The sequence below is a fragment of the Gracilibacillus sp. D59 genome (genome assembly GCF_052246695.1).
Classification (GTDB): domain Bacteria; phylum Bacillota; class Bacilli; order Bacillales; family Amphibacillaceae; genus Gracilibacillus.
The window spans coordinates 57,672-115,342 of record NZ_JBQQCK010000003.1; the positions used below are offsets into that span (position 1 = coordinate 57,672).

The window sequence follows — 57,671 nt, forward strand, 5'->3', positions numbered from 1 at the left end:
TTGATAGTGATAACATCCTGATAAGTTGTGCTGTACAAATCGGGAGTCTAAACTTTAACTGATTGAAGTCTCCCTTTATGGTAAAATAGGAGAAAATACGTATTCAATGAGCAACTAAATGGTTGCATAACGTCAATAACTTAGCTAATGGTCTCAGTGAATTCAGCGCGAAATTGACCTGCAAGACTCAATTTTTATATTTAGCCATAACCCTTGTTAGATAAGAGTTGTGGCTGTTTTTTAATTTGCGGAAATTCTATGGAAAGCTAAAGACTGCCATCTTTAATAAAATCAAATTTTAACTCATTCATTATTAGAAGTTTACAAATTTGTTATGGTGAAGGTTTTTATATTCAATCAAACTAAGAATATCTCATCTGACATGACTTTTGCTCATAGTATAAAATATTGGATATTATTTTATCGATGGACATCCGTCTGAGGAGGTATTGCGTGCGATCGATGCTTTTCTACTTACAGCGAAACAGTATGATATCGAGGTTACCTTTAACTTCTTTGCCTTTACGCCCATTGCATATGAGGGAGAAAACCCTTATCTGGATCCCTGCAGTGTAAACGCACAGAAGCGATTCATTCGTGCTTTGGTAGCCAGACACGCCAAAACGACTAATGTGCAATGGGATTTAATTAATGAACCGTCGATGTTTGATCCGATGCGCTATTTCCAGGGACCGTGATCTGGACAGGATCACTTTGAAAAATCAAATGGTTGAAAAAGCGACATAAGTCAATTACAGTATTGCAGGAGCGCTGGGATATGACTAACGAAGAATTACCTGATTTTAAATCTGTGTTATTACCAGAACAAGAAGAGATTAATTTTGACATATAGGACATGAAGCAGCCGAAAAAAAGGCTTGCGTTGGCTCGACTATACATTATTTACAATGGACGTGCATAACCATTGGGCCAAACAATTACGTGATACGATTAAGCAACTTAACTCTGATCAGCTTGTCACAGAGCTTGAACCAGTTATTTGATAGAGTAACGTAAGAGTTGCAACTTGAGAAAATCTATTTCCTATTCTACTTGTAGTGCCAGTCCAAACAATTTTTGATAACTTTTCTCTTGCTTCCACGCTTTCCAGTTATTCATATACCTCACTTCGGTTTCCTTGTTTCTTCTGAAAAGTCTTGTGTACAAAGCTTTAATCTAGTATAGAAAAAGGACAAGGGGAACCTGCCTTGTCATTTCTTACATTGGTGAGGATAAATGCATGATGAGAATATAGTTTAATCAAGTTTTACAATTCCACTCTCCAGTTGCCCATCATTTTGGCGACTTCCGGATCGCGGTACGATAGGAAAAGGCTTTCTCCTGTATCGAGAGTGGAAATTTGCTCTATATCGCCTTCGCTCAACTCAAAATCAAAAATGTTGAAGTTTTCAACGATCCGCTCTTTGCGAACCGATTTTGGAATAACTACGACTCCGCGTTGAACAAGCCAGCGAAGCACGACCTGGGCTACGGACTTGTTATGCTTTTCGGCTATTGATACCAGCGCATCGTTGCCAAACATGTTGTTAAGTCCTTCAGCAAACGGGGCCCACGACTGGTGCTGTATTCCTTGCTCTTTCATAAAAGCAGCGCTGTCGATTTGGTGGTAGAAAGGGTGCGTTTCGACTTGGTTGACCGCAGGCAAGATTTCGTTATGCACGATGAGGTCCATCAGTCGGTCGGGCAAGAAGTTGCTTACACCGATTGCCTTGACCTTGCCTTCACGATACATGTCTTCCATTGCACGCCAAGCGCCATAGTAATTGCCGAAAGGCTGATGAATAAGGTATAGATCGAGATAGTCGAGCTGTAGCTTATTCAAGGATTTGGAAAATGCCAGCTTTGCACTCTCAAAATCGGCATCCTGAACCCAAAGCTTGGTCGTGATGAATAGCTCCTTACGCGGTACGCCGCTGCGCTTGATCGCGCGTCCTACCGCTTCCTCATTCAGATAACCGGCGGCGGTGTCGATCAGGCGGTAACCGGTCATCAGCGCTTCATATACTGCGTTTTCGCATTCTTCAGCATTCGGAATTTGGTAGACACCAAAGCCGATAATTGGCATTTTTATACCATTGTTTAATGTTACGGTTTGCATTGTAATTCCTCCTAATGGTCAAATATATAATGCAAATGGTGCGTAGCCCCTGAATGGTTACTGCAGAGGGGGGTTCCACTTGCAGCTCACTTGCATTACAATAAATTTACAGCCTTCGTGTTACACAAAGTCAAGCAATAAAAAATTAATTTTCCAAGGAGGATTCCCATGCATACGGTCAAAGAAGCCGCCCAAATTACGGGTTTAACTGAGCACGCTGTACGCTTTTACACGGATAAAGGTCTGGTGCCAAGTATACAGCGCAATCAAAATAATATTCGGATGTTCGACGAAGAATCGATTAACTGGCTACATGGCATCAAATGCCTCAAGCAATCCGGTATGCCGATTAAAGTCATAAAAAAGTACGTCGATCTCTGTCTCGAAGGAGATTCGACCATTCTGCAACGTTCCTTACTCATGATGGATCATAAAGAAGCGGCACTAGCTAAGCTCGAAGAAGCCAAACAGCATGTTGCCCATTTGGAAGAAAAAATTGCCCTGTATCAAGCCATTCTGGAGCACCGCTCTCCAGACATAACCAATCCTGGCAATTGGGAAAGGATTCAGCATATGCATAGTGATGTATTTTACTCTCCTCCTGTTCGGAATGTGTGAAAGATAGACGTAATACCCAACTGTTCTGCAGAGCCCTAAAGTTTTTATGCAAATACTCCATATGACCGTATGTGTTCAAAGGAATAATAAATTACCACTTTATGAACTAATACAAAAAAATTGTCTGATATCGAACATAACGAGCTTAGATTTAGTCGGCATCGGAAAGTAATTAAATCACTGACTAACTAGACCGTGTTTCTTAATCAGCCTGTGGTAAGTTCCATTCAAAGTAGTAAGCTTTTGGTAGTATCGTGACACCGACGCCTTTGCTTACCATTTGGATGATAGATTCCATCGTGGTCATTTCAAGTACTGGTTTGGGTGTAAAATTTATTAAACGACACTGTTCATTAATAACTTGTCGTAAGAAATAGGTTTCAGGTAATAAAATAGATGGTGTATCGTTTAAAATTTGAAGTGTTACAAATTCTTTTTGAGCCAGAGGATAATCTATAGGTACTTCAAGAGCAAAGTTTTCTTCGTAAATTGGAATGGAAATCAAATCTTCATGTTCAATGGGTAAAAAAGTGATACCCAGATCAAGTTCATTTTGTAGTAGTCCCTTGTGAATATCTCCAGTTCGTAACCCTTGTACAGAAAGTTCCACATTGGGGTAAGCATTGTGAAACCCAACAACTGTTGGAGGAAGTAAGTAATTAACAACTGTGATTAGAGAGCCTAATTTGAGCGTGCCCCTTTCTAATCCCTGAAGCTAGCTAATTGCTGCACGTGCCTGAGAAATCTCATGAAAAAATTGTAGCTGTGATCTAGCAAGGTTTTCCCTGCATCAGTAAGTATGTTTTTTTTTGCCAATGCGATCAAACAAAGGCATTCCTACTTCATGCTCTAACAAACCAATTTGTTGACTAAGAGAAGGTTGGGCAATGCCTAGTTTCTCAGCCGCACGTGTAAAATGCAGCTCTTGACATAACACGATAAAATACTCCAATTGTTTTAGTTCCATCGAATTCCTTCCCCAGTATTTATTTTATAAACAAAGGTTTTAACTATCATTATATACTAATTATTTTATGAAAAGATGAAATAATTAGAGGAAAAGGGTTTAAATATTCGAGTTTTTACAGTTACGAGAAGCTGAAATATGAATCAAAACGAATTTTTAAAAAGGAGTTTGATATCGGTGAGTCAACCTGTGATAGATAAAATAATGGTAGGAAAGCCAAAAACATTCGGAAATAAAGATGCAAAACATCCAATGGAACGTGAGTGGACAACTGGAATTGTGAAGTATTCTGTTAAAGGAGATATTTGGGTCGGAAAAACAAATCTTGGAGGGGATGGACAAGCAGATCTTAAGCGACATGGCGGACCGGAAAAAGCGATTTTTGTAGAAGAAGGACTTTCCTATCCAATATTTGGTGCCAGTCTTTTTGTATTAGTTAGTTTTACTACTGACTTGGGATAGTATATAATGAGGAACCAAAAGAAAAATAGATAGGAAGTGCCTATGAATAAAAGCAAAAAGAATGGATATAAACCGGGAAAAACACGCAATCAGTCGAAAAAAACAAATGGGAAAAAGCGCTCCGCACTGACTAATCAAAAGGGCGACAAATTCCAAGGTAAGCCCTCGACAACAAATAAGCGTCGAGGTAATAAGAAATCTGTAACCGCAGAAGTGACCTGCACAGGCCTGACCAATGAGGGGAAAGGCATCGTTCAGTGGAAAGGAAAGCAGCTAGAGGTAGACCATCTATTGCCAGGTGAAACGGCTGAGATTACTTTGTCCACTAGTGGGCGATATGTTAATACGGAATTAAAACGGGTAATCACCTCGTCAAAAGACCGAATCGAGCCAATGTGCTCCTATTTTTATGAGTGTGGCGGATGTCAGCTTCAGCATATGAACGAACAGGCTCAGGAAGGTTTCAAGCAGCAAACTATAGATGATTTGATGAAACCCTTCGGCAAACCAGAACCGATTTTAACCATGGACCATCCGTATGATTACCGGAACAAGAGCCATACAACATTTGGTCTGAATACGGAACGGCAGATTATTGGTGGGTTATACGCTCAGAATAGTCATCAGCTTATCTCGATGGATCGGTGTCTCATTCACGATCCGAAAGCGGATGAAATCTGGCAAACGATTAAGGACATGATGAAGTCATTTAAAATGCAGCCATATAATGAAGACACTGGACGAGGTTTCCTGCGTCATGTACTGGTGAAGGTCGGCAAGGTCAGTGGTGAGATCATGGTGGTGCTGGTTGTAGCTTCACCTATTTTTAAAGGTAGTAATAATTTTGTAAAAGCTCTCAGGAAGGCTCACCCAGAGATTACCACCATCCTCATGAACGTGAATAACCGGGATACGAGCATGGTTCTAGGTGGTCAGGAGAAAGTGTTGTTTGGCAAAGGGACTATAACAGACACCCTTTGTGGAATGAAGTTTGATATTTCCGCGAAATCCTTCTATCAGATTAATCCGCTCCAGACGGAAAAGTTATATGCAAAAGCCATTGAAATGGCCCAGTTGTCTGGAAGTGAAACCGTAATTGATGCGTACTGTGGGATCGGTACAATCGGTCTGATTGCTAGTCAAAAGGCTGGCAAAGTCATTGGAGTAGAGTTGAATAAGGATGCTGTTCGAGACGCAATCCGCAATTCAAAGCGCAACGGCGTGAAAAATGCCCGTTTCTATCAAGGCGATTCCGGGGAATTCATGATGGAGATGGCAGCACGTGGTGAGAAAGCGGATGTAGTCTTTATGGATCCACCACGAAGCGGAAGTGATGAAGCGTTCTTGTCTAGTCTAGTGAAGCTTAAACCAGAACGTATAGTTTATGTGTCCTGCAATCCTGTGACGCAGGTGCGGGATATGAGATATTTAGTACAGAACGGATATAAGGTAAAAGGGATTCAGCCAGTGGATATGTTTCCACAGACTGTGCATGTAGAAAACGTAGCCGAGATAGTGTTGAAATAGCTTGATATCATAAGTTTAGTGGTCTTAATTATAGATAGAAGTGTGTGTTTTATGTTCCCTCGGACTATTAGTTCGGGGGATTTTTTGACCCCTAGCGTCTTACTTTTACACAAAAAAGTAAATGCTAGAGGTCTTTCTTATGAAATATGAATTATATTATAACTTTCTAAAATTAACATAAAGACCATGATTTCTTTCATATTGGTCCTTTCCATTTCACCTATCCAAAAATTTAGTTTGTAAAATTTGGATTGCCTCTTCCATTTCTTTTAGTTCGGGCTCTGTCAAATTGTTAATTCGCTCTTGAAATTTTAATTCAAGCTGTCGAAACACTTTATTCATTAGCGTCGTTCCATTCTCTGTAAGACGAATGTCAAATTTGCGACGATCATTCGAATCAATAATTTTTTCACATAGTTGGTTTTCAATTAGTTTCTTTAACTCACGGCTAGAATTAGGTAAAGATAAATGTAAACATTCACTTATTTCACTAAGAGTTACCGGTTGGCTAACTGTAATGAATTCTAATATTTTGTATTGAACGGTAGTTATGTTTTCAATTTTGATTTCTTTTGTCATATCGTTTGTCACTTGATGTACAGATGTAGTAAATCGAACAAACTGATGGAAAAGCTTACCCTTGTCCATATAAATCACCTCATTTACAAAGTATCAAATATATTATCAAAAAACAATTATCAATTGACAACTAATTTGGATGAGTGTTAGTATTTAGTTATCAAATGATAACAAACGAGGTGTTTAATAGTGAACGTTTTAATTGTTTTTACCCATCCAAATCATCAAAGCTTGAGCTATGCATTTTTACAGGGGGTACTTCGAGGGTGTGAGGAAAACCATGTTATACAAAATGTTCAAGTTTTAGATTTATATGGAGAAAAATTTAATCCGGTCCTTGAATTTGGGGAGAAAAAGAAGAGAAGAGATATGTATAAAGATCCAGAATTAGAAAAATATCGGGATCAACTATCGTGGGCTGAAAAGATTATCTTTATTTATCCTATCTGGTGGGGGAGGCCTCCTGCTATGTTAATGGGTTATATTGATAAAATGTTTGCATCAGGATTTGCCTACAAAGATAACGGTAAGTTGTTACCAGACGGTTTGTTGAAGGGTAAATCAGTCGTATGTATTTCTGTAATGAAAGGTCCAACCTTCTATCCAATGTTTTGGCTAAATAATGCTCATAAAGTTTTAATGCGTAAAGCATTATTTCAATACGTAGGCATTAAAAAGGTAAAGTTTTTTGAGTTTGGAAATATGGAAAATTCAAAAGGGAAACATCAGAAAAAAATAAACAAAGTATATAGGTATATTCAAAAATTGAATATCCATAGCTTAACATCATAATAATCAACTGCTAGTTGTCTAGAGGAAAAAAAGGAAATATTAGTGATTGTAGAGACCGCACGCAAAAATAATATTTATGGATAACAGTATCATCTTACTACCAAGCCACATGTAGAAAACGTAGCGGAGAAAGTGTTGAAGTGAGAAGCAGGAACTTGAAAGATTCCTGCTTTTTTAAGTATAAGCAAAATGTTGATCGAAATTCTCTAATTCGGTTAAATATTTGACGTCGATCCCCGATCAACTATATATCGATGCAGATCATAAGCAGCTGAAATATTGGTCCAAACAACATTTATACGATCTCCACCTTTTAGATGTAAGATATATTTTTCTTTTGCTTTTGAAGATTTGAACGGATTTTCATTCTCTATTTACTACCTTTTGTTCAAGTTTGTATTTGGAGTTAATAAAAGTTGAATAATGAATATTCGGTAAACCATATCTTAACTGGTAGGATATTGTCATTCACTACACCTTAATTCCCTCAAAAAGATAGTATAATAGAATCATCTTATAAATTAGCAAATAGTCGGTAAATGATGAAGTAATAAATTACAAGAGAAATCTTATATTGCATAGTAGACGAAGCAAACGTATACTGCGCAGCAACGATTATCATTATTGTGTAAAATAAGAACAACTACTTGTTAATTTTTGGTATAATTTTAGTGTGAAGATTGATTATGTTGTGAATTTATTCACTAAAACTAACGGTCAGAAGAGTTGAAGAAAACTAAAATTTAGGAGCCTATTTAAGGTAATTGTAAATGAGAGTTGTTAGGAGAGTGGGATTATGATTAAATATTTATCAATGCTATGTGCAGTGTTAGGTATTTTCCTATTAACGATAGTTGATACAGCTTTGGCATTACCGGTTTTGTTATTAGGGGTTATTCTTAGCGTGATAACTATAAAACAGTGGTCAAGAACCATCGGAATAATATCATTGATTATAAATGGAGTTCCTTAGTATTTAATGTGTTTGTTATTATTTTAATATTAGTAACGCGATTATTTTTGGATAAATATTATTAAATTAACGGGTAGCTTTTGTTGAACCAATTGGAGATGAATAACATGGATAACCTTAAACTAATAATTTTCTTAGTCAGTATAAGTTCAATTGTATTAGGAGGAACCTTGTCTGTTTATTGGTTTCAATTTACAGATGAAGGAAAGAAATTTTGGAGAACCAAAATAAAGAGATTAAATATGGAGGAACTGCAAGAAGAAGAAAAGGAAGTAACGTATTCTAATCTACGTGGTTTAATAAGGATTATAATAAACGGCTCAATATTATTAAAGTTATGGCTGTTTTTTTATGCAATGTTCTTCTTATCAGTAGTGGCTATGGTTTTATTCGCTGTTCTTACTAAATAGTTGAGTATCATGTTCAACAAACGGGTAGCTTATATAAAAGTGGTAGGTGAGAGATAAGAAATGAGGACGTTATTAGAACAATTACGCATAATAATTATTTTTGTATTACTTGGTGGTTTAGGTTGGGCAATTATAGAAAACATTTATACAATCAATGAAGCAACTGAAGGTTATTCATGGCTCAGTGCATTAGCAATATTAGTTTTACTCTTTGTATTATATAGAAACAAATTACAGTTTTCTGGTTGGTATCAGGGAGATGGTCGAAAGAAATTGCCGAGAAATGTGTCCATTACATTAATCTTCACTTCAATAATGCTGATTATTGCACCATTTATTTTAGGTTCACTATTAAGCTAATGGGTAGCTTTAGTTGAAGAAGATTTTAATACGAAATAGAACTTCCAATTATTTGGGGGTTCATTTTTTATTGAATATCAACCATGTTGTGTAATCTATGTGGCTATATCTGTAAAGTGTTCCTCTTATATTGAAATACGAAAATCCGATGGTTATACTACTTTTGAATCATGGATATGGATCACGATGAACGAAAGGAGGTTACAATTTGAAAATCAAACTTGACATTAGTAATGAGCGTTATGATGAAATCAAATCCGCACTCGAAGAACGAGGAATTGAAATAGATGATACGGCCGACTTGGTATTAAGTCAAACCAACAGCTTCATTGATAATCTGATTGTGAGAGAAAAAGGAACAAATGCGCGGATCATTTTATCGGTAGAGGATATTGTTTGTATCGAATCGTTCGGTCATGTAGTAGAGGTACAAACGCAAGAAGCAATATATCAAGCTACCGACCGATTATACCGAATTGTCAGTTTGCTTGACCCAACAAAATTTTTGCGTATAAGTAATTCTGTTGTAATTGCAAGAAATAAGGTTAAACGAATTACACCTACTCTTTCGACGAAGTTCATCCTTACCATGACTAATGGTAAAAGTGTTGATGTAACAAGAAGCTATTACTACATTTTTAAAGAATATTTCGGAATATAGAGGAGGCAATTACATGGGTTTTCCTATTTATTTTCTCGCACTGTTTGCAATTCTAATTATATTAGTCGCTACCGTTACTGTCTATTTTCAAGTCTATAAACGGCATATCAATAAGGCTTTAGGAGCAACCGAGGGCAAGCGTACTTCAATGGTCCCTCCATATAGAGTGGCTATTGTTATGACTATAATAGTTTTACTCATTGGCATATTGATTAGCTATTTTGCGGGATATGTTAATGCCTATAAAGATTACGAAGAAGATGCGTGGGTGATGTCCCATTCTGATATTCAGACATTCTATGCAGAAGTAAAAGAAGTTGGCGAGAAAACTTTATTGGTTGATGGTATATCCCTCAATGATGAGAAATACCGAGGTGAGTTTCAATATGATATATGGGAAGAAGTGAGTATATATCGGCAGGATGCTGTTATCCCGCTTTCTGATTTGTCAGAAGGTGATTTGATTTCAATCACACTATTGACCGACCGCGCAGACATTACAAATATCTTCAAAATTCAGCTATTAACTGATAAGAAGTAACCTAGTATTCCGATCAATACTATTGTGTTATGGAAAAGAAAAGATGGTTGTTATGCCTTGCTTGTGGCAACAATATGGTGAATGATCATTTAATCATTTCTCTTTTATTTACTTTCATTGGAATGATTATTGGATTTTTACATTTTTCTATATCTGAAGTTTTCGAAATAAACTAAAATAGTCTTATTTAATTAAATTGGTGCTAATGTTAAAGAAGAAAGACAAAAACAACAGATCTATTTGCTGCACAGTAAAACCATACTGTTAACTAAATACAATTGATTAAAGACGATCACTTTTTGGGGTGATCGTTTTGTCGTATTTGACGCTTACTACGCAAAAAATAATTTCGTTTATAAAAGAATGTACTTTATTAAAGAGGTTTTATTTATCGGAGGTAGTTATTCCGCAAACGAGCCATACTGTTGAATAGAGAAATCTAATTATTTAGTTAAGAAGATTTGAATTTAAACTTATCTTATTTTATGATTAGTAAAACGAACGGTCAGATTATAAAACGTTATTAATAAACAAAGGAGGGAAATTTATGGCTCGACCAAGAGGTCAAGGTGAAAAAACTAAGGAACTTATTGCTGAAAAGGCAAAAATTATATTTGAACAAAAAGGTTATGCTGGAACTTCAATGGAAGATATTCGTGAGTATAGTGGGATAAGCAAAGGTAGCATCTATTATCACTTTAAAAGCAAAGAAGAGTTGTTCCTATATACAGTAGAAAAAACTTCAGAGGTATGGAGAACAAAATGGGAAAATCATGCGAGTAAGGTGGGAAAGTCAACAGAAAAACTTTACCTTCTTGCAAAATACTATGCTTCAGATATGCAAAATCCTTTATCACATACAGTTCCAGAATATATGGCCACTGAGAATATAGACAAAATGATGAAAAATAAGATATTTGATTTGATAAAACCGGAATATGAAGTTTTCTATCAAATTATTGACGAGGGAATGTGTCGTAAGGAATTTAAAAGTAATCAATCACCTGACGATTTAGCTTATATTTTATACAGTACACTCACAGGTTTAAGCATTACACAATTCGTTGGTTATAGTGATAAACAATTTCTCATGCTTTACCAGAGTGCAATAGATATCTTTCTAAAAGGAATATCAAAAGATAATATCCCTTAAAATTGAAGGGGTTTTAAAAGAAATATTAATAAACCGTACGGTCAGTTAAATATCAAGGAGGAAATTAAATGAAAAGCTATGAAATTAGAGTAAGACCAACGAGAGGGTTTAAAAGAGATGTATCTCGTGAGGTGGCAGCTGTTTTTGTTGATGGATACGAGAAAGACTTAGCGTTTCTCTCAACCAATCGAGAAAAGTTAGTTGAAGCGTTTCAGAAAATGATTTGTCCAGATGTTTTTTACTTTGCTACTTTAGAAGGTGAAATTGTTGGAATTCTTGCTTGTTCCAATAATCAGAATCGAGCATTGACAATTGATAAAACAATTTTGAGAAACTCATTTGGCTATGTGAAAGGGAGTATGGCTTATTATTTTATGAAAGATGAGTTTAATAAAAAATTGTCTTACCTAGATGATACAGGTTATATTGAATGTGTTGCCACCGCAGTTAAAGCTAGAGGTAAAGGTATATCAACTGCTCTGATGAGTTACGTATTAGAGAATGAGGATTATCATCGTTATATTCTAGAAGTTGTGGATACAAATAAGGTTGCTTATCGATTATATAAAAAGTTGGGTTTTACAGAGTTCAAGCGAAAAAAGGAAACTTTTTCAAAGATGAAAGGCTTTAAGCATAGAATTTATATGGAATTGTGTGTCTCTTAAGTAAACAGGAAATAATTAAATTATGGCTTCCAACAAAAAGTCGATTCCCTTTACGTTGGGAAATCGGCTTTTTTAGATCGAATTTTTGCCTAATTATAAAAAGTTTACTTTAAGTTCCTTCGATGAATTTTAACAATGCTGTTGACTATTCAGTTGAACTGTATTATATTTACTATAAAGTTGAAATGTATAGTTTAACTGAATAGAGGGTGAGAGAATGAAACACAAATTATTGCCGTTGTCTGAAACCATGCATTATATTTTATTAGCTCTACGTGAGCCACTCCACGGATATGCAGTAATGCAAAAGATAGAAGAAATTAGCAATGGTTCCGTAATTTTAGCGGCTGGTACATTATACGGTGCTATTGAAAACTTGAATAAACATGGTTGGATTGAACCTGTTGGAAATTCAGGTCGGAGAAAAATTTATATGATAACGACAGAAGGAAGCGCCATTTTGAAGATGGAACAAGAAAGACTATTGCACATTTTATCCTTGTATGAAGGTAGTGAATCAAATGAAGAGGTTTAAAGTATTTTTTAATATTGAAAAAGAAGAGCAATGGCTGAACGAGCAATTACAAAAAGGCTATCGCTGTACAAATATTAGTAGATTAGGAATATACACTTTCGAAAAAACTGACAAGAGATATGTTATGAGACTTGATTATCAAGATTATTTACCTAAGAAAAAGATCGTTGAATACAAAGGGATATATGAGGATTTCGGTTGGAACTATATAAAGGGGACCTGGCTTGGAATAAGGTATTGGCAAAAAGAAGATGATAATCAAAATGAAATCTTCTCGGATCGCCAATCAAAGGGTAATTATTATAAAAGATTAATGGGTTATTCATTTTGGTTGGTTACGCTGTGTTTGGCATATTGTTTTATGCTGTATAGTGATTCTGAATTATACCATGAAGGTCTTTGGAGTATGGAAGGTGTATTATTTTGGAAGGCATTATTATTTGAAACTCCATTTGTCCTTTTGAAGTTACTTCCCGTACTTATGGTAGTTCTATTTGGTAGAAGTTATTATAAAGCTTATAGCAAGTATTCAATGTTAAAAGAAGAATAATGCAAGGAGGTTATGTTTAAGGGGGCAGGCGCCGTAAAAAGACATTTGTCCATATACGGTGCCCTGATACCTTATCCCATTTGTTACTGGTGCAAGCTATATTGTAATAACAATGATATTTCTAGTGCTTGTAGCTGTCGTAATTGCTTTCCACGTTGTGTATCTTCTTCGCCTTTGGACGTTACTTCTTCTACCTCATCGATAAAAAGGGAAGGATCCCATTGTTTCCATTCCTTTATTTTTGGGTAGATTTTTTTACCTTGTTCATACAACTCTTCAAAAATTGGGGAATCGCCAACCTTACTAAACCAATACTTTGAGTTGCCAAAGTCACCTTCTCGTCGGTGCATAATCCCGTGCCAATAGCTACCGATTGGTTCTGAAATATTTTGTGAAATCGCATGTGAAGCGTAAAGGTCGTCGTTCCAGAGCAATAAGCCAGAACGAGTTGCAAGGGTAGTAAGGCTTGAAGGAGCAGCTTTTCCCGTGATTTCTTCCTCGGATAGATCATTAATCTCCTTTGATAATTCAGGCTTCCACGTTTCCTCTGGACAAAGAGGTGGAAGCGGATTCCTGTCTTCTAATGTTTGAACAATTGACGCAATTGTAGTCATAACAACCCCACCTATTTATAGATTTGTATGAATTATATCAATACTATTTCAATTTTCCAACTAACTATATTGCTAGCAATGGTTTCGTGCATTACAAATAGCCAAATTCATCCTAAGGCTTTTAATAAAGCTTTATTTACTGATAACTCTCTTGCTTCACGGGATACCTAATCTGCTTGGCGGGAAAAAATGACTTATCCCGTCGAGCGAGCAATATATCCTGTCAAGGAAGGAGTTTCAACATTTAAGAGGTATCATAGATATGTTTTAGAAAAATAACAAGAGTTTCACATTATTTTGAATCAACTAATTTTCCTTTGAATAGGATTTTCTTTGAAACAGTTAAATTTAATTGGCGACTAAACTTCTGCAGTTGTCGCTCCTCACTCTCCGTGACAATGGCTACAACGGTTCCTGAGTCAGACCCTAACCGCCCAGTTCTTCCGGAGCGATGAACAAATTGTGTCGTATCTTTAGGCAAGTCCATATGAATAACATGGGTTAAATCAGGAATATCTAATCCTCTTGCAGCAACATCTGAAGCTAGTAGTAGTTCAGATTTTCCTTCGCGAAATTCTTTAATTGCTTTAGCGCGTTCTTGCTTTTTGGAGTCACTATGTAAAACTCCTGCATTGATTCCCATATAATCTAGTTTTTCTGCCAGTACCGAAAGAGTTGTAATGTCTTTGACGAAAACAAGTGCTTTCATTTCATGATTTCGTACGAGCTTTCGTAGCGGTTCAATCTTATCTCTCGCTTCACAAACAAGATACATGTACTCTACATTTGGTCGATCATCATCTTCTTTACCTACTCGAATTACTTCAGGATTGTTCATTAGTTCTTCTGCCTTTGATTGTACTGTCTCAGGTAGAGTTGCCGAAAAGACGAGCACTTGCCGGTCACTCAAGGTACTTTTCACAATTTTTTCGATAGTAGATATATGTTCGGGTACTAACAGTTGATCTGCTTCATCCAACACAATCGTTTTTACTTGATGCATCTTTAATTTTTTCTGGTTAATTAGTTCGTTCAATCTTCCTGGTGTTCCAATTACGATTTGCGGTTTCTTTTTCAACTTTTCAATTTGTCGTTTTACGTTTGCTCCACCAATCAGTGTAGCACTTCCAATTCCACTATCCCTTGACCACTCCTGAACTTCTTGATTTATTTGCATCACTAGTTCATGGGATGATGCTAAGATAACAACTTGGGTATTTTTTTGAGTTGGGTCGATTTGTTGCAAAAGCGGTAAAAGGTAAGCTAGCGTTTTACCGCTGCCTGTTGGTGACTCAGCAATGATATCTTTTCCGTCGATTATAAAACGGGCCGTATTTAGTTGAATGGCTGTTAGCTTTTCAAATCCGGATTTATCCCATGTGGTTTGAAGAAACGGTTTCAGGTCAGGTAATATTTCATTTAATGATTGAGTTTTATTCATTTTTAATGCTCCTTTTAATGCTTCAATTCGTACATCTTTATTTCAGAGTAATGCGGATTACTATATACGTCAACCTGCACCATTATTTTGCGATAAATCAAATCGATTATGTGCTCTCCATAAGCTGCGGAGAGATTACACATAAAAATTCCCCTTCGTTGTAAACTAAATGTATGTTCGGGAGGTGTAGAATATGGACAATCAAGAATTCGAGAAAATATTTCAAGATTATAAACAGCAGGGGGAGGAACAAGTTCAGCAGGAAGTGCCAGCATCAGGAGAGCTTGGAAAAGAACAAATTGTTGCTGTTCGAAAAAATGATGAGGGCGATATTATTGCATTTAAAACGAATAGCGGCAGAGAGTTAGACTACGTAACCGCAATTGATGAAGCAAAAGCAGGAAAACTGGAGCATGTCGATGTATTTCATAAGTATGGTCGAGACATTATCCGTAGTGAACCTGACGGTATTAAAGAAAATAATCTAGATCAATTAGATACTTTTTAATAGGATTGATAAAGAAACATACTTCTCTAGGTTTAAGAAGTTCACATTAAGGATGAAACATTAAACTAACTTATGGAAAAGTAGATCAAATCGCATAGTGTGATTGGCATGCCTTTTTCTGAGGGGTATCATGGGATTTACTACATATCCCGTCATTTAGTTTCCAAGTAGATATACAGAAAATCTCCACCTTTTACAGGTGGGGATCTTTTTCGTTATGCATGAGAGATGAGCTCTACCATCTAATTACTACAATATATCGAAAAGATTGCGGCAATAAAATAAACGATTCAATTAGGCGATTCCGATTCCTATCAGGTCGTCTTTTGACCATAATGAGTTTAAAGGAATTAATATTTATCCTATTTACCTTCATTATAATATATAACTTATATAGTCTATTTTTCAAAAAAATTACAATTATATATTGACTTTCCATTTAACATAGTATATGATCTTATACTAAGTTAGTCTAATCGATAAACAATGAATAATTAGTTCTTCACTTCTAAGTCGGTACCTTACTTCTATGTAAAAAGGTGCTTATTTTTTCGTTAAATGACAGCGTTTTCAAATCATCTAATATCTAAATGAAGGGAGGTACCAATGGTATGTGTAGGATGAATTAATAGCATGAATACAGTAATTAATACTTTTTTGGAATTTTAAAATATTGGATAGGTGGTGTAAGCGAAATGAATATGAAACCTATTGTATTAAAAATGATAATGTATTGTTTTCTTGCTTCTATTCTTTTTGGTTGTTCTTCATCATCTTCATCTCAGCAAAAAAAGGAATTGACGATTTGGACATTTACAGAAGAAGCCAGATATGCAGTAGAAAAATTTGAAGAACGTTATCCAGATATCGATGTGAATTTATTATTTATTAACAACGATAACTATTTGCAAAAGCTCATTTCTGTTTTACAAGTTGAAAAAAATGTTCCAGATGTTTTCTTTGTGGAACGAACTTATTGGCCACAGATCAGAGACATTCCAAGACTGGAAAATCTGTCTCAGAAGCCCTACAATGCAGAAGAAATTTTGGAGCAACAATTTGAATATATTCAAGCTGAAGAAAAGGACGAAGATGGAATTGTAAGAGGTTTAGGCTATCAAGGAACGCCAGGTGGGTTTTATTATCGTCGAGATTTAACCAAGGAATATTTAGGTACTGATGATCCAGAAGAAGTAAGTGAATTGATATCTAGCTGGGATAAAATTATGGATATTGGTGAGAGAGTGGCAGAAGAAAGTAATGGAGAGATACATGCCTTGTCTAGTTGGAGCGCGATTAATAATGTAGAAAGTTCTAATATTGAGGAACCTTGGATTGTGGATGAAAAGTTAACCATTGATGAAGGCAGAATTAATACTTTAGATCTAGCTAAGGAAGCTAGAGAACGTCAGGTAGAAGCTAAATTTGAATCTTGGGGTCCTGCTTGGACAGCTTCCATGCAACAAGGAAACGTCATGTTTTATCCAGAACCTACATGGGGACTTCCACATATATTCAAAAATAATGCTCCTGAAACATCTGGAAAGTGGGGATTAGCTCATGGACCGAAACCCTTTAGCGGTGGAGGGACTTTTCTTGCTATGTATAAAGAAAGTCAAAAAAAAGATCTTGCATGGAAGTTTATGAAATTCTATACAACGGATAAAGAGTTTTTAAAAGAATTGGCAGAAAGTCAGCAATATTTTTTGAGTAATAAGAATATTAACCAAGAATTAGCTCCCACATTAACTTCAGAGTTTTTAGGTAATCAAAAATATTTTGCTTTTTTTGTAGAAGCTGGAGAACAGGTCCCCTCTGCACCACAAACAAAGTATGATAATGATATCAATAGTATTTGGGAAGAAAAAGTAAACGATTTTCTTAATGGTAGGTTGGAGTCTAAAGAAGCAATGATTGAATCATTTAAAACAGAAGTTGGCAACCATTTCCCAGAGATTCAAGTGGATTAATAGTTTGACATAATCCCTAAAAAGGAGGCAATTTAATGTTTTCAAAGTCTATACGAAAAGATAATTATGGATATTTGTTTATTGCTCCATTTTTTCTTATATTTTTTATATTTGGGCTATATCCCATTGTGTATTCTCTGTATTTAAGCTTTACAGATTGGGATGGATTTGGCCAGCCAGTTCTAGTAGGATTTCAAAATTATCAAAGAATTATTGGAGATTTTTTCTTTTACAAATCTTTATTTAATACTTTATTAATATGGGGCGCATCCGTTATCCCTCAGTTAACAGTTAGTTTAATATTAGCAGTTATATTACATGAGAAATTTGTTAAAGGGAAAAGTTTTTTTAGAGCGGTATTTTTCTTCCCGAACATTGTTACAGCAGCATCCTTAGGACTACTGGTAGGGTTAATCTTCAGCTGGCAAACCGGTAGTTTTAATCAATTCCTTATGAGTATAGGTATCATCAGTGATCCAATAAATTGGGCTGATAAACCAAACTTTATGAGAGGATTGGTTTCTTCCATCCTTTTTTGGCAGTACTTCGGTTATTCTATGATTATTTATATAGCAGGGCTCCAAGGTATTTCTAAGGATATTTTAGAAGCAGCTGAAATCGACGGAGCTTCTAAAGTGAAAGTGTTTTTTACTATTACCTTGCCTCTACTACGTCCGATTATCCTATTTCAAGTTGTTACCTCTATTATAGGAGGAATGCAGATTTTTGATCAACCCTACACGCTGACAGATGGATCAGGTAACCCTGACAATGCTACATTAACAAGTGTTATGTATTTATATGACACCGCTTTCACTCGTTATCAGTATGGTTATGGTTCTGCGATTGCGTTTGGTTTATTTATTATAATTGTTATATTTTCTATCATTTCCTTTACGACTATGAATCTTAAAACGAAACAAGGAAAGGCTTAAAGGGGGTATTTCTTATGTTACAAACAAGTGTTGATAATGTACGTGAAAAAGCAGTAAAAGCAAAGAATATGAAACTAAGCCATATATTTGTTCATCTGTTTCTTATTCTTTTAGCTATCATTTGTATTGTGCCTTTCTACATTATGATCATTTATGGAACACACACGAATGCAGATATTGCATCTAAATTTATTTTTCTCCCGGGACAGGCGCTTATAGAAAATTATCAATCTATGACGGAAAACATGAATATCTGGAGAGGTTTCTTAAATAGTCTTATTATTGCAGGTTGTTCGACGGCTCTCACCCTTTATTTTGGGGCATTAAATGCTTATGGTTTCGCCAAATACAAATTTAAAGGCAATAAGTTATTGTTCTGGTTTGTATTGGCAACCATGATGGTTCCACAGCAATTAGGTTTGGTAGGTACTTTTCGTATTATGTATATTCTAAACCTTCTTGACACATATGCAGCCTTGATATTACCAGCTGCCGCCAACGCTTTTGCTGTCTTTTTTGTGAAACAGTTTATAGATGGTACGATCCCAGATGAAATTATAGAGTCAGCTAGAGTAGATGGAGCTAGTGAATTCAAAACGTTTAACAAAATTATTCTTCCGATGTTAGCGCCTGCTTTGGCTGCACTAGGAATATTTGCATTTATCGGGTCATGGAATAATTTTATCGGACCTTTAGTTTTGTTATTTACCAATGATAAATATCCCTTACCACTTCTTGTTCAGTTACTTCAGGGTTACTACGGAACAAATTATGGTGTTCAGTATCTAGGAGTTGCATTATCGGTTCTGCCAATCATAATAGTCTTTGCAATATTCTCGAAACGCATCATAGGAAGTGTGGCAATTGGAGCAGTGAAAGGTTAAGGTTATGAAAAAATCTAATTCAAGAAGGGTGATTACGGTATGCAATTAAATGGATTGACAGGATTCATCTACAAGACTGGAGAATGGGCAATCAGACTTTTCTATACAAATCTATTATGGATCTTTTTCACCCTTCTAGGTTTAGGTGTTTTTGGGCTTATGCCAGCTACGGTGAGCCTTTTTGCCGTATTGCGTCAGTGGATTATAAAAAAGGAAGATTTTCCGATATTTAGAAGCTTTTTGTACTACTATCGCAAAGAATTTATCAAGTCGAACTTGTTTGGCCTATTGTTTTTAGTTGTTGGATCTATTATCAGGGTAGACATTATATTCTTAAAAGAATCGTCAACTCTTTTTCTTCAGATACTTTCAGGGGTAATGTTGTGTATAGGATTACTGTATTTCATCATACTTCTTTATTTCTTTCCGGTTTATGTACATTTTGATATTTCTTTTACCCAACACTTAAAATATGCTTTAATCATAGGCGTTTCACAGGTTTCATCAACTATAATGATGGTACTAGGTCTTGCATTAGTTTTTTGTTTATATTGGTATATTTCTGGGCTTATTCCGTTATTTTTTATGAGTCTATTTAGTTTAAACCTGATGTGGTTTGGATATAGGTCATTTGTGAAAATTGAGTATGAGCTACAACAAGTTTGATTTATTTCTGTTCTTATCATTTTAACTTGTCACTAAAAATTATTCTTAGTAGAGTCCTATGTATTTAATTTTACTCAGTTTACCAGGAGTTGTAGGTCTTTTCTCATTGAAGAAGCCCCCTACAGGAAGGGGCAAGTTAAAGAAAAAAGCAGCTAAGAAAGCTGCTTTTAAATGACCTATCTTTGAAGGTTAGGATTTTCTTTTTTTGCTTCTTTTACTTTAGGCTTTCGGTATCCACCAGCAATATCTGCTTTTTTAAATTCTTTTGCATAAATGACTTCCTGAGCAGCTGATGGTTCGTCCCCATTTCCTCCTATAGGTTGATACTGTGTTTTTTTGGACATAGTGCTCATCCTTTCTATTGGAATTGGGTTATATAAATATTTACCCTTTATATCCAAGTGATAAACAAAGTGTCTGAATATTCTCTCGTCATGTTTTAGAACAACAAGTCGACAGCCCTTTCTTTTAGGATAATGGTCATCCCTATTTCTAATGTTAATTTTAGTGATGAGGTATATTTTTTAGAAATCACGTAAAAAGGTTTATAACAACAATTAATAATTCCACAGCCTTCTCAATTGCCTTATATATGTTACCTTAAAATGTCCCATAGTCATATCTAGTACAATATACTGGCACTTTCCTTCGGGAATGACGGTTGAAACAACGAAAGAAATATGTGGAATTAGTTAGCAGTACACATATAGAATGATTGTTTGTTGCACTGAAACTATTAAAAATTAAGGGGGTGAAAAGTAGGTTGTTGTAAATAGTCAATATTTTTGAAACGCTTACATTAAAAGGGAGTTGTACGAATAATGTTAAAGAAAATATTAGTTGTGAGTTTCCTAGTTTGCTTTATCATGTTATTAAAATTACCTTCAGGCTTCGCAGCAGAAGAAGCGACGGCAACAATTTTACCGTTTATTCTCAAAAATGAAAACTTTGCCTTTCACGAGCGTACTGATGCCCTCATTATTGATGCAGGCAAAGAAGTAGATGGCTCAACGCTTGCTATATCAGATTTCGATGTACATGTGATCGCAACAAGAAAAGTCGATCCGAATTATGTGGGGTATGACGGTCCTCGCGAGGTAATTGATGTTTATACTAGTGACGTGAATGATTCTGGTTATCCTTCCGATACTGGACGATATATCATTGTTGATTTTCCTGATGTTGGGTGGGGCGACGGTGGAGCCACTATCGAAGACGGATATACGTTTGATTCAAAGTACACGATAACTTACAAGGGTGAAGAAATTGCCTTTGTGGATGGATCCTCAATAGTGCCTGAGGGATTTAATCAGAATGGTGTTGTCAGTCCAGTCCTTGACAAATATCAATATGCAAACTATGAAGGACTTGATTATAGTTATTTTTATAATGAGGAGGCGGAGGAGCCCCTACCTCTAGTAGTATTCTTCCACGGTGGTGGACAGGGTAACGATATCTATACTCCTATCAGATTCAGTAATGGTGGCACCGTTTGGGCTAACCCTGAAAATCAGGCCAAGTATCCGAGTCATGTACTGGCTCCTCGTAATGCTACTACCCCAGAAGACATGCATAATGTCAAGGGAATCATCGATGAAATGATAGCTGAGGGCAAAGTTGATCCTAACCGAGTCTATATTACTGGGTTCTCAATGGGCGGAGGCTCCACCTGGACCTTCCTCAAAACTTTCCCTGACTTCCCTGCAGCGGCTGCACCTCTTTGTCCTGCAAGTGGGCCTGGTAGTGTGGAAAATGCTAGAGCAGTAGCATATTTGCCTATTTGGTCTTTTGTAGATGAAGGAGATTTTTTGTTTGACTCTGTTGTCGAAATCGACAGAACTTACGGACCATATCTGAACGATTCCCTGTTGACCATACTGCCAGAAAACAGACTGGATGATCCGCCATATAACGGGCACGTGTTCGATGGGCATGCAGTATGGCTTCCAGTCTATAATGAGTATGTCCATCCTGAACGTGGCATGCTTATAGATTGGTTATTTTCGAAAAGTAAAATTAGAGGTATATCTGATGTAGAAGTTAATACTGTGTCTGGGGTTGCTCCAACTATTCCCGAAACAGTATCTGTAGATGTCAATTACAGCTCGACAGGGGTTGTTTCAGAAGAACGAGCAGTTGTCTGGAATGAGATTGACCCACATAACTATGGTAACGATGGACCAGGAGTCTTTCAGGTAGAGGGAACTATACAGGGATCTGTTAAAAAGGTTATTGCAACTGTAACTGTTGAATACAGAAACCGAATTGCCGACCTTAAAGAAACTGTTACAGGTCTGGATATTGTGCATGGAAATAAGAATACTCTGATGGTAAAGCTGAATAAGGCAGAAGATTTCCTGTCTGATAAAAGACATGACAAATCTGAACAAGCAGTCAAACAATTGAACACCTTTATCCAGCAGGTCAATAGTTTTGTAAAACCGGGTAAACTGACTGAAGAACAGTCGATAGAGATGATTGAAGCAGCAAAAGAGTCAATTAGGAATATTACAAACTTAAATAACATAACGGTCAGTTGAAAAGCCAGTATAGAACTTAAATTTTTTTGTGACAGCAATACCAAGAAGATTACTAAATGGACCGCATAAAGTCAAAAGATTTTTGCGGTCTATTTTATTTAACCCGGTACTAACCGTCTGTAATACATCATTTCAAAAGTTAGGAAGCTAAATTGGGTTAAGCAGGCGCTTACACCCTTTGCTAATGTTCAGTGGGGTGTAAGTAACCTGTTATTGTCTCACTTTATAACAAAAATACTGTCTTTAATATTAACATCAATCTCCTAATCCCCAACTCAGAAAGGAGAATATATGTCAGGGAGACGGCACCCCCAGTTGTATGTATCCTACACTTTTTATCCACATCTGGAGTCCCTTTCTTAATGTCAAAGATTCAGTCCATTATTCCTGAATTGGAAGAATTTTAAACAATCATACTAAATAATTTTACATATATAGTTACATATAGGAGAAAATGAACGTTAAGGAATAATTCTATTTTGGAGGGATGACAATGGATTCTACTCAGCAATACGATATCAAATTAACATCGGCAGAGATAACAAATCTATGGTCTACATACATGAATGACAGTGGTTCCATCTGCCATTTAAAATATTACCTAAATATAGCAGAAGATACTGAAATTAAATCTGTTATTCAATCTGCATTAGACATTTCACAATTGCATGTTAACACAATAACCGAGATATTTACTCAGGAAGGTTATCCTGTTCCTCATGGCTTTAAATTAAATGAAGATGTTGATGTGTCTGCCCCAAGGTTGTTTTCTGATTCTTATTTTTTAAATAATGTTAATCAATTGGGTAAGATTGGTTTAAATGCATATAGCATGGCTTTACCTACAGCAGTAAGAGAAGATGTTTATAGTTTTTTTAGTCAGTGTTTAAGTGAATCAGATAATCTTATCAAACAAACCAACGATATATTATTGGCAAAGGGGCTGTATATCAAGTCACCATATCTCCCGAAGCCTGAATCATACGATTTTGTAAAAGAGAAAAGTTTTTTAGCAGGTTTTTTTGGCGAAAAAAGACCCCTTACAGGTACCGAAATCACAAACCTATATACCAATTTTCAAAGGAATGCATTAGGGGCAGCCACCTTGATTGGTTATAGCCAAGTTGCACAGGATGAAGAAGTAAAACAATTTCTGTTAAATGGAAAGGAAATGGCAAATAAGCATTGTGAAATATTTAGTTCGCTTCTAAGAGAAAGTGATTTACCTTGCCCTATGACTTGGGATACAGAGGTTACCGATTCTATTACGTACACTTTTTCTGACAGGAAAATGATGTTTTACACAACAAGTTTAATTGCACTTAGCGTGGGGTACTACGGTACAAGTATGTCAATGAGCCCAAGAAGAGATATTGGCGTTATGTATAGCAGGTTAGTTGCAGAAATATTAAAATACGCTAATGAAGGGGCAAAAATTATGATCAAGCATGGATGGATGGAAGAACCGCCACGGGCATTAGACCGTGATGAATTAGCAAAATAGTTAAAAATGAATAAAGCTTGAACAAGAATTTTAAGTTGATATGACAACAATTATAAGGAATTATGGACTTAAAATATTCATCAAATAAAAGGAAACTGCTTTGATAATGCCGGAATGGAATCCTTCCACTCCTCGCTAAAGTCGGAAGAATTCAACACTCAAAATAGAGTGCAGCAACCTCAGCAACCATTGATCAAACAGGTAACTCAATTGAGAAAGTAAACTTAAGTGCCAATCAATTAAATATGCTATCAAATGACCTAAATGAATTAATTAAAAAATTTTAAGTTGTAAAAAATTTTTTAACGAAAATAACTTATGACTGAATGGAAGGCAATGTTCTACTAGACAGGAACATTGCCTTTTGTTTGATTAAAATCTTATCGATTATGCAGAATAAAGTTAATCGATAACTTAATGTTATTGTGATATTAGAGGAATACATAGAAAAAATGATAAGGATAAATACAAAAAATAATCATTATTACCTATGTAAAGTAGTTATAAATAATGAATATTCAACAATAATCAAGATTTGTAAAAAAATACATTGTATTTAATTTCCTTTATGATAAAATGTATAATATTAATTAAGTTAACGATTAATTATATTTATTTTTGATAGCGTTTACTTTAGTTTTACCTCTTTCTTCTCTTAAAGAAGGGAGTGAAAATATCAAAAAAGAAAGAGATAAAATAAAAAAATTAATGAGGTGATATAATGGTTATGAATAGAAAAATACCATTCTTTATTTTAAGTTTTTTCTTGTTAATCTCTACTTTCTTTTTTATTAACATCCCTAAAGCACAAGCAGCAACTGGTTTTTATGTAAGCGGAAACACTCTTTATGATGCTACAGGTGAACCTTTTGTAATGAGAGGTGTTAACCACCCACACTCATGGTATAAAAGTGATTCTGCTACTGCTATTCCTGCAATTGCAGAAACGGGGGCAAATACAGTAAGAATCGTATTATCGGATGGTAGCCAGTATACGAAAGATGATATTGATACGGTTGAAAACCTCTTATCATTAGCAGAAGAGAATAACCTTATTGCCGTATTAGAAGTACATGATGCTACTGGATCAGATGACCTTAATGCATTGAACAGTGCCGTTAATTATTGGATAGATATTAAAGATGCACTGATCGGGAAGGAAGACAAAGTTATCATTAATATCGCAAATGAGTGGTACGGTACATGGAATGGATCTGAATGGGCTAATGGTTATAAACAGGCGATTCCCAAACTAAGAAATGCAGGTTTAGAACATACATTAATCATAGATTCAGCAGGTTGGGGGCAATACCCGGAATCCATTCATGACTACGGGCAAGAGGTATTCAATGCTGATCCTTTAAAAAATACAATGTTCTCCATTCATATGTATGAATACGCTGGTGGAGATGCTTCCACTATTCAATCCAATATTGACAATGTGCTCAATCAAGATCTTGCATTGATAATAGGAGAATTTGGACATATGCACACAGATGGAGATGTAGATGAGGATACGATTTTGAGTTATTCCGAGCAAACAAATGTTGGTTGGCTTGCGTGGTCATGGAAAGGAAATGGATCTGAATGGGAGTATTTAGATTTATCCAATGATTGGAGTGGAAATAATTTAACTTCTTGGGGAGATAGAATAGTGAATGGTACCAATGGTATAAAAGCTACTTCAAAAATCAGCCCGATTTTCGGAGATGGAAATGACCCGGGTAGTGGGGATAATCCACAGGATTCAGGTGGATCTGAGGAAACACTGTATGATTTTGAATCAAGTATACAAAACTGGAATGGCGAAAATGTATCAGAGGGTCCTTGGTATGTAAATGAATGGGCAGCAAGTGGAAACCATTCATTAAAAGCTAATGTACAATTAAACAATTATTCTAAGCATTATTTATCCCTTATTGAGAACAAAGATTTTAGTGGGAAATCGCAACTAAAAGCAACAGTAAAACATGCTGATTGGGGAAATATTGGAGACGGCATAAATGCAAAGTTATATGTGAAATCAGGGGCAGGTTGGACATGGTCTGATAACGGTAATGTAGCAATCAATTCTTCAAATGGGACAACTTTAGCATTGGATTTATCAACTGTTCCCAATCCTAATAACATTAGAGAAATCGGGGTTCAGTTTATAGGTTCTTCTAATAGTAGCGGTCAAACAGCTGTGTACGTTGATAATGTTACAATTGATTAACTAAAGAATTGAAGCGTTCTACTAGCTAACTCCAATCAGGGGTTAGCTTTTTCAATCGGAAAGTGTTCAATTCTACTTGACGGTTACAGATCACTTGTGGAACAAAAATGGAAATAAACTTTCGAAATGTTATTATGGAGTATAAGGAAGTTTCAACATTGATGGTGATACATATAAACGAGGAGGAATCTTCTGTGGAGTATCATATAAACCCGCTAAGATGGTCGATCATTAGTATTTTCGTTGTTGTGATATTATGGAATTTATTATCGGATTATTATGGGTTCTCTTTACCTTTATTCCTATTCTATTTATTATTTGTAGTTGGATTAGCTTATTCCATTCAATTTACATTTAAAATACAGAAGCACCATTTAGTATACCAAGTATTATTATTTAAAAGATCTATTATAAAAAAGGAGATTTACCCCGAACAAGTAAATCAAATAGAATTCATACGTGCCGGATGGGTTAAAAAAGCCGCCATTATCAAAGTAGAAAAAGGATTCGATATAAGATTAGCTGTACTACAACCCCCTGAAGCATATGACCATTTGATTGTATTTGCAGAAAAACATGATATATCAATAGTTAAAACCAATGACTACTTAACTTTGGAAAGAAAAGGGGAGAGGAACAAAATGAAAGACTAGTTCATACCTTTCTTATGGACAAAAGTCCACGAGAAGAGGATGACCCTTATTTTTCATATTTGGTGCCTAACCTCTATATTTGCGCTTTTCTTTGTTCATACTAAATAGTATAATAATTAAGGTTTACTGTAGTTTGAAAAAAAGGTTTAAGAATGATATAAGTATAAAAGAAGCAGAGATTTCTTTGCTTTTTTATTTTTTTGTTATTTTAGGGGGGAGTTCTAATGCCCCGATAATGAGAGGATTTGAATTTGATATGACAGATAATTTCTGGCGTGATTTACCACGACCGTTTTTTATACTAGCACCGATGGAAGATGTGACAGATGTTGTTTTTAGACATGTAGTGAGCGAAGCAGGTAGACCTGATGTGTTTTTTACAGAATTTACAAACACGGAAAGTTATTGTCATCCAAATGGGCACCAAAGTGTGCGTGGGCGTTTGACTTTTACAGAAGATGAACAGCCGATAGTGGCGCATATATGGGGAGATAAACCCGAGTATTTTCGACAAATGAGTATTGGCATGGCGAAAGAAGGTTTTCGCGGTGTAGATATCAATATGGGTTGTCCTGTCCAAAATGTAGCAGCAAATGGGAAGGGATGCGGTCTTATCCGCCGTCCAGAAGTTGCAGCAGAGATAATACAAGCTGCAAAAGCAGGGGGATTGCCTGTTAGTGTGAAAACAAGACTTGGTTACACTGATGTAGAGGAATGGCACGACTGGCTAACACACTTATTGAAGCAAGATATCGTTAATCTTTCTATTCACCTGCGTACCAAAAAGGAAATGAGTAAGGTGGATGCGCATTGGGAACTAATTCCGGATATTAAAAAACTTCGTGATGAGGTGGCCCCAGATACACTTTTAACAATTAACGGGGATATTCCTGATCGTCAAACTGGTCTGGATCTCGTTCGCAAGTACGGTGTGGATGGGGTTATGATTGGGCGTGGTATTTTCACAAATCCATACGCCTTTGAAAAACAGCCCAAAGACCCTACTAGTACGGAATTGTTAGATCTCTTAAGATTGCATCTGGATCTCCATGATAAATATACAGAAATAGAGCCGCGTCTATTTAAGCCACTTCGTCGTTTTTTTAAGATCTATGTCCGTGGGTTTCGAGGGGCAAGTGAATTAAGAAATCAGTTGATGAGCACAGAGACCACGAATGAAGTCCGTACATTGCTTGATGAGTTTGAAAGAAATAATCTGGAAACGAGTATATTTTAATATAGATATACAGCCGATTGCATGTTTGCAAAAAAATCATACATGTAGTAGCGGTGGAGACCGACCACTGGTATCTACTTTAGACACACAAACTACAGAATATTAAGACAGGTTATTGTATTACCTGTCCCAGCTTGTAGACAGAGCCTAAGAAATGGCTCCTATCTGCAAGCTTTTTTGTATAATATAGAAAAGGGTGGAGTAGATAAATCTACACCACCGCATTTGACAAAGAAGGGTAATTTAAAAATTTGAACTTAAGCTATTCCCTCATTCTTCCGCTTTCCATGATTGAACATCGTCTGTTTCTATAATCCCCATTGTAACATCATCAATATCTGGGTCACTTAATACCTTATCACGGATTTCAAACTTTATATCATCCGCTTCCGCAAGAGCAAGTCCTTTTATTAATTCTATATAGGCTTCTACATGATATTGTCTTCCTTCTTGAAGAATACGCATTTCCTTTATATCAACAACATTTGGGTCGTCTAATATAATTTTTCCAATACGCTCTTCAATTTTTGCTGGGGCTGCTACACCAATTAATCCCATTGTATTATCATATCCAATTTTTAATGCGATCCCGACTAGTAAAATCCCAATTAACATTGTACCAATTCCATCTAAATAAAATAATCCCGTTAAATGAGATAAAATAACAAAAATCAATGCTACTAAAGCTCCAAATGTAGCAATAATGTCTTCGTAAAAGACAAGTCTGGTAGGGGGGGAAGCATAACGAACATTTTTAAACGACTCGGGAATAATCTGCATGCCCTTTGCATTAATTCGAGACTCATGTATTATTTCTTTCATCGCTTTGATAAGTACAAAGCCATCAATAAATATTGCCACGGACAAAATTATAATGTTAAGCCAAATGTTAGTGGATTCTTTTGGATGTTGAATGAGTTCCCACCCTTTTATTATCGTTTCATATGCCATAATTGCCACAATGATAACTGCAACTAAAACAAAAAGATTAACGACACGACCAAACCCTGTCGGAAAGCGTTTTGTTGGTTCTTTCTCAGCAAGAGCGCTACCGAAAAATACAAAGCCTTGGTTTGTTGCATCAGCAACAGAATGAATAGTAGTTGCAAACATAGCACCACTTCCACTAATCGCTGCTGCAATACCTTTTATAATAGCCAGAGTGGTATTCCCAAGAGCTGCTACACCAGAAGACTTATTTCCTTTTTTTAGAAAATGAATAAATTTCATTAATTTATCACCCTTTAGCTTAATCTATAAATAGTATGAGTTTAATTTATGAAGATATGTACTTAGGCTGATCAATTTTAATTAACTATACTGGTATCACTTAAGCTAGAGGGTGCTTATATGAAGAAGGATAATAATGAAACAAAAGATCATACTAATGTTAGCAATTTAATGGGAGGAATGGTATGTGAATATTGCCAACTTCATGACGATCATTGGATTTGTAGTTTGTACGATTGTAATTCTTATACTCTTAGCTGTTGGGTTGTATTTATTACGTGTGGATAAAAGGCAAAAACAGCACCCTATTCTTCGTAATTTTCCTCTAATAGGGAGAGCTAGATATTTCTTAGAGAATATTGGCCCCGAGTTACGTCAATATTTATTTAATAATGACCGTGAGGGAAAGCCTTTTTCACGAATTGAGTATCAACATATAGTGAAAAAAGCAAAATACAAGCGTGATGTTCTTGGATATGGCTCCCAACGCGATTTTGATGAGCCTGGATATTATATTCGTAATTCTCTGTTCCCTAAATTAACGGAGGAATTAAAGATGGACCGTGAAACGAAAGTGACGACAGAGCGCTACCTGTTGCTCAATGAACCTTTATTTGGTCAAAGAAAAGAGCGATTGGATAAGGATGAATCCCCTATTTATTTATTAGAAGATGATGAGGCAATTGTGATAGGAGAACAAACAAGGCATCCGTTCAAGGTTAAAGGTCAGGTTGGTATGTCTGCAATGAGTTACGGATCCTTAGGTGAGAGAGCTATTACGGCCCTCTCAGAAGGCTTAGGAATTGCTAAAGGAACTTGGATGAATACCGGGGAGGGTGGCATATCTGATTACCATCTCAAGGGTGGAGTAGATCTTATCATGCAAATTGGTCCCGGCTTATTTGGTGTAAGAGATATGGAAGGAAACTTTAGTTGGGATGCAATACTAGAAAAAAGTAATATTCCAGAAGTAAAAGCGTTTGAAATTAAATTAGCGCAAGGTGCAAAAACACGAGGTGGCCATATTGACGCAGAGAAAGTTACAGAAGAAATTGCCAGGATAAGAATGGTAGAGCCTTATAAGTCGATTGACAGTCCCAATCGTTTTCGTGAATTCAGTGACTTACCTTCCTTATTTGAATTTTTAGCGAAAGTTCGTGAACATACTGGGAAGCCTGTTGGCATGAAGGTTGTTATTGGAAGTAATCATGAGGCTGATGAACTTGCCAAAGCGATTAAGGATACGGGGATGGGACCAGACTTCATCACAATAGATGGTGGGGAAGGAGGTACTGGAGCATCCTACCAAGAATTAGCGGACAGTGTGGGGTTACCGATTCGCTCGGCGTTACCGTTAGTCGATAATGCTCTTCGGAAATACGGTGTCCGGGACAATTTGAAAATTATCGCTTCAGGGAAGTTGTTTTCACCTGACCGGATTGCCATTGCATTAGCTATGGGCGCAGATCTTGTCAATATAGCTAGAGGTTTTATGATAACAGTGGGTTGTATCCAAGCGCTTCAATGTCAATCCAATTCTTGTCCGGTTGGAGTCGCAACAACAGATCCTGAACTACAAAAAGGACTCGTAATAGAAGAAAAAAAATGGCGTACGGCAAATTACTTAATTACCATGCGGAAAGGTTTATACCGGCTAGCGGCTGCAGCAGGCATCGATTCACCGACTAAGTTTACAAGAGACCACATAGTTTATCGAGACGAAAAGGGCAGGACATGGTCATTAGACGATATCTATCAAGCAATGGTACAGCCTAAAAACATTAATGATATTTCTTAAAGGAAGAAGGTGCAATAAATGAAAGTAGCAGAACTATTGATAAAATGTTTAGAGCATGAAGGAGTCGAATATATTTTTGGTGTGCCAGGTGAGGAAAATATTGATGTGATGGATGCTCTTCATGACTCAACGATTCAATTTATTGTAACACGTCATGAAACGAGTGCCGCGTTTATGGCGGGAACATACGGAAAACTAACAGGGAAACCTGGTGTCTGCTTAGCAACGCTTGGACCAGGTGCAACCAATTTATTAACCGGAGTTGCCAATGCCAACATGGATCTCTGTCCGGTCGTGGCGATCACGGCACAAGCTGGTTTAGGTCGTCAGCATAAGATTTCCCATCAACATTACGACATGGTATCTGTTTATGATGAAGTAACAAAATGGAATACCCAGATAAAAACGCCTGATGTAGTTCCTGAAGTTGTACGAAAAGCATTTAAAGTTGCTACGGAGGAAAAGACCGGAGCAACGCATATTGAACTTCCTGAAGATGTTGCGAAAATGGATGTTGAAAGTTCACCTCTTAATATTATCCCTCATCATCTTTCAGAGGCGGATGAACCAGTAATTAACGAGGCGGCCAAAATAATAGAACAAGCAAAGCACCCTCTCATTTTAGTTGGAAATGGTGTAACAAGAGGGGATGCTGCTGAAGAATTAAGGTCTCTAGTAGAGATGGCAAATCTTCCAGTGGTTCATACCTTTATGGGAAAAGGTGCAGTAGCCTGGACTGATGAACATAGTTTACTAACTGCAGGAATAGGTGGTAATGATTATATTACGTGTGGATTTGATGAGTCAGACTTAATCATTGCTATTGGCTTTGATATGGCAGAGTATTCACCAAAAAGCTGGAATCCTGAAGGCAAAACCCCAATTCTGCACATTGATACGCAGGAAGCAGAAATCGATGCATGCTACCCTGTCCAGTTAAATGTTGTGGGTAATATAAAAGAGAATATAAAAAATGTGAAAAAGGCACTTACAGCAAAAGAAAGAGATTTAACTTGGGTGGCACATGTTCGCAACAAGGTACTTACTGAGCTAGAATCGTTTAAAAACGACATGGAATTTCCTGTGAAACCACAAAAGATTATTGCTGATTTACGATCTGTATTGGAGGAAAACAGTATTGTTATCTCTGATGTAGGTGCCCATAAAATGTGGATGGCTAGAATGTACCATTGTTATCAACCGAATACGTGCTTAATTTCGAATGGTTTAGCATCAATGGGTGTTGCAGTGCCTAGTGCCATTGCTGCAAAAATGGTTCACCCAGAACGTCAGGTAGTTGCTGTATGTGGTGATGGATCATTTCAAATGACAAGTGCAGAATTAGAAACTGCCAAACGCTTAAACTTACCGATTGTGATTCTTTTGTGGCGTGATGAAGGGTACGGTTTAATTGAATGGCATCAAATGAAAGCTTTTAACCGTTCATCCCACATTAAATTTGGCAATCCAGATTTTGAACAGCTAGCCAAATCCTATGGCTTTGAGGCACTGAAGGTTGACAAGACAGAAGAACTGAAATCAACCATTGAAAAAGCGTTATCGTTGAACAAGCCCGTATTAATCGATTGTCCAGTTGATTATCGAGAAAATATGAAGCTTACAGAAAAACTAGGAAATATTATTTGTTGAACGGAGGTTATATTATGATGACAATTGGTTCTATTATCGACGGTCAAGAACGAATAGAAGATAATCGACAAACAGTATCTGTTCATAATCCTTTTGATAACGAAAAAGTGGCGGAATTAAAACTAGCTACCAAGAAAGATCTCGAAGACGCTGTAACCATTAGCTTTGAAAAGTTTCATTCCGAAATGAAGGTTATGCCAGCCCATCAACGTGCTGATATTTTACGAAAAACTGCTGATTTGTTAGTGAAAAAAACCGAGGATTTTGCAAACACTATTAGCAAGGAAGCAGGTAAACCAATTAAGTATAGCCGTGCTGAAGTCGAGCGGTCTATCCAAGTTCTCCGTTTTGCATCTGAATTAGCCAAAAATATTACCGGGGAAATTATACCGATGGATGCTGCTATTGGTGGTGAACATCGAATGGGGCTAGTCAAGCGTGAGCCGTTGGGTGTAGTGGGGGCAATCACACCGTTTAACTTCCCATTAAACCTTTCCCTTCATAAACTTGCACCAGCCCTGGCAGCTGGTAACACAGTCGTTTTTAAACCGGCAGAAAAAACACCGATTTCTGCTCATATGCTTGTAAATCTGTTTCAAGAAGCAGGATTGCCAGCCGGTGTCATCAATTTACTTATCGGAACTGGTGAAGAAGTTGGTTCACCACTTGTGACGCATGACAAAGTCGAAAAAATTAGCTTTACTGGTAGCCTTCCAGTTGGTAAGAAAATTAGGGAAACAGCAGGATTTAAGAAAGTTACTTTAGAGCTTGGTTCCAATTCACCAAACATATTATTTAAGGATGCCAACATTGAATATGCTACGACAGAACTGGTAAAAGGGGCTTTTGCATTCTCTGGCCAAGTCTGTATTTCAGCACAACGTATTTATGTGCAGAGAGAAATTTATGATGAATTCCTTGAGTCATATACTAAAAAAACAAAAGCATTGCAAATTGGTGATCCAATCAGTGAAGAAACGGACATTGGTCCGATGATTAATGAAGAAGAAGCTAAACGAGCCAAGCAGTGGATTGATGATGCGGTAGACAAGGGAGCGACAATTGCGGCCGGCGGTGAACGAAATGGCACAATTTTATCACCTACGATCATGACTAATGTGGATGAAAACATGAAAATCATCGCTCAAGAAGTATTTGCTCCTATTGTATCAGTCATCCCATTTAATACGGAAGAGGAAGTAATCCAGTATTCGAATGATTCCATATATGGCCTGCAAGCGGGTGTTTTCACAAAAGATATTAACCGAGCATTACGCGTTGCTGATCGATTAGAAATGGGTGGCGTCTGGATTAATGAAATCTCTACGTATAGGCAAGATAATCATCCGTATGGTGGCGTGAAGCAAAGTGGTGTTGGAAAAGAGGGCGTAAAATATGCCATTGAAGACATGACTGAAATGAAGTTTATTGGGATTAAAATTGATCAAAACAATAAATAATCTTTTTTGGGAATGATTTCTTTCTCCGATAAATCATCATTATGTGGAATACTCTTTAGTACCACAATTATTTGCAGCCTAGTCACCAATCCAACTAAATCTCTAAAATAGCGAGGTTAGATGCATGGGTTTCCAGTATCACCCTAGTTCCCATTATAATATTGTCTCCTTCACGATATCAGTCCATGGCAGATGGTGGCGGTGGGAACAGTGGGTATGGATTCTCGTATGTTTCTTACCTCCAAACTCCTCTGAAAGCGCATCCAACAATCTGCTATTACTTATCCCAACATACAGACATTTAATATTTTCTTAGAATCAATTATAAATGTTGTAAGGCAGTAATTATATTATTATGAATTGGAGGGATAGCAAAGAAATAGGAATAATCTGATTAATAATGTAAAAAGATTTAGTTTTGATTTCTGTTATTAATCTAATAGAAAAGAGGACAATTCATGTTGACGAATGTCATGTCTGGTTTTTATCGACTAAGTGAATGGGTCATGCGAATGGCAATTTTGAATCTATTATGGCTGTTATTTACGTTGATCGGCGGCGTGATTTTTGGCTTCGGACCATCCACAGCCGCGATGTTTGCAATTGTGAGGAAGTGGATCCTAGGGCATGACGATATACCTGTTTTTAAAACATTCTGGCATTTATTCAAAGAGGAATTTGTAAGGGCTAACATTTTATCTTCTATTCTCATAGTGGTTGGCTATATTTTGTTTTTAGATTTAAGATTTTTCCTTATGCAAGATGGATTTATTTTTCGTATTTTAAGTTTTGTGATAATACTACTAAGCTTTATTTACGTTATTACGGCAATGTATGTCTTCCCCGTATTTGTTCATTACAACTTAAAGCTGGCTCAATATTTAGGCAATGCCTGTTTGATTGCGATTGCAACACCATTTGTAACTATTCTTATGATAATGTCGCTCGTATCGGTATACCTTCTGTTGGTTTATGTTCCAGGTCTGATTCCTTTCTTCGGCGGTAGTTGTATTAGTTTCTGTTTAATGTGGTTAGCTTATCTGTCAATCAGAAAAGTCGAAGCAGCGAATGAAACGATAAATGAAGGAGGGGATGCTATAGATAAGGGGAACTGTAAAAACTAATTGTAAGAAAATCTTTTCAATTAATATCCAAAACAAGGGGGAAATAAGTAATGAGTACTAGAGTGAAAGGTGCAATCTATTTACCTGCACAAGCTTACAATGCATATCAAATGTGGAGAGACTACCGGATAGATGAAATTGTCCGAGATCTCGAATTTGCGAAGAAGTTAAATTTAAATGCTTTACGAGTGTGGCTTAGCTATGAATACTGGTTGGAAGAACCTGAGAAGATGCAAGAAGTTTTCGATCATTTTCTGGAAGAAGCTGAAAAGAAAGGGATTCGAATTTTACCTTCCCTTTTTGAAAAAGTGGGAATAGAACCCACTTTTGAAGCAAGGATAGATAAAAACCCGTTAACAGCCGTATGTGTATATTCTCCATCGATGGAAATCATTAATAATCCAAACAGATGGAATGAACCGGCAGCATTTGTTAAATGGTTTATGCAGCATTATCGTGATGATGAACGATTATTAGCTGTAGAAGTAATGAACGAGCCTTATGGAGTTGACCGTCTTCAATTTGCACGAGAAATGTTAATATGTGCAAAAGAAAGGAAGGGGAAGTTGCCATTAACAATTGGTTGTATTGATTTTGAACATAACATGTATTTCCTCGATATTGGTATCGATATCCTGCAAAACCATGCTAATTTTCCAAATTCGATAGACTACATCGAAAAGCGATTAGCTCAATTCGAAGAGTTTGGGAAAATTCTTAATAAACCTGTATGGTTAACGGAATGGCAACGTATTCGTCCAACGTCAAATGGGTGGGGACAGAATCCATTAGGAAATGGAGAATGGCAACCGGATTATGAAGCATATGCAAAAGTGTTAGAAAATTATCCACAATTAGGTACATTTTTTTGGTCGCTAATGGTTAAACCAGCATATCTGCCACCGCAACGTAAGAAGGGAACATTGAATGGTGTGTTCCACGAGGATGGAGCTGTTTGGAGCCTGGATGATGCACGCGCCATTGCAAACGATCCTAACTTTGAAGCTGAAGAACGAAGAGAATGGCCGGAATGGGCAAAAGAGATACCTGAGAACGTATTCGTAAAGTGAAATATGTATGCGATTACACAAGGGGAGACGGAGGAGGTAGTAAAATGCAAAAAATAATAATACTAGTTTTATCTCTAGTATTTATTGGTCTGGTAGTTAATGGATGTTCAAATTCAAAGGATGCTAGTAAAGACTATGTGAGTGAAGGGCCGTCAGATAATTATAACGAAGAAGGCTTTCCAATTGTAGAAGAGCAAATTACTTTGAGATTTTTTGCTAGAAAATCACCCCCAAATGGACCGTACAATGAGATGAAAATGTTCAATGAGTATGAAAAAATGACTAACATAGACATTGAATGGGATGATGTTCCACAGGATGGTTTCCAGGAAAGAAAAAACCTTGAGTTTTCATCTGGGGAACTGCCAGATGCTTTTTATAAATCCAGTATTACACCATTGGAAGCTGTAGAATATGGATCATCCGGTGTACTTATTCCGCTTGAAGAATTGTTGGAGGATTATGCACCAAATTTAACCGCTTTATATAATGAATATCCTGAAATTAAATCATCGATTACAGCTCCAGATGGACATATCTATGCTTTACCCGCAATTCTTACTTTAAATGCAGCTAGAACGGATAAAATTTGGATTAATAAAACTTGGTTAAATAATTTAGGTTTGGAAGAACCGACAACTCCAGATGAACTTGTAAATGTTCTCAAAGCATTTAGAGATAATGACCCTAACGGGAATGGGGAACAAGATGAAATTCCAATGACATTCCGAAACTTTGGTCAGTTATTGAACTCAATGATTGGATCATGGGGAATGATCGATCAAATGGGGAACCACCTTATGATTGAAGATGAAAAAGTGAAATTTTGGGTAACGGACGATCGTTTTAAAGAATATTTACAATTCCTTCATAAATTATACGACGAACAATTAATGGATAGAGGCGTATTTACTCAAGAACAATCTAAATTTGTTGGTAATATGGCTTCTGGAAATGTCGGAATCTTTTGGAACCAGACTACTGATGCATTTAATAAAGTGAAAGACGACTATATAGGCATCTCTCCAATCATTGGTCCCTATGGAGATCAACTTTATTCAGCTGGACCAATTGCTCGTGATTTTGGTACATTCGCCATTACATCGAAAAATGAACATCCACAAGCAACAATGAGATGGATCGATTACTTCTTTAGTGAGGAAGGATCTATATTCTTCCGATATGGCGTTGAAGGAGACACATTTAATTACAATGATGAAGGTTTACCTGAATATACCGATGAAATTTTAAATTCGGAACAAGGTTTAGGACCGACGATCGGCCAATTTACCCCTTGGCCTGGTGGTGGATCACCACAATTTGTTACAGAGAAAAATGCTTCAGCAATCAACCCGCCTGAAGCTCAAGCTGCCCAAGAAATGCTAGATCCATATTTGCCAAACCCTATTTACGGTACACCAATCTTTGACGAAGATACAACAAAAGAAGTTGATCAAATCCGACAAGATATGGATCAATACTTCGAAGAATCCGCTTCTAAATTCATCACCGGTGATTTGAGCTTTGATAAGTGGGATGATTATGTATCCACAATCGAAGGAATGGGACTAGATCGTTTAACAGAAATTTATCAAGAAGCATATGACCGTACGAATTAGTAAATTGTCCAAGTCACTAGGTACAGTGTTTCCTTGTACCTAGTGATTTTAGAAGTTCAAGGGAGGTAAGCAGAAGTGACTGTTCTTAAACCAGAAATTGCAACAAATAAAAAAGATATAAGTAATGCCACTGCAAAAAGGAAAAAGGCTCTAAAGCGGTTTCTCTCCCGCTATGATTTATATCTCATGCTTCTTTTACCCATAATGTGGTATATGATCTTTCAATATGGACCAATGTACGGTCTGCAAATTGCTTTTAAAGATTATAATCCAGTCCAAGGATTTCTAGGAAGTGAATGGGTTGGATTTGAGAATTTTACTAGATTTTTCTCTTCCTATTACTTTGGAAGATTGCTTTGGAATACACTTTCCATTAGCTTATTATCCTTGCTCATTGCGTTTCCAATTCCAATATTCTTAGCATTATTAATTAATGAAATTAAAAGTCTTAATTTGAAGAAAACGCTTCAAAATGTCACATATATCCCTCACTTCATATCTGTTGTAGTAATTGTCGGTATGTTAGATTTATTTTTAAGTCCAGATGGGGGATTTATCAATATTATACTTAACTCCCTTGGAATAGAATCGATTCCTTTTTTAGAAAAGCCAGAATGGTTTAAAACAATCTTTATTGGCTCTAACATTTGGCAGAATATGGGGTGGCAATCCATTATTTATGTTGCAGCCTTAAGTGGAATTGACACTCAATTATATGAAGCAGCAAAAATTGACGGAGCAAGTCGTCTGCAAAGGATCATCCATGTTTCATTACCGGGAATTTTTCCAGTAATCATTATCCTGCTTATTTTAGACATTGGCCAGTTTATGAATGTTGGTTTTGAGAAAATTCTCTTAATGCAAAACAATTTGAACTTAGAATCTAGTGAAGTTATTCAGACTTTCGTATATAGAAATGGTATTCTCAATGGTGATTACAGCTATAGTACCGCTATTGGCTTATTTAATTCCATCATTAATTTTGCACTATTACTCTTAATCAATAGGTATGCAAGAAAAAAGGCGGAGACAAGTTTGTGGTAAGTACAACATTCGTACAAGGAGGGAACATAAATGATACAAAGCTCTTCAAAAATATCAGATGGCAAAATTTTTGATATCGTCGTCATTCTTATTTCAGCCGTTATATTAGTAATTGTACTTTATCCGCTACTATTTGTACTTAGTGCTTCGTTCAGTGATCCTGCGAAAGTAATGAACGGAGAAATGTGGCTCTTTCCAGTAGATTTTAATCTAGATGCGTATGCGGAGATTTTCAAGAATAGTGAGATTTGGATTGGTTATCGAAACACGATTATTTATACGACTTTGGGAACTATTATTAATATTGGCTTGACTACATTAGCTGCTTATCCATTATCGAGACGTGATTTACCGGGAAGGAATTTAATGATGTTCCTGATCACGTTTACGATGTTTTTTCACGGCGGGTTAATACCGACATATTTAATCGTTCAAAATTTAGGAATGATAGACACAATTTGGGCGATGGTCATCCCCAATGCGATTGCAACCTATAATTTAATTGTAATGCGTACCTACTTTCAGACAAGTATACCATGGGAGCTTCAAGAAGCAGCGATGATAGATGGGTGTTCCAATATAAAACTATTATTTAAGATTATTCTTCCATTATCAAAGCCAATCATTGCCGTGTTGGTATTATTTTATGCCGTTGCGCATTGGAACGCATTCTTTAATGCATTGATTTACTTGAGAGATGATGCACTCTACCCACTACAGCTCATTCTTAGACAAATACTGCTAGTTAATCAATTGGGTGGTACAGATTCTGCAGGTCAATTTGGTATGGATGAAAAAATATTACTAGGACAAAGTGTGAAATATGCTTTAGTTGTTGTGGCGAGTGTGCCGGTTCTGATCATGTATCCGTTCGTGCAGAAACACTTTGTGAAGGGTGTCATGATTGGTTCGATAAAAGGTTGATCACTCTTTAGAGTGGATTGCTGGAGAAAAATACTATTGAGGTGAGTATATGTGTGCTTCAAAACCAAATGTTATTGTAATGATGACCGATCAGCAAAGGGCCGATCTTCGTGCTTTAGAAGGTTATCCTTTGGATACGACACCATTTTTAGATAGCATGGCGAAGCAGGGGACATGGTTTGATAAGGCTTATACCACCATGCCCATTTGCTGCCCGGCAAGGACGAGTTTCTTGACAGGGCGTTGGCCGAGTTCACATCGGGTTAACGGAAACTTTAGTCTTGAACAGGCAGAATATGAACAGGATATTTTTGATGTGGCTCGAGAACAAGGTTATAAAACTGCCTTGGTCGGTAAAAACCATAGTTACGTAAAACCCGAAGAAAAATGCGATTACCATCTGCTCCATGGTCACTGGGGAGGCTTTGGAGAAGAGCGGACGGTCGAAGAAAAAGCCTATGATGATTGGTTAAAAACTATTTCACAGGTAAGTCTTCAACCGACTCCGTTTCCATTAGAGTGTCAGCTTCCTTATCGCGCAGTATCAGCTGCACAAAATTGGATTAAGGAAATAAGAAACGAGCCATTCTTCATGTGGTTGAGCTTTCCGGAACCTCACAATCCATATCAAGCACCGGAGCCTTATTTTTCCTTGTTTCCCCCAAATGAATTACCGCCACTGCAGGCAAAAGAACCAGAACGTTTGCAAAAGGGGGCAAAATGGAAGTTTTATGGACAGCAAATAGAACATTTCCTAACGGATTACCGGGAGCGAATTCCGAGAGCTCGTTCTAATTACCTGGGGATGCTCCGATTGATTGACGATCAAATTTGTCGCTTTATAGATTTTCTTCAGGAAGAATCACTGCTAGACAATACTGTGATCGTATTTATGTCAGATCATGGAGATTTTGTCGGAGAATATGAATTGATTAAGAAAGGACCAGAAGCACCGGAAATACTTGCACGCGTTCCACTACAATTTATCGGACCAGACATTGTTGCAGATGAACAGCCGCATCTAGCCCATATTTCTATAGCAGATGTTATGCCTACATTATGCGAAGTAATGGGTAGTTCGATTCCAGCTGGTGTACAAGGGCGAAGCCTTTATCCACTGTTAACGAGACAATCTTATCCGGACCAGGAATTTTCAAGCATTTACGTTGAACATGGATACGGTGGGTTGTATCACGCAGATGGAAAGACAGAAGACCCTAGTTCATCTGGTCAAATGAACAATGGTGTTGCATTGTTCAACGAATTAAATAAATATACGCAGTCGGGATGGTTACGCACAGTTCGTAAAGGTGAATGGAAGCTTAATATGGATATGTATGGAAAATGTGAATTATACCATATTGCGAAGGATCCTCTAGAACTAGATGATTTACACGGTCAAGAAAATTTTCGTCTCGTTGAGCAAGAGATGCTGATGGAACTGTGTCGTTGGCTGATTCGTAATCAAACGCCTACGCTTCCAGAGGATAAACTTTATCCGATCCGGCGAGATAGTAGAAATTATGTGCAGCCATGAGTGGGGAGGCGCCTTCCACTCATGGTAGTCTCACTAAATATGTTTATTAATAACTGAGAAAGTAGGGCAATCATATTCGTATGGAATCTTACCGCTAATATTATTGTTGATATCAAGCCCATTTCAATTAATAACATAGATTAAAAAACTCATCTGAATCAATCTGAAGAGGAGTTTTTAAGGCTGGGTAAACGCTGTTCATCAAGGTATTGATTTGGTGATACGCCAAAGTAGTTTTTGAATGCTCTTGAAAAAGAATATAAATCTGAATAACCAAGTGTTAGTGCCATTTCGGTTATTGTGTAGGCCGGTTCAGACAGCAATTCTAATGCTTTATTCATTTTTAAATGGAGAATGTACCGACTAGGTGTTTGACCAGTCTTTTCGGTAAAAGAAGTAGTGAAATGTGAGCGATTTAACCCTATATATTCAGAAACATCCGTAACCGATATATTTTCAGCAAAGTGCATATTCATATATTCTTTACTCCTCTGCAGCCAGTCCGTAGTGGATGCACTCGATATGTTTAATTCCTTTGCTCGAATAGCCAAATGATGGAAGAGCTTATAAATCACGCTTATACTTTGTAAATCATCATGATCTCCAATGTTTTGCAAATGATTAGAAAGTTCATTGATGATTGTAATGATTTCATCGGTGACAATCCCTTTCACATGGGAAGAATATTCGGATAATCCAATCCTGTTTACAATAGGATGTGCTTGCTTGCCATCAAAAGCAAACCAAAACATTTTGAGTTTTTTCTCACTATCTGTTTTATATTGATGTGTTTGATTTGGGAATAAACAGAAAATATCCCCTGTTTGTATAGGTGTATTTATATTATTTTGTTTAAAGTAGCCTTCTCCTTCTAAGACAAAATGAATACTAAAATATGTAATCATTCTTGGTCCCATCTTATAATGAGATTTTGCAATATTTCTACCAGCTCTAATAGGCCAAAGACCGCCAGATTTCTGTAAAGGAGTTGGGTTATAATACCAATGATCTGCATATTCGTGGGAAAATTCCTTCAAATTTTATACCTCCATATTTGGATGAAAGCGCATCCAACAAATTACTATTATTTACCCCAACATACGGACATTCAATAATTCTTTAAAATCAATTAGATTAAATGTTGTAATTATAATTATATTTTTTGATAGGAGGGATATCAAGGTAAAATTGATGCTTATGAAACTTAAATATTATGGAAAGATGGTGGTTAACAAAGTGATAAAAAAAGGTGTCCGTTATAGTTTGATTATATTGTTAATAGGGATTGCTACAGTATTACCAAGATATAATTATGGCCATATCCAGGCTAAAGAAGCATGGAAAATCGAATCCAACAAACTGGATAACAAATTCACGGTTAAGTCAGGTCCTCAAATGGGAGAAAAAGTAAAAGTTTATGATGGAACAATTGAAAAATATAATGGGTATTACTACTTGATGGGAACAGGATCACGAGGACATGTTTATCGTTCCAAAGATATGATTCATTGGGAAAGTGCTTACGAATTGATCTCTGATGATCCATCTACACTGCCACCGTATGCTGATGGAGTGTATCCTAGGTATGGAGCATCTGATTTATTTTTCCATAATGGTGTCATGTTTTATGGATTTAATGGAAACAATTTAGTTCATGGTGATCCTAGTACGATAAATAATACTCCGGATTTTCGTCATAGCTTTTGGGAGCAGAAGTTTGACTTAGGAATTGATTTGCAGTTTTTTGTTGCTCATGATGGTGAATTACTTTATCTGCGTAAAGTAAACCCATTCGAACCTGATCCAAATACTGGTGCAGCAAAGTCGTTTGATGCGGGGGCATGGATGTGGAAGGTTAAATCTTTCTTTAATGAAAAGGGAAGTGAAGGGCGTAGTCCTGCACAAGAGTTAATCCATACACAAAAGGGGCATTGGGCAAGCTTTGATAAGTTTAATTTTGAAGGGCAAGAAATGTATTATGATAATGGCCAGTATTACTTGCTATATATGGGCAACAATATGGCACCAAGAACAGGACTTTATGAAACGGGGGTTGCGCAATCTGATCATTACGATACCTTTGATAACAGCTCTAAATACCCTGGTAAATTAATCGCACGAAACTTAGAAGAAATGATTTTGAAGTATGATGTGATTTTACCTACTGCTGAGCATGGCTATCAAACTTACGATTACACATTCACTGAACCAGATGGAAATTGGCAGCATGCGAATTATGAGCCAACTGATGATTGGAAAAGCGGACAAGGCGGTTTTGGCTTTCCGCTAAAAGAACGAAATGTGCTTATTCGCAGCATTTATAATGACGGTGAAGAAAACCAAAGTAATATATGGGGGAGCCCAAATGGACCGGATAACATATGGGTGCGTAGGGAATTTCAACTAGATAGTGTACCAGAGACAACAGCATTACGTCTTCGTGTTGAAGGCTATGGAAAAGTATATGTGAATGGACAAGAGGTGCATCAACAACAAGGACAACAACGAAGCTATCAAATGATAGAAGTACCCAGTGAATTCCTGCATGAGGGAGATAATGTTGTCGCAGCAGAAGTAAGTACCATTGGACCGGAGATAATGTATTATCATGTGGATTTTGGGCTTTATGATACAAATGGAAAACCAGTGGAAGCTGACATTGTAGGGCCAACGCAACCAAATGTAATTAAAGGGCCAAATGGATTTGAAACATGGGTAACTTATAAAGCTCTGTGGGATGGTGATAATGGTCAAGGCAAGGATCGTGTGTATTTCTGGGGTGACGAAATGGTTGTTGACGGACCAACTTCCACTCATTCACCAGATAAGCATTTTGATGCATGGCAACCAACCTTCCAAGACCGGTTTGATTCTGAATCAAGTCGCAGTGCATACACCAATCATGAGGGCATAATAATGAAGGACCAAACACTTGAAATTCAAACACCGAATGGCGTAAACGAAATATTATTAAAGCATTATGAGATCGAGAACTACTTTTTAGAGACGAATATTAAATTTGATGAATCTAATTTTGGAAACAAAGCTCAGGCGGGTGTAACGGTTTGGTATCAGGATGAGGAAAATTATGTTCGGTTATTCATTGACCGTGATGACCGGAGGTATATCATAGTATATGCGATTAATGGGGAAGTAACCGTGGAAAAGAATTCATTACCAGATACATTTGAATTCCTTCATTCCGATGAGCGTGCAAGCGACTTTGGTGAGCAATACCATACGCTTAAAGTGTATAAAAATGGCTCCAAATTATTTGCAGAGTTAGATCATTACAAATTGAATAATGATGAACCTGTTTTAGAACTCGTAGAAATGTCTACTCCAGGTATGGTAGGTTTCGTTGGTGAAGAAGCAAATTATCGTATGGATAATGTAAGTTTAACTATTGGTTGGGGTGAATATGGAAAATATTTTAATGATTGGGATAAGGAATGGAATACTACCGAACAAGGGTTACAGTCGCCATCTGATGGGGAAGCTCTAACGGTAAAAGGTGATCCAATGCGAGAGTATGAATTCTCAGTGAATATCGATACTGAATCATTGCCAGAACAAGGAAAAGCAGGCATTGTTCTTGAGTATATTAATGATCAGAATTATGTCGTTGCGTACACAGACTATGCGAAAAACCAATTTAAAATCTATCAAATCAAAAATGGAAAAGAAACATTACTTGATGTAGCTTCAACCGCACGCGAAACCATTTATGGTAACGCTAACTTTGATAAAGGATTAGACCAAAAAGAATATGTTTATGACTTACGTGCGCCAGCTGAGGTTTCTCAAGTGAAACCACTGTGGTTGTACGGGAAATATTTTTTACCTAATTGGATTGATAGAGAATTTAAACTACCAGATCCAAATTCACCGAACCTTGGTATTGATAACTGGAATAGTGAATCCGGTCAATGGGATAGTCTAGACTTTTCCTATGATTGGACTGGTAGAGGCGATTACCATATTGCGAAATTTGACAATTCAATTGTGTCGGAAAAGCTTCGTATGAACGTTCCATCAATTATCAATCGCCCATTCTCATTTGCGGTTCGCGAAGAAATTAGCGCTCAAAATTTCTATAAAACTGTTAGAACAAGTGGGAAATTGTATATGTGGGTCAACAATGAGCTTATCTTTGAAGTCGATGATCCTTTTAAGAATAGAGATACACAAGTTGGTCTATATACAGATAATCTAGAAGCTACTTTCAATTCGTTCACAGGATTCGATATTTCTGACCGACCATTTGATCGAAAAGTAAAAAATAATAATTAAAAGATAAAGTGGCTCCAGTATTAATCTGGAGCCAACTTTATCACCTTTACTATCTTAAATCTAACAAAGTGACAACCTCTAACCTAACAATCAAACATTCATTATCGATTAAAATTACATTACTCTTATGATTATAAAAGGATAGTAGAAAAACATATAAATGAGGAGGTAAGGGCATGGGAAATGATAAACCTAATATATTGCTGATGACGACTGATCAACAACATTGGAATACAATTCAAGCGCTAGGAAATGAACATATTAAAACACCAAATTTAGACCGTTTAGTTGGTGAAGGGGTGGCATTTGAACGTGCGTATGTTGCAAATCCTGTCTGCTCCCCTAGTAGAGCTTCGATTATTACGGGGGAGTATGCTTCTAGACACGGTTGCTGGAATATAGGTGTTGAGTTAGATGAGAATCGAACAACTTTTGCACAGTTACTTCATGAAAGTGGATATTCAACAGGATTGTTTGGAAAAGCGCATTTGAAACCTGTAATCAAAGAAGGAAGTTTTGAAGCTCCCCCTCATATTCATGATCGAAAGTTTTGGAAAAACTGGAATGGACCCTACTACGGGTTTGAAAAAGTTGGTTTGGTTCACGGACACGCAGATGAACAATCATCGTACGGCATGCATTATGGAGCTTGGTTGATTGATCAAGGAATTGATCCTGAAAAATATTTTGGTCCTGGCGGGGGACATCGTGAAGGTTCTTGGGATTTACCGGAAGAATATCACTACACTCGTTGGACAGCTGATCAAACAATTGATTTTATTGAAAATAAAGACACAGATGAGCCTTTTATGGCATGGTGTAGCTTCCAAGATCCACATAATGCTTTTCTTTGTCCTGAGCCATGGAATAGTATGTATGACCCTGAAAAAATGCCAGCGTTTATTGAGAAAGAAGGGGAAATGGATGATAAGCCGCTTATACATCGCTGTCTCATAGAAGATCGAATGGATGAATTAGATATTGAAGTTACAGCGGATCCTGGTCATGGTACAGGTGGGATTCAATGCTTAGGGCATACGAATAAAAATCTCGGATATGATCGTGCTAGAAAGTGGTTGGCTTCTTACTATGGGATGACAAGTTTAATAGATCATCATGTAGGAAGAATATTGGATAAATTGGATGAACTAGGGATTGCTGATAATACAGTAGTAATTTTTACATCTGACCATGGAGATTATGCTGGAAATCACGGTTTATGGTTGAAAGGCCCTATCCATTATGAAGATATTATACGTGTTCCATTTTTAGTTAGGTGGAAAAATCAACTTCCAGCGGGAGAAAGAACTAATTCTTTAATTAGCCATGTTGACATAGCTCCTACTATTTTAGATCTAGTTGGCCAAGAAAAAAGTCCAAGAATGCAGGGAGTTAGTCAGCTTTCAACGATGAAAAAACCGAATCAAGAAACACGTAACTGGTGCCTCATTGAAAATAGGGCAGAGCCAAACTTTTATGTGAAAACTATAGTTCAGGATCGGTATAAGTTAAATTACTTCCTAGATCGGGAGGAAGGGGAACTATATGATCTGTACGAAGATCCTAATGAATTTACTAATCTTTATAATAATCCAGAATATGCTGATGTAAAACTTAAATTGTTTATGAAGCTTGTTGATGTTTACGGTGAACTTGAAAAGCCAATTCCGCCTAGACAAAGTTTTGCATAATAATATAAGGCTGTTCCATTAGATGTCCTTTCTTCCCACTGATTGGAAAAGATAAAATATTAGTAACGAAGATAATCCGGCGTAGTCATCATTTTAGAAATTAGTATAAGCACAACTAGGCAATAGCCGGCATCTAAAAGCTTGGCGTAGCAAGCCCGTTTTTCTAAAAAAAATGTCATAAATAGAAAGAAGGTATAAATTTGATAAATCATACTTTTCAAAATCCATTAATGGATCCGGGACCTGATCCGTGGGTGTATAAAGATAATAGCACGTATTATTTTATGACTACTAGAAGAAACCGTCTTGATTTATGGAAATCTTCTACTTTGAGTGGTATTGCCAATGGGGAATGTAAGACTATCTGGACTCCACCTCAGGAAGGAATAAATAGTAAAAATTTATGGGCTCCGGAAATTCATAAAGTAAATGGAAAGTGGTATGTTTATTTTACTGCCAACGATGGAAAAGGCGGTGACATGACACGGAAAATATTTGTTTTGGAAAATACCGCACAAGACCCTTTTAAAGGTGAATGGCTAGAACGTGGATTTGTAAATACTGAATACCCTGGATTGGATGGAACAGTTTTTGAGCATAAAGACAAACTATACTTTGTATATGCAGGATATGGAAACTTCCCTAATTATGGTTCAGCACTTTATATTGCAGAAATGGTTAATCCATGGACGTTGATTGGCTCAAATGTCATGTTGTCGAAGCCAGAATACGAATGGGAAATGCAGGGCGGTATGGCAATAAACGAAGGACCTGTGATGTTGAAGAGAAATAACAAACTATTCCTAGTTTACTCGGCTAGTACCACATGGTCAGATGATTATTCAATTGGCATGTTGACTGCGGCGGCAGAAGCCGATGTATTGGATCCAACATTTTGGACCAAATCACCAAATCCTGTTTTTAAAAAGTCTGAAGAAAATGGAGTGTTTGCACCAGGACATAATGGTTTTACGCAATCACCAGACGGAACGGAGGATTGGATAGTATACCATGCTATCCCTGAGTCGGAAGGTGGCAGTAATCTGCGCAGTACACGTATTCAAAAATTTGAATGGAAAGAGGATGGTACACCTGACTTCGGCGTTCCTTTGTCCACGGCAGTTCCGATTAAGGTACCATCAGGGGAGTAGTAGAAAAGTTTTTCAATATATATATAAGTGTAGGGGAGAGGATTATAATAATGAAAACAAATCTAAGACCACCAGCAGTACCATTAGTAACTGTAGACCCTTATTTCAATATTTGGTCTAATGCGAATCATTTGTATGATGCGGAGACTATTCATTGGACTGGAACACATAACGGTATGGTAGGATTAGCAGTAATAGACGGAACGGTATGGCGATTTATGGGTGGAAAAGATCGTCGTAGTGATTTCAAATCATTGGATGCTCCTGCCTTACAACAAACAAATCTGAATGTTGAGCCTTTGTCTAGTGTTTATACTTTTGAGGGAGGGGGGATAACTCTCACAATTGATTTTACAACCCCACTCCTAATGGATAATCTTGATATTCTGTCAAGACCTGCAACTTATGTAACGATAAATGCAGTATCTAATGACGGTAACAAGCATGAAGTACAAATTTATTATGATTTTACAGCAGAATTGTGTGTGGATGTCCCAATACAAGAAGTTGTTGCATCACGAAATAATCTTGAAGATGGAAGTCAAGTACTGCGGATTGGAACAGAAAAACAAGCTGTGCTTAAACGTAAAGGTGATAACATTCGTATCGATTGGGGGTATGCATGCTTGGTAACGCCCTCATCAACAGCAGCAGATACTATGATTGGATCGACAAGTCTTCGTGATCAATTTATAAATAGCCAACAATTGCCTGTGGAGGATGACACTAATTTCCCGCGAGCAATTGAAGATGATATGCCAGTGCTTGCTACTGTAATAGATTATGGTACTGTTGGGGTAAAAGAACAGTCTCATTATCTTGTCTTAGCTTATGAAGATAAATTATCTATCGAGTATTTCCATAAGCAACTTCCTGGGTACTGGGCTAGAAAAGGATAAACTTTTGAAGACATGCTGCTTGCAACGATAAATGAATACCAAGAAATTGTAGAGAAATGTAAGCAATTTAATGTACAGTTAACCGTAGATGCCGAACGTTCCGGGGGAGATAAATATGCAGATATTCTTGCGCTATCATACCGTCAGGCAATTGCTGCACATAAACTTGTAGCAGATGAAAATGGTGATGTACTATTTTTATCCAAGGAGAATTTTAGTAACGGTTGTTTAGCAACTGTGGACGTAAGCTACCCATCAATTCCGTTATTTCTACTAAAAAACCCTGAACTCGTAAAAGGTATGTTAAGACCCATATTCCGCTATGCTTCATCCGACGAATGGCCATTTGACTTTGCTCCACACGATGTAGGAAGATACCCTATTGCAAACGGTCAAGCATATGGGATGGCTATCGAAAGACAAATGCCGATCGAAGAGTGCGGTAATATGTTGATTATGACTGCAGCCGTGTGCCTAGCAGAAGGAAATGCTGATTTTGCTGCAGAACACTGGAATTCACTCACTCAATGGGTGGAATATTTAAAACAAAATGGAATGGATCCTGGAAATCAGTTATGTACAGACGATTTTGGTGGTCATTTAGCGCACAATGCAAATTTGTCGATCAAAGCAATTATCGGTATCGCAAGTTATGGTTTACTTTCCCGCATGTTAGAAAATGAAGAGGCATGTCAAGAACATCTTGAAACGGCTAAGCAGATGGCAGATCGTTGGGAATCATTGGCGGAGGAAAATGACCACTATAGATTGGCTTTCAATCAGCCAGAGACTTGGAGTTTAAAATACAATTTAGTCTGGGATGAGCTCTTTGGTTTAAATATTTTTGATTCGCAAATTAAGAAAAAGGAAGTAGCCTACTATTTAAGAAAAAGGAATCAATATGGTACACCATTAGATAATCGAAAAACCTATACAAAAGCAGATTGGCTCATTTGGGTAGCCGCTCTAGCGGATAATAAAGAAGATTTTGAACAAATGGTTCATCCTTTATGGGATTTTCTGCACGAATCATCTTCTCGTGTACCATTTACGGATTGGTACTATACGATTGATGGAAATGTAGCTGGGTTTAGAAATCGGTCAGTTGTTGGAGGGTTATTTATTAAGTTACTAGCTGATCGAGTAAATAACGGAGAATGGGATGCTTTAAATAAAGATAGTAATTAATTGATAGTATATTTACACAAGGGTAGTATCAATCGGATGATTATATACGAGGTGGTCAGGGAGGAGCAGCCTCTAGTTGTTCAAAATTGACAGAAATCTCAACGTACAGGCAGGAGAATCATCCGTATGGTGGCGTGAAGCAAAGTGGTGTTGGAAAAGAGGACGTAAAATATGCCATTGAAGACATGACCGAAATGAAATTTACTGGGATTAGAATTGATCAAAACAATTAATAACCTGAATTCCGTGAAATAAACACTCACAAATGTTGAAATCATTTTTAGTGAGTGTTTTTAATTTTTGTATAAAGTAAGAAAAAGTATGAGGATTCTTTTAATGAATATCTTCATATGAGCTAGATACAATGTTTCGAGGAGTAAAGTATCTATGTATAAATCCATAAAACTTCGCGAAAATAAGGTTTATAAAATGCGTTAAAAGGTGGGTTTATATGGATAATCAAAGATTAATTAATTTTTTGAACCAATTATTATCAAATCATTTTGTGTTATACGTTAAGTTACATCGCTATCACTGGTTTGTTCAAGGGAGGCATTTCTTTCAGCTACATGCTACCTTTGAAGAAATGTACAATCAAATTGCCGAAGATTTAGATGAAGTGGCAGAAAGAATTTTAGCGATTGATGGAAAACCTTTGGCTGTCATGTCTAAGTATTTAGAAGAAGCTACATTAGTGGAAGCGAATGCTGATGATAAAGAGAATGAGATTATTCAACAGCTAATGGATAATTATAAGCAAATTATTTCTGAAATTCGAAATGAAGGATTACATCTAGCAAATGAGAATAATGATGAGCCTACAGCTGATTTATTAATTGCTTTACAAGGTAGGTATGAAAAATATGTATGGATGTTATCAGCTTACCTAGCATATGAATAATGCACTTTACTTTTAAAGTTACACAATTTTTCACTGATTGTAGCCATTTTTGGCTTGGCTAGTTATTTTATTTGAATCTTGTATCTTCTATTTGATGATTTATAATCTCAAAAGCCAATGAATAAGTCATCATAATCTAATATATCTTCTTCCCACATTCTCCGTAACAAGAAGGAAGTAGCAAAATTAGTATAGTAATGCGCAATCTGATTAACGTTAAGGCAAACTTTCCATAGTTGAAAAGATGTTTTTGACTTATTTTCCTCACTAACCTATAATTGATTGTCTGTGTTTAAAATACGCAAAAATTTATCTTTAACTTTTTTGAATTAATAAGTTTATGGATCTAGGACATGAATAATAAAGTGAGACTATGATCAGTGGGGGTTTTGGCCCCTGCTGATCAATAGCGAAACTTATCAGGGTGTTAGCGCCTGTTATCTCCCTCATAATAGCTTCCTTGTGTTACTTGAAGCTTGAAGTGGGGGGCTTACAGACGGTTAGCGCCGTGAAAAATGACAAAAAGTTATCTGGCAATATTATAGGAGGAAAAGAATGGAAGACCGTACTAGGAAGAAGACAATATTGGATTGGACGACGTTTATTATAAGTGGAGGACTGCTTATTCTATTCGTCATCGCTTCCATTTTTAATGAAAAATTAGTTGGGCAGTGGATCAGTGATTCCTTCTCTTTTACAGCAAAGTATTTTGGTGCCTATTGGCAAGTGTTACTGCTCGTGATGTTTGTCATTGGATTGATACTAGCTTTTAGTAAATATGGAAGAGTACGGCTTGGCAAAATGGAGAAGCCGGAGAATAGCAATTTTCGTTGGATTGCCATGATTTTATGTACACTTTTAGCTAGTGGGGGAGTCTTTTGGGCTGCAGCTGGACCAATGTATCATTACTTGACAACACCCCCGCTATTTACAGGTATTGAAGAAGGAACAATGGCAGCTTCCTTTCCTGCAATGGCACAAAGTTATCTACACTGGGGCTTCACGGCATGGGCAAGTTTGGGCACTTTAACTACGATTGTGCTTATGTATGTCCATTATCACAAAGGCTATCCACTTAAGCCACGGACCTTTTTATATCCAATGTTTGGAAAGAAGATATTTAAAAATAGTTTTCTTGGCTCTTTGGCTGACATTGTCTCCATTGTAGCAACAGCGGCTGGAACAATAGGACCAATCGGTTTTCTGGGTCTTCAAGTCGGTTATGGATTGGAAGCTGTATGGGGGATTTCGAATACTTTTATCACACAGTCTTTGATTATTATCTTTTTAGCTGTAATTGCTTCGATTTCGGCGGCCACTGGTATTGAGCGAGGTATCCAATGGCTAAGTCGATTAAATGTCAGTTTGGTCGTTGTTTTAATGTTTGCTATGTTAATTCTCGGGCCAACCTTGTTTATTATTGATCTATTTATTGGTTCAGAAGCGTTTTATCTGCAACACTATTTAACTATGAGTTTATATCGGGTAGATCAGGATTGGCTAGGGTCATGGACGATTTTTTTCTGGGGTTGGTTTATCGGCTATGGTCCAATGATGGCGATGTTCATCAGCAGAATATCTCGAGGAAGAACAATAAGAGAATTGATTATCGCCGTAGCCATTATTGCTCCGATTGTCAGTAATTTTTGGTTCACTGTAGTTGGTGGTTCAGGTATTTTTTATGAAATGGAAAACCCAGGTTCTATTTCAACTGCACTAAATGAAAGTGGTATGCCGGCAACTGTGATGGCAATTATGAACCAAATCCCATTTGGAATCGTATTGGCGATTGGTTTTATAATTGTATCGGTTATTTTTGTTGCGACAACGGCTGATTCAATGTCCTATACTGTTGCGGTGACTTTAAGAGGAAACGATGAGCCTAGTCGTTTAATTCGAGTCTTTTGGGCACTAATGTTTGGAGTTGTTGCTGTTTCACTGTTAGCGATTGGCGAGGAAACGGTCGGTATGCTGCAAAACTTTATTGTCGTAACAGCAGCGCCAGTTTCTTTACTTCTTCTCCCATCACTATGGGATGCACCAAGGATAGCGAAGCAAATGGCAAAAGATCAAAATATTATTGACAAAAAATAATGAGAAACTGCCTGGTATCTCCAGGTAGTTTTTTATGGAATAAAATGGATGATGGAGACTGATGTTGTGAAAATAAAGATACGTAAGGAAAGCAGTTAAAAAACATACAAATAAGCCACCTGTGCATAATAGAATACAGGTGGCTTGTATTATTTAGTAATAGGAATCTCTATTTTATTCTTTTTGTGAATATCTTCTGTGCCGGCTTCCAATGCAGTCTGGTAATATAAGCATTTATGCTCGATGAGCTCCATTGTTTTTTTCAGTTCTTCCATCTGAGCTTCTACACAAGCTTTTCTTTCCATAAACATGTCATATCTTTTTTGCAGTGTCGAATCCCCGTCAGAACACCAATCAATGAAGCTTTTAATTTCTTTAATAGGCATCCCAGTGGATTTCAAACATTCAATTACTTTCAAAGCCTCGATATCAGATTCTTTAAACATTCGTGTTCCACTTGCTGTCCGTTCTACAAAAGGCATAAGTCCCTCTTTATCGTAGTAGCGCAAGGTGTATACTGTAAGATTCAATTCTTTAGCAACTTCACTGATAGAATATATCTTCATCATATATCTCCTTTTCTATTAATAATTTAGACCTCGAGTTAACTTTGATGTATGATTTTGGTAATTTTAGCATGATAATTCATGAAGGTCAAAGGCATCTTAAAGCAATGTGAAGATGACTCGTCATCTATTAAAAAAATATAAAGTCAATCACTTGATCTAGAGTTAACTCTAGGGATTATTATAGTTTTAAAGAGATAAACCAATCATCTCTTTCTAAAAGTAAAATGATAGGAGGTTCTATTAATGTTAACTGCTAAAGCACGAGCTGTCGATGGTCCAAATAAACCTTTTCGAGCAGCTGAAATTAAACGACGTGATCTTGATTTGCATGATGTTCAGATTGAAATTAAATATGCAGGTATTTGTCACTCGGACATTCACACTGCACATGGCGAATGGGGGGAAGTAAATTATCCTCTTGTACCTGGCCATGAGATTGCAGGTGTTGTTACAGCTGTTGGACCAGAAGTAACAAAATATAATGTCGGAGACCGTGTAGGTGTAGGATGTATGGTTGACTCCTGTGGTGAATGCAACAATTGCCGTAACGGAGAAGAACAATATTGCTTGAAAGGAAATGTTCCTACTTACGCTGGTGTTGATAAATATGGAGAGCCAACTCAGGGTGGTTATTCTACTCATATTGTTGTAACAGAGGACTTTGTAGTTAGAATTCCAGATAATATTGGACTTGATGCCGCAGCACCATTACTTTGTGCAGGTATTACGACATATTCTCCATTAAATCATTGGGAGGCTGGTCCAGATAAGAAAGTAGCAGTTGTTGGAATGGGCGGTCTTGGTCACATGGCTGTTAAAATTGCCCACGCCATGGGTGCAGAAGTTACAGTATTGTCACAAACATTGAATAAAAAGGAAGACGGCTTACAATTTGGTGCAAAAGAATACTATGCTACAAGTGATCCTGAATCGTTCGAGAAACTTGCAGGTACGTTTGATCTGATCATTAACACAGTAAGTGCAAAAATCGATATAAATGCTTACCTTTCCCTGTTAACATTAGATGGTACCCTAGTAAATGTTGGTGCACCCGCAGAGCCGTTGGGAGTAAATGCGTTCTCTCTTATCGGTCATCGTCGCTCATTTGCAGGTTCAATGATTGGAAGCATCCGTGAGACTCAGGAAATGTTGGAATTCTGTGCAGAACATAACATTGCACCTAACATTGAAATAATCTCAGCGGATCAAATTGATGAAGCTTATGAACGAGTATTAGCTTCAGATGTGAAGTATCGATTTGTGATTGATATTAGTACAATGTAAGTTGTGTGTGCTAAAGAGCATATTTAATGGTAATGGTAATAGCGATTGATTTTCCCAAAGGTATGAAAGTTAACGAATATACAGTTTATCCCACAAAAACAAACGAAAACGCACTATAATAAATCCCGTTTCTGTATTTAGAGGCGGGGTTTATTTAATCTCATTTGAATAAGTGGTATCCCTTTTAGCCAAAACATCAGATTCATAATTTATTAACTTATTTGTTGGCGATTCATCAGAGTGTTCATAATTATAGAATATTAAAGGTACAACACTTAAAAATCTTTGAACGACCTCCTTATGTATCCCCTTACATTATTCTATGTAGAGATAACAAAACTCCATTACATTCCACCATAAGTAATTGTAATATAATATATATATTTTTAAAAAAGAGGAGGCAATTAGGTATGAAAAAAAGAATGATGTTTATCTCAGCATTTGTCTTATTCATGATAATGCTTTTAGTGGCATGTGGAGACGATACAAATACAGATGAACCAACAAACGCGGAGAATGATGCAACTGAGACAGAAGGCAATAATGAGGAAAAAAACGAAGAATCTGGATCTGGCGAAGTAGTGACATTAGACTTTGCTATTTGGGATTCGAATCAAGAAAGTGGCTTGCGCCAAATTGCTGATGAATTTGAAGCAGAAAATCCAAACATTAAAATTAATATTCAGGTGACAGGTTGGTCAGATTACTGGACTTTATTAGAAGCAGGAGCAACAAGCGGGTCTATGCCTGATGTATTCTGGATGCACTCAAATGAAATTTATCGATATGCCTCTAATGAGATGTTACTAAATTTAAATGAGCAAATTGAAAATAGTGATCTAGTAGAAATGGATAAATTCCCAGAAGGATTAACATCCATCTATAATTACAAAGGAAACCAATATGCAATTCCAAAAGATTACGATACTATTGGTCTTTGGTATAACAAAACAATGTTTGACGAAGCAGGTGTAGATTATCCGGATGAAACTTGGACTTGGGATGATCTATATAATGCAGCAAAAGCATTGACTAAGGATGATGATTCACAGTATGGTATTTTAACACCATTACACAATCAAGAAGGTTATTATAACTTTGTATATCAAAATGATGGAACAATCATTACTGACGATAAACAATCTGGATATGATGATCCAAAAACTATCGAAGCTTTAGAGTATTATGTAAACTTTGTTAAAGAAGGACTATCACCGGAAGAATATTCTGATGCAGAAAGAGTAAATCATTTACAAAATGGTCAAGTAGCTATGGGATTCTTCGGTTCTTGGAACTTAACTGGATTTACTGAAAATGAATATATGGCAGAAAACTTTGATGTTACAGTGTTGCCAGCAGCAAATGATGGAGGACGAGCATCTATATTTAATGGTCTTGGAAACGCTATCGCTCACAATACCGAACATCCTGATGAAGCTTGGAAATGGGTTGAATATTTAAGCTCTAAAAAAGGTCAAACAAGGCAAGCTGAATTAGGTGTGGCTATTTCTGCTTATGAAGGTGCTGCAGATGATTGGGTAAACTCTAATGATACCTATGATGTTCAAGCATTTATTGATATGGTAGATTATGCTCAAATTAGACCATATTCGCAAACAACTGCTATATGGGAAGATAAAGCTTACGAAGAATTAATTGGTGCTTTTACAGGTGATAAAACGGTGGAAGAAGCAGCGAAAGATGCCGCAGCAGTAATGAATAAAAGTCTTGCAGAAGAAGAGTAAAACTTTATTGTTTGACAAAATGTTACGGCAGAGATTTTCTGCCGTAACACACGTTTTTTGACTACATATGAAACTATTATGTCTTTAACACCCTAATACCTTAAAGTTGACTATAAAATTCTGGCGTAAAAAACCCATGATAGGTAGGAGATGAAGATATGTCCGGCTTTAAAATCTTTAAGCGAAAACCAACAAAAAGCGAATTTAATGAATGGCTTTGGGGATGGTTCTTAATAGCTCCTACAATTGTTGGTCTAATCATTTTAAACATTATCCCGATCATCCAAACAATGTATCTAAGTTTATTTAAGAGTGGAGATT

At 36.7% G+C, this 57,671-nt stretch carries 51 protein-coding genes and 2 pseudogenes (1 of these 53 only partly in view); 44 read left to right on the forward strand and 9 right to left on the reverse strand.

The window, feature by feature from the left end; genetic code table 11:
* Positions 1–422 precede the first annotated feature (422 nt).
* A pseudogene (locus ACTWP4_RS06635) lies at positions 423–983 on the forward strand (beta-galactosidase); the annotation flags it as partial.
* Positions 984–1,267: 284 nt separating this feature from the next.
* Here the strand turns inward: ACTWP4_RS06635 and ACTWP4_RS06640 are convergent.
* Entirely contained in the window at positions 1,268–2,119 is an 852-nt protein-coding gene (locus tag ACTWP4_RS06640; protein ID WP_443127978.1) for an aldo/keto reductase, read from the reverse strand.
* A gap of 168 nt (positions 2,120–2,287) precedes the next feature.
* On the opposite strand from ACTWP4_RS06640, the gene ACTWP4_RS06645 reads away from it, so the two are divergent.
* On the forward strand, positions 2,288–2,737 hold the full coding sequence (locus ACTWP4_RS06645) for a MerR family transcriptional regulator (RefSeq protein WP_443127979.1): 450 nt from the start codon (positions 2,288–2,290) through the stop codon (positions 2,735–2,737).
* A 235-nt stretch (positions 2,738–2,972) separates the two neighbouring features.
* Here the strand turns inward: ACTWP4_RS06645 and ACTWP4_RS06650 are convergent.
* Positions 2,973–3,704 (reverse strand): annotated as a pseudogene (locus ACTWP4_RS06650) (LysR family transcriptional regulator); the annotation flags it as partial.
* 177 nt (positions 3,705–3,881) lie between these two features.
* On the opposite strand from ACTWP4_RS06650, the gene ACTWP4_RS06655 reads away from it, so the two are divergent.
* On the forward strand, positions 3,882–4,166 hold the full coding sequence (locus tag ACTWP4_RS06655; RefSeq protein ID WP_443127980.1) for a hypothetical protein: 285 nt from the start codon (positions 3,882–3,884) through the stop codon (positions 4,164–4,166).
* Positions 4,167–4,208: 42 nt separating this feature from the next.
* Complete coding sequence (gene rlmD, locus ACTWP4_RS06660) at positions 4,209–5,693, forward strand: 23S rRNA (uracil(1939)-C(5))-methyltransferase RlmD (protein WP_443127981.1); 1,485 nt, start codon at positions 4,209–4,211, stop codon at positions 5,691–5,693.
* Between the two features lie 216 nt (positions 5,694–5,909).
* Here rlmD and ACTWP4_RS06665 read toward each other — a convergent pair whose 3' ends face one another.
* Complete coding sequence (locus ACTWP4_RS06665) at positions 5,910–6,341, reverse strand: MarR family winged helix-turn-helix transcriptional regulator (protein ID WP_443127982.1); 432 nt, start codon at positions 6,339–6,341, stop codon at positions 5,910–5,912.
* 120 nt (positions 6,342–6,461) lie between these two features.
* On the opposite strand from ACTWP4_RS06665, the gene ACTWP4_RS06670 reads away from it, so the two are divergent.
* The 10 genes from ACTWP4_RS06670 to ACTWP4_RS06715 all read left to right on the forward strand — a co-directional run bounded on the left by ACTWP4_RS06670 (position 6,462) and on the right by ACTWP4_RS06715 (position 12,912).
* The gene (locus ACTWP4_RS06670; RefSeq protein ID WP_443127983.1) at positions 6,462–7,064 is read left to right on the forward strand and encodes an NAD(P)H-dependent oxidoreductase; all 603 of its coding nucleotides are present in this window, start codon (positions 6,462–6,464) and stop codon (positions 7,062–7,064) included.
* Between the two features lie 796 nt (positions 7,065–7,860).
* A complete protein-coding gene (locus ACTWP4_RS06675; RefSeq protein WP_443127984.1) occupies positions 7,861–8,037 on the forward strand; it encodes a hypothetical protein in 177 nt (58 codons plus the stop codon).
* Positions 8,038–8,144: 107 nt separating this feature from the next.
* A complete protein-coding gene (locus tag ACTWP4_RS06680; protein ID WP_443127985.1) occupies positions 8,145–8,447 on the forward strand; it encodes a hypothetical protein in 303 nt (100 codons plus the stop codon).
* Positions 8,448–8,507: 60 nt separating this feature from the next.
* A complete protein-coding gene (locus tag ACTWP4_RS06685) occupies positions 8,508–8,807 on the forward strand; it encodes a hypothetical protein (protein WP_443127986.1) in 300 nt (99 codons plus the stop codon).
* A gap of 208 nt (positions 8,808–9,015) precedes the next feature.
* Positions 9,016–9,468, forward strand: coding sequence for a LytTR family DNA-binding domain-containing protein (locus tag ACTWP4_RS06690; RefSeq protein ID WP_443127987.1), 453 nt, complete (start codon positions 9,016–9,018; stop codon positions 9,466–9,468).
* Positions 9,469–9,481: 13 nt separating this feature from the next.
* Complete coding sequence (locus tag ACTWP4_RS06695) at positions 9,482–10,009, forward strand: hypothetical protein (RefSeq protein WP_443127988.1); 528 nt, start codon at positions 9,482–9,484, stop codon at positions 10,007–10,009.
* A gap of 547 nt (positions 10,010–10,556) precedes the next feature.
* Positions 10,557–11,162 carry a TetR/AcrR family transcriptional regulator gene (locus ACTWP4_RS06700; protein WP_443127989.1) on the forward strand — a complete coding sequence of 202 codons (606 nt, stop codon included), beginning with the start codon at positions 10,557–10,559 and terminating at the stop codon, positions 11,160–11,162.
* A gap of 68 nt (positions 11,163–11,230) precedes the next feature.
* Entirely contained in the window at positions 11,231–11,827 is a 597-nt protein-coding gene (locus ACTWP4_RS06705; protein ID WP_443127990.1) for a GNAT family N-acetyltransferase, read from the forward strand.
* 217 nt (positions 11,828–12,044) lie between these two features.
* Positions 12,045–12,362, forward strand: a complete 318-nt coding sequence (locus tag ACTWP4_RS06710) for a PadR family transcriptional regulator (protein ID WP_443127991.1) — start codon at positions 12,045–12,047, stop codon at positions 12,360–12,362.
* The gene (locus ACTWP4_RS06715) at positions 12,349–12,912 is read left to right on the forward strand and encodes a DUF2812 domain-containing protein (protein WP_443127992.1); all 564 of its coding nucleotides are present in this window, start codon (positions 12,349–12,351) and stop codon (positions 12,910–12,912) included. Before ACTWP4_RS06710 ends, ACTWP4_RS06715 begins: the two co-directional genes overlap by 14 nt.
* Before the next feature lie 83 nt (positions 12,913–12,995).
* Here ACTWP4_RS06715 and ACTWP4_RS06720 read toward each other — a convergent pair whose 3' ends face one another.
* The gene (locus ACTWP4_RS06720) at positions 12,996–13,526 is read right to left on the reverse strand and encodes a hypothetical protein (protein WP_443127993.1); all 531 of its coding nucleotides are present in this window, start codon (positions 13,524–13,526) and stop codon (positions 12,996–12,998) included.
* Between the two features lie 292 nt (positions 13,527–13,818).
* Positions 13,819–14,967 carry a DEAD/DEAH box helicase gene (locus tag ACTWP4_RS06725; RefSeq protein WP_443127994.1) on the reverse strand — a complete coding sequence of 383 codons (1,149 nt, stop codon included), beginning with the start codon at positions 14,965–14,967 and terminating at the stop codon, positions 13,819–13,821.
* Between the two features lie 193 nt (positions 14,968–15,160).
* Here ACTWP4_RS06725 and ACTWP4_RS06730 point away from each other — a divergent pair, with 193 nt between their 5' ends.
* The 5 genes from ACTWP4_RS06730 (at position 15,161) to ACTWP4_RS06750 (ending at position 19,930) form a co-directional block, all read left to right on the forward strand.
* Positions 15,161–15,475, forward strand: a complete 315-nt coding sequence (locus ACTWP4_RS06730; RefSeq protein ID WP_443127995.1) for a DUF3892 domain-containing protein — start codon at positions 15,161–15,163, stop codon at positions 15,473–15,475.
* Between the two features lie 695 nt (positions 15,476–16,170).
* Positions 16,171–17,445 (forward strand): ABC transporter substrate-binding protein, encoded by a 1,275-nt coding sequence (locus ACTWP4_RS06735; RefSeq protein WP_443127996.1) that lies wholly within the window; start codon positions 16,171–16,173, stop codon positions 17,443–17,445.
* A gap of 35 nt (positions 17,446–17,480) precedes the next feature.
* Positions 17,481–18,380: a carbohydrate ABC transporter permease gene (locus ACTWP4_RS06740; RefSeq protein WP_443127997.1), complete on the forward strand. Its 900-nt coding sequence runs from the start codon at positions 17,481–17,483 to the stop codon at positions 18,378–18,380.
* A gap of 14 nt (positions 18,381–18,394) precedes the next feature.
* Positions 18,395–19,264: a carbohydrate ABC transporter permease gene (locus ACTWP4_RS06745; protein WP_443127998.1), complete on the forward strand. Its 870-nt coding sequence runs from the start codon at positions 18,395–18,397 to the stop codon at positions 19,262–19,264.
* A gap of 39 nt (positions 19,265–19,303) precedes the next feature.
* On the forward strand, positions 19,304–19,930 hold the full coding sequence (locus ACTWP4_RS06750; protein WP_443127999.1) for a YesL family protein: 627 nt from the start codon (positions 19,304–19,306) through the stop codon (positions 19,928–19,930).
* Positions 19,931–20,106: 176 nt separating this feature from the next.
* Here ACTWP4_RS06750 and ACTWP4_RS06755 read toward each other — a convergent pair whose 3' ends face one another.
* Entirely contained in the window at positions 20,107–20,274 is a 168-nt protein-coding gene (locus ACTWP4_RS06755) for a YfhE family protein (RefSeq protein ID WP_443128000.1), read from the reverse strand.
* Between the two features lie 477 nt (positions 20,275–20,751).
* Between ACTWP4_RS06755 and ACTWP4_RS06760 the strand changes: the two genes are divergently transcribed.
* From ACTWP4_RS06760 to ACTWP4_RS06780, 5 genes are all read left to right on the forward strand, one after another.
* Complete coding sequence (locus ACTWP4_RS06760) at positions 20,752–22,470, forward strand: FIMAH domain-containing protein (RefSeq protein ID WP_443128001.1); 1,719 nt, start codon at positions 20,752–20,754, stop codon at positions 22,468–22,470.
* A 493-nt stretch (positions 22,471–22,963) separates the two neighbouring features.
* Complete coding sequence (locus ACTWP4_RS06765; RefSeq protein ID WP_443128002.1) at positions 22,964–23,974, forward strand: DUF3231 family protein; 1,011 nt, start codon at positions 22,964–22,966, stop codon at positions 23,972–23,974.
* A gap of 727 nt (positions 23,975–24,701) precedes the next feature.
* Positions 24,702–26,189: a glycoside hydrolase family 5 protein gene (locus tag ACTWP4_RS06770; protein ID WP_443128003.1), complete on the forward strand. Its 1,488-nt coding sequence runs from the start codon at positions 24,702–24,704 to the stop codon at positions 26,187–26,189.
* A gap of 194 nt (positions 26,190–26,383) precedes the next feature.
* Positions 26,384–26,842, forward strand: a complete 459-nt coding sequence (locus ACTWP4_RS06775; RefSeq protein ID WP_443128004.1) for a hypothetical protein — start codon at positions 26,384–26,386, stop codon at positions 26,840–26,842.
* Between the two features lie 256 nt (positions 26,843–27,098).
* Positions 27,099–28,079, forward strand: coding sequence for a tRNA dihydrouridine synthase (locus ACTWP4_RS06780; protein ID WP_443128005.1), 981 nt, complete (start codon positions 27,099–27,101; stop codon positions 28,077–28,079).
* Positions 28,080–28,349: 270 nt separating this feature from the next.
* On the opposite strand, the gene ACTWP4_RS06785 is transcribed toward ACTWP4_RS06780, so the two are convergent.
* Positions 28,350–29,309, reverse strand: a complete 960-nt coding sequence (locus ACTWP4_RS06785; protein ID WP_443128006.1) for a cation diffusion facilitator family transporter — start codon at positions 29,307–29,309, stop codon at positions 28,350–28,352.
* Positions 29,310–29,496: 187 nt separating this feature from the next.
* On the opposite strand from ACTWP4_RS06785, the gene ACTWP4_RS06790 reads away from it, so the two are divergent.
* The 9 genes from ACTWP4_RS06790 to ACTWP4_RS06830 all read left to right on the forward strand — a co-directional run bounded on the left by ACTWP4_RS06790 (position 29,497) and on the right by ACTWP4_RS06830 (position 41,535).
* Positions 29,497–31,107 carry an FMN-binding glutamate synthase family protein gene (locus ACTWP4_RS06790; protein ID WP_443128007.1) on the forward strand — a complete coding sequence of 537 codons (1,611 nt, stop codon included), beginning with the start codon at positions 29,497–29,499 and terminating at the stop codon, positions 31,105–31,107.
* Positions 31,108–31,125: 18 nt separating this feature from the next.
* Positions 31,126–32,757: an acetolactate synthase large subunit gene (locus ACTWP4_RS06795; protein ID WP_443128008.1), complete on the forward strand. Its 1,632-nt coding sequence runs from the start codon at positions 31,126–31,128 to the stop codon at positions 32,755–32,757.
* A gap of 14 nt (positions 32,758–32,771) precedes the next feature.
* Positions 32,772–34,217, forward strand: a complete 1,446-nt coding sequence (locus tag ACTWP4_RS06800; protein ID WP_443128009.1) for an aldehyde dehydrogenase family protein — start codon at positions 32,772–32,774, stop codon at positions 34,215–34,217.
* Positions 34,218–34,675: 458 nt separating this feature from the next.
* A complete protein-coding gene (locus tag ACTWP4_RS06805) occupies positions 34,676–35,341 on the forward strand; it encodes a YesL family protein (RefSeq protein ID WP_443128010.1) in 666 nt (221 codons plus the stop codon).
* Positions 35,342–35,391: 50 nt separating this feature from the next.
* Positions 35,392–36,411 carry a hypothetical protein gene (locus tag ACTWP4_RS06810; RefSeq protein ID WP_443128011.1) on the forward strand — a complete coding sequence of 340 codons (1,020 nt, stop codon included), beginning with the start codon at positions 35,392–35,394 and terminating at the stop codon, positions 36,409–36,411.
* 44 nt (positions 36,412–36,455) lie between these two features.
* Positions 36,456–38,030, forward strand: coding sequence for an extracellular solute-binding protein (locus ACTWP4_RS06815; RefSeq protein ID WP_443128012.1), 1,575 nt, complete (start codon positions 36,456–36,458; stop codon positions 38,028–38,030).
* Between the two features lie 117 nt (positions 38,031–38,147).
* Positions 38,148–39,074 carry an ABC transporter permease gene (locus ACTWP4_RS06820; RefSeq protein ID WP_443128288.1) on the forward strand — a complete coding sequence of 309 codons (927 nt, stop codon included), beginning with the start codon at positions 38,148–38,150 and terminating at the stop codon, positions 39,072–39,074.
* Between the two features lie 30 nt (positions 39,075–39,104).
* The gene (locus ACTWP4_RS06825) at positions 39,105–39,998 is read left to right on the forward strand and encodes a carbohydrate ABC transporter permease (RefSeq protein WP_443128013.1); all 894 of its coding nucleotides are present in this window, start codon (positions 39,105–39,107) and stop codon (positions 39,996–39,998) included.
* Positions 39,999–40,047: 49 nt separating this feature from the next.
* On the forward strand, positions 40,048–41,535 hold the full coding sequence (locus ACTWP4_RS06830) for a sulfatase family protein (protein WP_443128014.1): 1,488 nt from the start codon (positions 40,048–40,050) through the stop codon (positions 41,533–41,535).
* Positions 41,536–41,693: 158 nt separating this feature from the next.
* Here the strand turns inward: ACTWP4_RS06830 and ACTWP4_RS06835 are convergent, their stop codons facing one another.
* Positions 41,694–42,572 carry an AraC family transcriptional regulator gene (locus ACTWP4_RS06835; RefSeq protein WP_443128015.1) on the reverse strand — a complete coding sequence of 293 codons (879 nt, stop codon included), beginning with the start codon at positions 42,570–42,572 and terminating at the stop codon, positions 41,694–41,696.
* A 199-nt stretch (positions 42,573–42,771) separates the two neighbouring features.
* Here ACTWP4_RS06835 and ACTWP4_RS06840 point away from each other — a divergent pair, with 199 nt between their 5' ends.
* From ACTWP4_RS06840 to ACTWP4_RS06875, 8 genes are all read left to right on the forward strand, one after another.
* Complete coding sequence (locus tag ACTWP4_RS06840) at positions 42,772–45,828, forward strand: hypothetical protein (protein ID WP_443128016.1); 3,057 nt, start codon at positions 42,772–42,774, stop codon at positions 45,826–45,828.
* 176 nt (positions 45,829–46,004) lie between these two features.
* Positions 46,005–47,519 (forward strand): sulfatase family protein, encoded by a 1,515-nt coding sequence (locus ACTWP4_RS06845; protein WP_443128017.1) that lies wholly within the window; start codon positions 46,005–46,007, stop codon positions 47,517–47,519.
* Between the two features lie 230 nt (positions 47,520–47,749).
* Complete coding sequence (locus ACTWP4_RS06850; protein WP_443128289.1) at positions 47,750–48,670, forward strand: glycoside hydrolase family 43 protein; 921 nt, start codon at positions 47,750–47,752, stop codon at positions 48,668–48,670.
* A gap of 50 nt (positions 48,671–48,720) precedes the next feature.
* A complete protein-coding gene (locus tag ACTWP4_RS06855; RefSeq protein WP_443128018.1) occupies positions 48,721–49,569 on the forward strand; it encodes a DUF5127 domain-containing protein in 849 nt (282 codons plus the stop codon).
* Between the two features lie 12 nt (positions 49,570–49,581).
* Entirely contained in the window at positions 49,582–50,757 is a 1,176-nt protein-coding gene (locus ACTWP4_RS06860; RefSeq protein WP_443128019.1) for a glutaminase domain-containing protein, read from the forward strand.
* Between the two features lie 86 nt (positions 50,758–50,843).
* The gene (locus tag ACTWP4_RS06865; protein ID WP_443128020.1) at positions 50,844–50,990 is read left to right on the forward strand and encodes an aldehyde dehydrogenase family protein; all 147 of its coding nucleotides are present in this window, start codon (positions 50,844–50,846) and stop codon (positions 50,988–50,990) included.
* Between the two features lie 218 nt (positions 50,991–51,208).
* Positions 51,209–51,658 carry a Dps family protein gene (locus tag ACTWP4_RS06870; protein ID WP_443128021.1) on the forward strand — a complete coding sequence of 150 codons (450 nt, stop codon included), beginning with the start codon at positions 51,209–51,211 and terminating at the stop codon, positions 51,656–51,658.
* 555 nt (positions 51,659–52,213) lie between these two features.
* Positions 52,214–53,752, forward strand: coding sequence for a BCCT family transporter (locus ACTWP4_RS06875; RefSeq protein ID WP_443128022.1), 1,539 nt, complete (start codon positions 52,214–52,216; stop codon positions 53,750–53,752).
* Positions 53,753–53,901: 149 nt separating this feature from the next.
* Here ACTWP4_RS06875 and ACTWP4_RS06880 read toward each other — a convergent pair whose 3' ends face one another.
* Complete coding sequence (locus tag ACTWP4_RS06880) at positions 53,902–54,318, reverse strand: MerR family transcriptional regulator (protein WP_443128023.1); 417 nt, start codon at positions 54,316–54,318, stop codon at positions 53,902–53,904.
* A 246-nt stretch (positions 54,319–54,564) separates the two neighbouring features.
* Here ACTWP4_RS06880 and ACTWP4_RS06885 point away from each other — a divergent pair, with 246 nt between their 5' ends.
* From ACTWP4_RS06885 to ACTWP4_RS06895, 3 genes are all read left to right on the forward strand, one after another.
* On the forward strand, positions 54,565–55,605 hold the full coding sequence (locus ACTWP4_RS06885) for an NAD(P)-dependent alcohol dehydrogenase (RefSeq protein ID WP_443128024.1): 1,041 nt from the start codon (positions 54,565–54,567) through the stop codon (positions 55,603–55,605).
* Between the two features lie 410 nt (positions 55,606–56,015).
* A complete protein-coding gene (locus ACTWP4_RS06890) occupies positions 56,016–57,350 on the forward strand; it encodes an ABC transporter substrate-binding protein (protein ID WP_443128025.1) in 1,335 nt (444 codons plus the stop codon).
* A 158-nt stretch (positions 57,351–57,508) separates the two neighbouring features.
* Positions 57,509–57,671 carry the beginning of a carbohydrate ABC transporter permease gene (locus tag ACTWP4_RS06895; RefSeq protein WP_443128026.1) on the forward strand. The gene runs 755 nt beyond the window's last position, so 163 of the gene's 918 nt are visible here — the first part of the coding sequence; its start codon is at positions 57,509–57,511; its stop codon lies beyond the right edge, outside the window.

Excerpts from the sequence above, each read along its gene's own strand:
- ACTWP4_RS06640 (WP_443127978.1), bottom strand. The coding sequence starts at position 2,119 with ATGCAAACCGTAACATTAAACAATGGTATAAAAATGCCAATTATCGGC.
- ACTWP4_RS06645 (WP_443127979.1), top strand. The coding sequence starts at position 2,288 with ATGCATACGGTCAAAGAAGCCGCCCAAATTACGGGTTTAACTGAGCAC.
- rlmD (WP_443127981.1), top strand. The coding sequence starts at position 4,209 with ATGAATAAAAGCAAAAAGAATGGATATAAACCGGGAAAAACACGCAAT.
- ACTWP4_RS06665 (WP_443127982.1), bottom strand. The coding sequence starts at position 6,341 with ATGGACAAGGGTAAGCTTTTCCATCAGTTTGTTCGATTTACTACATCT.
- ACTWP4_RS06675 (WP_443127984.1), top strand. The coding sequence starts at position 7,861 with ATGATTAAATATTTATCAATGCTATGTGCAGTGTTAGGTATTTTCCTA.
- ACTWP4_RS06680 (WP_443127985.1), top strand. The coding sequence starts at position 8,145 with ATGGATAACCTTAAACTAATAATTTTCTTAGTCAGTATAAGTTCAATT.
- ACTWP4_RS06685 (WP_443127986.1), top strand. The coding sequence starts at position 8,508 with ATGAGGACGTTATTAGAACAATTACGCATAATAATTATTTTTGTATTA.
- ACTWP4_RS06695 (WP_443127988.1), top strand. The coding sequence starts at position 9,482 with ATGGGTTTTCCTATTTATTTTCTCGCACTGTTTGCAATTCTAATTATA.
- ACTWP4_RS06700 (WP_443127989.1), top strand. The coding sequence starts at position 10,557 with ATGGCTCGACCAAGAGGTCAAGGTGAAAAAACTAAGGAACTTATTGCT.
- ACTWP4_RS06705 (WP_443127990.1), top strand. The coding sequence starts at position 11,231 with ATGAAAAGCTATGAAATTAGAGTAAGACCAACGAGAGGGTTTAAAAGA.
- ACTWP4_RS06710 (WP_443127991.1), top strand. The coding sequence starts at position 12,045 with ATGAAACACAAATTATTGCCGTTGTCTGAAACCATGCATTATATTTTA.
- ACTWP4_RS06715 (WP_443127992.1), top strand. The coding sequence starts at position 12,349 with ATGAAGAGGTTTAAAGTATTTTTTAATATTGAAAAAGAAGAGCAATGG.
- ACTWP4_RS06720 (WP_443127993.1), bottom strand. The coding sequence starts at position 13,526 with ATGACTACAATTGCGTCAATTGTTCAAACATTAGAAGACAGGAATCCG.
- ACTWP4_RS06725 (WP_443127994.1), bottom strand. The coding sequence starts at position 14,967 with ATGAATAAAACTCAATCATTAAATGAAATATTACCTGACCTGAAACCG.
- ACTWP4_RS06730 (WP_443127995.1), top strand. The coding sequence starts at position 15,161 with ATGGACAATCAAGAATTCGAGAAAATATTTCAAGATTATAAACAGCAG.
- ACTWP4_RS06735 (WP_443127996.1), top strand. The coding sequence starts at position 16,171 with ATGAATATGAAACCTATTGTATTAAAAATGATAATGTATTGTTTTCTT.
- ACTWP4_RS06740 (WP_443127997.1), top strand. The coding sequence starts at position 17,481 with ATGTTTTCAAAGTCTATACGAAAAGATAATTATGGATATTTGTTTATT.
- ACTWP4_RS06745 (WP_443127998.1), top strand. The coding sequence starts at position 18,395 with ATGTTACAAACAAGTGTTGATAATGTACGTGAAAAAGCAGTAAAAGCA.
- ACTWP4_RS06750 (WP_443127999.1), top strand. The coding sequence starts at position 19,304 with ATGCAATTAAATGGATTGACAGGATTCATCTACAAGACTGGAGAATGG.
- ACTWP4_RS06755 (WP_443128000.1), bottom strand. The coding sequence starts at position 20,274 with ATGTCCAAAAAAACACAGTATCAACCTATAGGAGGAAATGGGGACGAA.
- ACTWP4_RS06760 (WP_443128001.1), top strand. The coding sequence starts at position 20,752 with ATGTTAAAGAAAATATTAGTTGTGAGTTTCCTAGTTTGCTTTATCATG.
- ACTWP4_RS06765 (WP_443128002.1), top strand. The coding sequence starts at position 22,964 with ATGGATTCTACTCAGCAATACGATATCAAATTAACATCGGCAGAGATA.
- ACTWP4_RS06770 (WP_443128003.1), top strand. The coding sequence starts at position 24,702 with ATGAATAGAAAAATACCATTCTTTATTTTAAGTTTTTTCTTGTTAATC.
- ACTWP4_RS06780 (WP_443128005.1), top strand. The coding sequence starts at position 27,099 with ATGACAGATAATTTCTGGCGTGATTTACCACGACCGTTTTTTATACTA.
- ACTWP4_RS06785 (WP_443128006.1), bottom strand. The coding sequence starts at position 29,309 with ATGAAATTTATTCATTTTCTAAAAAAAGGAAATAAGTCTTCTGGTGTA.
- ACTWP4_RS06795 (WP_443128008.1), top strand. The coding sequence starts at position 31,126 with ATGAAAGTAGCAGAACTATTGATAAAATGTTTAGAGCATGAAGGAGTC.
- ACTWP4_RS06800 (WP_443128009.1), top strand. The coding sequence starts at position 32,772 with ATGATGACAATTGGTTCTATTATCGACGGTCAAGAACGAATAGAAGAT.
- ACTWP4_RS06805 (WP_443128010.1), top strand. The coding sequence starts at position 34,676 with ATGTTGACGAATGTCATGTCTGGTTTTTATCGACTAAGTGAATGGGTC.
- ACTWP4_RS06810 (WP_443128011.1), top strand. The coding sequence starts at position 35,392 with ATGAGTACTAGAGTGAAAGGTGCAATCTATTTACCTGCACAAGCTTAC.
- ACTWP4_RS06815 (WP_443128012.1), top strand. The coding sequence starts at position 36,456 with ATGCAAAAAATAATAATACTAGTTTTATCTCTAGTATTTATTGGTCTG.
- ACTWP4_RS06825 (WP_443128013.1), top strand. The coding sequence starts at position 39,105 with ATGATACAAAGCTCTTCAAAAATATCAGATGGCAAAATTTTTGATATC.
- ACTWP4_RS06830 (WP_443128014.1), top strand. The coding sequence starts at position 40,048 with ATGTGTGCTTCAAAACCAAATGTTATTGTAATGATGACCGATCAGCAA.
- ACTWP4_RS06845 (WP_443128017.1), top strand. The coding sequence starts at position 46,005 with ATGGGAAATGATAAACCTAATATATTGCTGATGACGACTGATCAACAA.
- ACTWP4_RS06850 (WP_443128289.1), top strand. The coding sequence starts at position 47,750 with ATGGATCCGGGACCTGATCCGTGGGTGTATAAAGATAATAGCACGTAT.
- ACTWP4_RS06855 (WP_443128018.1), top strand. The coding sequence starts at position 48,721 with ATGAAAACAAATCTAAGACCACCAGCAGTACCATTAGTAACTGTAGAC.
- ACTWP4_RS06860 (WP_443128019.1), top strand. The coding sequence starts at position 49,582 with ATGCTGCTTGCAACGATAAATGAATACCAAGAAATTGTAGAGAAATGT.
- ACTWP4_RS06870 (WP_443128021.1), top strand. The coding sequence starts at position 51,209 with ATGGATAATCAAAGATTAATTAATTTTTTGAACCAATTATTATCAAAT.
- ACTWP4_RS06875 (WP_443128022.1), top strand. The coding sequence starts at position 52,214 with ATGGAAGACCGTACTAGGAAGAAGACAATATTGGATTGGACGACGTTT.
- ACTWP4_RS06880 (WP_443128023.1), bottom strand. The coding sequence starts at position 54,318 with ATGAAGATATATTCTATCAGTGAAGTTGCTAAAGAATTGAATCTTACA.
- ACTWP4_RS06885 (WP_443128024.1), top strand. The coding sequence starts at position 54,565 with ATGTTAACTGCTAAAGCACGAGCTGTCGATGGTCCAAATAAACCTTTT.
- ACTWP4_RS06890 (WP_443128025.1), top strand. The coding sequence starts at position 56,016 with ATGAAAAAAAGAATGATGTTTATCTCAGCATTTGTCTTATTCATGATA.